Annotated in this window: 47 protein-coding genes (2 of these 47 running past the window's edge); 26 read left to right on the forward strand and 21 right to left on the reverse strand. The window is 60.8% G+C overall.

Features of this window, described 5'->3' with window-relative positions; genetic code table 11:
• From ACN19L_RS01480 to ACN19L_RS01510, 7 genes are all read left to right on the forward strand, one after another.
• On the forward strand, positions 1-2,660 hold the 3' portion of the coding sequence (locus ACN19L_RS01480; protein WP_426491782.1) for a DNA translocase FtsK 4TM domain-containing protein. The gene continues 331 nt to the left of window position 1, outside the view; only the last 2,660 of its 2,991 coding nucleotides appear in the window; its start codon lies off the left edge, out of view; it ends in the stop codon at positions 2,658-2,660.
• A gap of 123 nt (positions 2,661-2,783) precedes the next feature.
• Positions 2,784-3,428 (forward strand): LolA family protein, encoded by a 645-nt coding sequence (locus ACN19L_RS01485; RefSeq protein ID WP_426491783.1) that lies wholly within the window; start codon positions 2,784-2,786, stop codon positions 3,426-3,428.
• Positions 3,429-3,599: 171 nt separating this feature from the next.
• On the forward strand, positions 3,600-4,877 hold the full coding sequence (locus tag ACN19L_RS01490) for a DUF2851 family protein (RefSeq protein ID WP_426491784.1): 1,278 nt from the start codon (positions 3,600-3,602) through the stop codon (positions 4,875-4,877).
• A 64-nt stretch (positions 4,878-4,941) separates the two neighbouring features.
• Positions 4,942-6,216 (forward strand): hypothetical protein, encoded by a 1,275-nt coding sequence (locus tag ACN19L_RS01495; RefSeq protein ID WP_426491785.1) that lies wholly within the window; start codon positions 4,942-4,944, stop codon positions 6,214-6,216.
• A gap of 116 nt (positions 6,217-6,332) precedes the next feature.
• Positions 6,333-6,965, forward strand: coding sequence for a NeuD/PglB/VioB family sugar acetyltransferase (locus tag ACN19L_RS01500; RefSeq protein WP_426491786.1), 633 nt, complete (start codon positions 6,333-6,335; stop codon positions 6,963-6,965).
• A gap of 107 nt (positions 6,966-7,072) precedes the next feature.
• Positions 7,073-8,026, forward strand: a complete 954-nt coding sequence (locus tag ACN19L_RS01505) for a rhodanese-related sulfurtransferase (protein ID WP_426491787.1) — start codon at positions 7,073-7,075, stop codon at positions 8,024-8,026.
• Positions 8,027-8,218: 192 nt separating this feature from the next.
• Positions 8,219-9,091, forward strand: a complete 873-nt coding sequence (locus ACN19L_RS01510) for a nucleoside phosphorylase (RefSeq protein ID WP_426491788.1) — start codon at positions 8,219-8,221, stop codon at positions 9,089-9,091.
• 186 nt (positions 9,092-9,277) lie between these two features.
• On the opposite strand, the gene ACN19L_RS01515 is transcribed toward ACN19L_RS01510, so the two are convergent.
• Positions 9,278-9,589, reverse strand: coding sequence for a hypothetical protein (locus tag ACN19L_RS01515; protein WP_426491789.1), 312 nt, complete (start codon positions 9,587-9,589; stop codon positions 9,278-9,280).
• 226 nt (positions 9,590-9,815) lie between these two features.
• A complete protein-coding gene (locus ACN19L_RS01520) occupies positions 9,816-10,841 on the reverse strand; it encodes an acyl-CoA reductase (protein WP_426491790.1) in 1,026 nt (341 codons plus the stop codon).
• A gap of 167 nt (positions 10,842-11,008) precedes the next feature.
• On the opposite strand from ACN19L_RS01520, the gene ACN19L_RS01525 reads away from it, so the two are divergent.
• Positions 11,009-11,359, forward strand: a complete 351-nt coding sequence (locus ACN19L_RS01525) for a 4Fe-4S dicluster domain-containing protein (RefSeq protein WP_125424013.1) — start codon at positions 11,009-11,011, stop codon at positions 11,357-11,359.
• 173 nt (positions 11,360-11,532) lie between these two features.
• Here ACN19L_RS01525 and aat read toward each other — a convergent pair whose 3' ends face one another.
• From aat to ACN19L_RS01540, 3 genes are all read right to left on the reverse strand, one after another.
• On the reverse strand, positions 11,533-12,204 hold the full coding sequence (gene aat / locus ACN19L_RS01530) for a leucyl/phenylalanyl-tRNA--protein transferase (RefSeq protein ID WP_426491791.1): 672 nt from the start codon (positions 12,202-12,204) through the stop codon (positions 11,533-11,535).
• The gene (locus tag ACN19L_RS01535) at positions 12,204-13,367 is read right to left on the reverse strand and encodes an N-acetyl sugar amidotransferase (protein ID WP_426491792.1); all 1,164 of its coding nucleotides are present in this window, start codon (positions 13,365-13,367) and stop codon (positions 12,204-12,206) included. The genes aat and ACN19L_RS01535 overlap by 1 nt, the downstream gene beginning before the upstream one ends.
• Positions 13,368-13,457: 90 nt before the next feature.
• Positions 13,458-14,396 carry a carbon-nitrogen hydrolase family protein gene (locus ACN19L_RS01540; protein WP_426491793.1) on the reverse strand — a complete coding sequence of 313 codons (939 nt, stop codon included), beginning with the start codon at positions 14,394-14,396 and terminating at the stop codon, positions 13,458-13,460.
• Positions 14,397-14,669: 273 nt separating this feature from the next.
• Here ACN19L_RS01540 and ACN19L_RS01545 point away from each other — a divergent pair, with 273 nt between their 5' ends.
• From ACN19L_RS01545 to ACN19L_RS01560, 4 genes are all read left to right on the forward strand, one after another.
• Positions 14,670-17,300: a valine--tRNA ligase gene (locus tag ACN19L_RS01545; RefSeq protein WP_426491794.1), complete on the forward strand. Its 2,631-nt coding sequence runs from the start codon at positions 14,670-14,672 to the stop codon at positions 17,298-17,300.
• 230 nt (positions 17,301-17,530) lie between these two features.
• Positions 17,531-19,657, forward strand: coding sequence for a S9 family peptidase (locus tag ACN19L_RS01550; protein ID WP_426491795.1), 2,127 nt, complete (start codon positions 17,531-17,533; stop codon positions 19,655-19,657).
• A 316-nt stretch (positions 19,658-19,973) separates the two neighbouring features.
• Positions 19,974-22,571, forward strand: coding sequence for a TonB-dependent receptor domain-containing protein (locus ACN19L_RS01555; protein ID WP_426491796.1), 2,598 nt, complete (start codon positions 19,974-19,976; stop codon positions 22,569-22,571).
• A 154-nt stretch (positions 22,572-22,725) separates the two neighbouring features.
• The gene (locus ACN19L_RS01560; protein ID WP_426491797.1) at positions 22,726-24,192 is read left to right on the forward strand and encodes a PLP-dependent aminotransferase family protein; all 1,467 of its coding nucleotides are present in this window, start codon (positions 22,726-22,728) and stop codon (positions 24,190-24,192) included.
• A 5-nt stretch (positions 24,193-24,197) separates the two neighbouring features.
• On the opposite strand, the gene ACN19L_RS01565 is transcribed toward ACN19L_RS01560, so the two are convergent.
• The 4 genes from ACN19L_RS01565 to ACN19L_RS01580 form a co-directional block, all read right to left on the reverse strand.
• Positions 24,198-24,821 carry a DJ-1/PfpI family protein gene (locus ACN19L_RS01565; RefSeq protein ID WP_426491798.1) on the reverse strand — a complete coding sequence of 208 codons (624 nt, stop codon included), beginning with the start codon at positions 24,819-24,821 and terminating at the stop codon, positions 24,198-24,200.
• 348 nt (positions 24,822-25,169) lie between these two features.
• Positions 25,170-25,379, reverse strand: a complete 210-nt coding sequence (locus ACN19L_RS01570) for a hypothetical protein (RefSeq protein WP_426491799.1) — start codon at positions 25,377-25,379, stop codon at positions 25,170-25,172.
• A gap of 185 nt (positions 25,380-25,564) precedes the next feature.
• Positions 25,565-26,971 carry a dihydrolipoamide acetyltransferase family protein gene (locus ACN19L_RS01575; RefSeq protein WP_426491800.1) on the reverse strand — a complete coding sequence of 469 codons (1,407 nt, stop codon included), beginning with the start codon at positions 26,969-26,971 and terminating at the stop codon, positions 25,565-25,567.
• A 259-nt stretch (positions 26,972-27,230) separates the two neighbouring features.
• Positions 27,231-28,496, reverse strand: a complete 1,266-nt coding sequence (locus tag ACN19L_RS01580) for a competence/damage-inducible protein A (protein WP_426491801.1) — start codon at positions 28,494-28,496, stop codon at positions 27,231-27,233.
• Between the two features lie 99 nt (positions 28,497-28,595).
• Between ACN19L_RS01580 and ACN19L_RS01585 the strand changes: the two genes are divergently transcribed.
• On the forward strand, positions 28,596-29,417 hold the full coding sequence (locus tag ACN19L_RS01585) for a DUF4197 domain-containing protein (protein WP_426491802.1): 822 nt from the start codon (positions 28,596-28,598) through the stop codon (positions 29,415-29,417).
• Positions 29,418-29,584: 167 nt separating this feature from the next.
• Positions 29,585-30,352 carry a DUF4197 domain-containing protein gene (locus ACN19L_RS01590; RefSeq protein WP_426491803.1) on the forward strand — a complete coding sequence of 256 codons (768 nt, stop codon included), beginning with the start codon at positions 29,585-29,587 and terminating at the stop codon, positions 30,350-30,352.
• A 165-nt stretch (positions 30,353-30,517) separates the two neighbouring features.
• Here the strand turns inward: ACN19L_RS01590 and ACN19L_RS01595 are convergent, their stop codons facing one another.
• The 6 genes from ACN19L_RS01595 to ACN19L_RS01620 all read right to left on the reverse strand — a co-directional run bounded on the left by ACN19L_RS01595 (position 30,518) and on the right by ACN19L_RS01620 (position 36,650).
• Positions 30,518-30,877 (reverse strand): hypothetical protein, encoded by a 360-nt coding sequence (locus ACN19L_RS01595; protein ID WP_426491804.1) that lies wholly within the window; start codon positions 30,875-30,877, stop codon positions 30,518-30,520.
• A 212-nt stretch (positions 30,878-31,089) separates the two neighbouring features.
• Positions 31,090-31,722: an ABC transporter ATP-binding protein gene (locus ACN19L_RS01600; protein WP_426491805.1), complete on the reverse strand. Its 633-nt coding sequence runs from the start codon at positions 31,720-31,722 to the stop codon at positions 31,090-31,092.
• A gap of 107 nt (positions 31,723-31,829) precedes the next feature.
• The gene (gene lpxA / locus ACN19L_RS01605; RefSeq protein ID WP_426491806.1) at positions 31,830-32,630 is read right to left on the reverse strand and encodes an acyl-ACP--UDP-N-acetylglucosamine O-acyltransferase; all 801 of its coding nucleotides are present in this window, start codon (positions 32,628-32,630) and stop codon (positions 31,830-31,832) included.
• A 126-nt stretch (positions 32,631-32,756) separates the two neighbouring features.
• Positions 32,757-34,151 (reverse strand): bifunctional UDP-3-O-[3-hydroxymyristoyl] N-acetylglucosamine deacetylase/3-hydroxyacyl-ACP dehydratase, encoded by a 1,395-nt coding sequence (locus tag ACN19L_RS01610; RefSeq protein ID WP_426491807.1) that lies wholly within the window; start codon positions 34,149-34,151, stop codon positions 32,757-32,759.
• A gap of 116 nt (positions 34,152-34,267) precedes the next feature.
• Positions 34,268-35,308 carry a UDP-3-O-(3-hydroxymyristoyl)glucosamine N-acyltransferase gene (gene lpxD / locus ACN19L_RS01615; RefSeq protein ID WP_426491808.1) on the reverse strand — a complete coding sequence of 347 codons (1,041 nt, stop codon included), beginning with the start codon at positions 35,306-35,308 and terminating at the stop codon, positions 34,268-34,270.
• Positions 35,309-35,420: 112 nt separating this feature from the next.
• Entirely contained in the window at positions 35,421-36,650 is a 1,230-nt protein-coding gene (locus ACN19L_RS01620; protein ID WP_426491809.1) for an HD domain-containing protein, read from the reverse strand.
• A 352-nt stretch (positions 36,651-37,002) separates the two neighbouring features.
• Between ACN19L_RS01620 and ACN19L_RS01625 the strand changes: the two genes are divergently transcribed.
• Together ACN19L_RS01625 and ACN19L_RS01630 are read left to right on the forward strand one after the other, a co-directional pair.
• Positions 37,003-38,568, forward strand: a complete 1,566-nt coding sequence (locus ACN19L_RS01625; protein WP_226268341.1) for a PglZ domain-containing protein — start codon at positions 37,003-37,005, stop codon at positions 38,566-38,568.
• 602 nt (positions 38,569-39,170) lie between these two features.
• A complete protein-coding gene (locus tag ACN19L_RS01630; protein WP_426491810.1) occupies positions 39,171-39,815 on the forward strand; it encodes a cysteine hydrolase in 645 nt (214 codons plus the stop codon).
• A 119-nt stretch (positions 39,816-39,934) separates the two neighbouring features.
• Here the strand turns inward: ACN19L_RS01630 and ACN19L_RS01635 are convergent, their stop codons facing one another.
• From ACN19L_RS01635 to ACN19L_RS01650, 4 genes are all read right to left on the reverse strand, one after another.
• Positions 39,935-42,379: an outer membrane beta-barrel protein gene (locus ACN19L_RS01635; RefSeq protein ID WP_426491811.1), complete on the reverse strand. Its 2,445-nt coding sequence runs from the start codon at positions 42,377-42,379 to the stop codon at positions 39,935-39,937.
• Positions 42,380-42,550: 171 nt separating this feature from the next.
• On the reverse strand, positions 42,551-42,985 hold the full coding sequence (locus ACN19L_RS01640) for a MarR family winged helix-turn-helix transcriptional regulator (protein ID WP_426491812.1): 435 nt from the start codon (positions 42,983-42,985) through the stop codon (positions 42,551-42,553).
• 243 nt (positions 42,986-43,228) lie between these two features.
• Positions 43,229-45,676: an outer membrane beta-barrel protein gene (locus ACN19L_RS01645; protein ID WP_426491813.1), complete on the reverse strand. Its 2,448-nt coding sequence runs from the start codon at positions 45,674-45,676 to the stop codon at positions 43,229-43,231.
• Positions 45,677-45,960: 284 nt separating this feature from the next.
• Positions 45,961-47,217 carry a pyridoxal phosphate-dependent aminotransferase gene (locus ACN19L_RS01650; protein ID WP_426491814.1) on the reverse strand — a complete coding sequence of 419 codons (1,257 nt, stop codon included), beginning with the start codon at positions 47,215-47,217 and terminating at the stop codon, positions 45,961-45,963.
• A gap of 164 nt (positions 47,218-47,381) precedes the next feature.
• Between ACN19L_RS01650 and tsaE the strand changes: the two genes are divergently transcribed.
• From tsaE to ACN19L_RS01665, 3 genes are all read left to right on the forward strand, one after another.
• A complete protein-coding gene (gene tsaE, locus ACN19L_RS01655) occupies positions 47,382-47,807 on the forward strand; it encodes a tRNA (adenosine(37)-N6)-threonylcarbamoyltransferase complex ATPase subunit type 1 TsaE (protein ID WP_426491815.1) in 426 nt (141 codons plus the stop codon).
• A gap of 85 nt (positions 47,808-47,892) precedes the next feature.
• Entirely contained in the window at positions 47,893-49,122 is a 1,230-nt protein-coding gene (locus tag ACN19L_RS01660) for an alanine dehydrogenase (protein ID WP_426491816.1), read from the forward strand.
• 95 nt (positions 49,123-49,217) lie between these two features.
• Positions 49,218-49,685, forward strand: a complete 468-nt coding sequence (locus ACN19L_RS01665; RefSeq protein ID WP_426491817.1) for a hypothetical protein — start codon at positions 49,218-49,220, stop codon at positions 49,683-49,685.
• Between the two features lie 13 nt (positions 49,686-49,698).
• Here ACN19L_RS01665 and ACN19L_RS01670 read toward each other — a convergent pair whose 3' ends face one another.
• Positions 49,699-50,613, reverse strand: coding sequence for a flavin reductase family protein (locus ACN19L_RS01670; RefSeq protein ID WP_426491818.1), 915 nt, complete (start codon positions 50,611-50,613; stop codon positions 49,699-49,701).
• Positions 50,614-50,745: 132 nt separating this feature from the next.
• Here ACN19L_RS01670 and ACN19L_RS01675 point away from each other — a divergent pair, with 132 nt between their 5' ends.
• A complete protein-coding gene (locus tag ACN19L_RS01675) occupies positions 50,746-51,669 on the forward strand; it encodes a M28 family peptidase (protein ID WP_426491819.1) in 924 nt (307 codons plus the stop codon).
• 79 nt (positions 51,670-51,748) lie between these two features.
• Positions 51,749-52,516, forward strand: a complete 768-nt coding sequence (locus ACN19L_RS01680; RefSeq protein WP_426491820.1) for a DUF2490 domain-containing protein — start codon at positions 51,749-51,751, stop codon at positions 52,514-52,516.
• On the opposite strand, the gene ACN19L_RS01685 is transcribed toward ACN19L_RS01680, so the two are convergent.
• A complete protein-coding gene (locus tag ACN19L_RS01685; RefSeq protein WP_426491821.1) occupies positions 52,503-52,928 on the reverse strand; it encodes a hypothetical protein in 426 nt (141 codons plus the stop codon). The two genes, ACN19L_RS01680 and ACN19L_RS01685, sit on opposite strands and share 14 nt — an antisense overlap.
• A 299-nt stretch (positions 52,929-53,227) precedes the next feature.
• Here ACN19L_RS01685 and ACN19L_RS01690 point away from each other — a divergent pair, with 299 nt between their 5' ends.
• From ACN19L_RS01690 to ACN19L_RS01710, 5 genes are all read left to right on the forward strand, one after another.
• Positions 53,228-53,650, forward strand: a complete 423-nt coding sequence (locus tag ACN19L_RS01690; RefSeq protein WP_426491822.1) for a transposase — start codon at positions 53,228-53,230, stop codon at positions 53,648-53,650.
• A gap of 162 nt (positions 53,651-53,812) precedes the next feature.
• Positions 53,813-55,324 carry a hypothetical protein gene (locus ACN19L_RS01695; protein ID WP_426491823.1) on the forward strand — a complete coding sequence of 504 codons (1,512 nt, stop codon included), beginning with the start codon at positions 53,813-53,815 and terminating at the stop codon, positions 55,322-55,324.
• Positions 55,325-55,441: 117 nt separating this feature from the next.
• Complete coding sequence (locus ACN19L_RS01700; protein ID WP_426491824.1) at positions 55,442-56,944, forward strand: MFS transporter; 1,503 nt, start codon at positions 55,442-55,444, stop codon at positions 56,942-56,944.
• Positions 56,945-57,103: 159 nt separating this feature from the next.
• Positions 57,104-57,319, forward strand: coding sequence for a hypothetical protein (locus tag ACN19L_RS01705; RefSeq protein ID WP_426491825.1), 216 nt, complete (start codon positions 57,104-57,106; stop codon positions 57,317-57,319).
• Between the two features lie 157 nt (positions 57,320-57,476).
• A protein-coding gene (locus ACN19L_RS01710; RefSeq protein WP_426491826.1) for an ATP-binding protein crosses the window boundary here: on the forward strand, positions 57,477-57,671 show its start. 2,562 nt of this gene lie beyond the right edge of the window; the window shows 195 of its 2,757 coding nt (coding positions 1-195); the start codon lies at positions 57,477-57,479; the stop codon falls past the right edge of the window.

Raw genomic sequence — 57,671 nt, forward strand, 5'->3', positions numbered from 1 at the left:
TTACCGAAAACGTGGGCAATGTCACTATCAATCAGGCCGGGCAGGAAACCGGCAACTGGCTGGGGCTGCTGGGAGCCATTATGGCCCAGTTTCTCATTCAGAACGGCTTCGGCGTGGCGGCTTTTGCCGCCATTCCCATCGTATTCTTCCTGGGCTACAAAATCGTATTCCGGCGCGCTGGGGTATCTTTCACCTACGTGCTGGCTCTGTGCCTGTTTATCATGGTGTGGCTGAGCGTGTTGCTGGGCTACGTGGTGCTCAGCATCCAGGGCCCCGGCACTGATCCTGCAGTGGCCCACAGCCTTGATTTCCTGTGTGGGCGGGTAGGCTACGAAACGGCTTTTTTCCTGGATAGCCTCATTGGCTGGGGTACGGTGCTGCTGCTGGCCTTCGTGCTGATTTCCTTCGTGGTGTTCTTCTTCAACGTCACCAGCCTCAACCTCAACCTGAGCCGCAGCGCCGAGGACGAGGAAGAGGCGGACGACCTGGCCCCGGCCCCGGCCTCCGCCGCCAACACGGCCCCAGCCGCCCCGGCACCCTGGCACGACGATGAAGAGGAAGAAGAGGAGCCAACGCTGGGCATCACGCTCAAGCGGGTAGGCCCGTTGGCCGCCCAGCCGGAGCAGCCGGAACCAGCTCCGGCCGAGCCCGTCCGAACCGGCCCGGTGGCTTCCCCCGCCCGCCCGGCCGGGCCCGGCATCGGAGCCGATGTACTGGCTCCGGCTGCCGCTGCTGCTGCCTCCGCAACAATGGCTGCGGGTGGTATGGCGGCTTCAGCCGCTGCCATTCCCCTGAGCATGGCAGCCCCGGCAGCAGCCACTGATACGCCGGCTTCGGCCACTTCCGGCCCCAGCTTTTCCTTTGAGGTTGCTCCTGAAGAACCCGTTCGGCCGGCTACTCCGGTTGCTGCCCCCAGCGTCCCTACGCCGCTGTCACTGGCTGATTTGGTGGACGACGATACGCCGCTGCCTGCGCCGGCGGTAGCACCCGTTGTGCCCGCGCCGGCAGCGGCGCCGGTGGTAGCTGGTCTGTCCTTCGAGGTGGAGGATGCCACCACCGGCCCGGCCGAGCTGGACCCCTCCGCCGGGGCCGATATGGCCGTTATTGCCGAGGAGGTAGAGGACGAGGAAGTCATGCCCACCGGCGAGTACGACCCTACCCTCGACCTGCCCCGCTACCAGTACCCCACCCTGGAGCTGCTCAACGACTACGGCGTAGCGAAGGCCCAGGTAACCAAGGAGGAGCTGGAAGCTAACAAAGACCGCATTGTGGAGACGCTGGGCCACTACGGCATCAACATCGCCAGCATCAAGGCCACCATCGGCCCCACCGTCACGCTCTACGAAATCGTGCCCGACGCCGGGGTGCGCATCTCCAAAATCAAGAGCCTGGAAGATGATATTGCCCTGAGCCTGGCCGCCTTGGGTATCCGCATCATTGCGCCCATTCCGGGCAAGGGTACCATCGGTATCGAGGTGCCGAACACCAGGAAGGAAATGGTGAGCATCCGCTCGGTATTCAACACCGACAAGTTCATCAGTACCGAAATGGACCTGCCCATTGCCTTCGGGCGCACCATCACCAACGAGGTGTTTGTGGTGGACCTGGCCAAGATGCCGCACCTGCTGATGGCCGGGGCCACGGGCCAGGGTAAATCGGTGGGCCTGAACGTGATTCTGGCCTCGCTGCTCTATAAGCGCCACCCTTCGCAGCTCAAGTTTGTGCTCGTCGACCCCAAGAAGGTGGAATTGAGCATCTTCAACAAGATTGAGCGCCATTTCCTGGCCAAGCTGCCCGAGTCGGAGGAGCCCATTATCACCGATACCAAGAAGGTGGTGAACACACTCAACTCCTTGTGTATGGAGATGGACCGGCGCTACGATCTGCTGAAGGATGCCGGCTGCCGCAACCTGAAGGAGTACAACCGTAAGTTTGTGGAGCGCCGCCTCAACCCCAAAAAGGGCCACCGCTACATGCCCTTCATTGTGCTGGTGATTGACGAGCTGGCCGACCTGATGATGACCGCCGGCAAAGAGGTAGAAACGCCCATTGCCCGCTTGGCCCAGCTGGCCCGCGCCATTGGTATTCACCTGATTGTGGCCACGCAGCGCCCCTCGGTGAACGTAATTACCGGCATCATCAAGGCCAACTTCCCCTGCCGGATTTCCTTTAAGGTGACCAGCAAAATCGACTCCCGCACCATTCTGGATGCCGGCGGCGCCGACCAGCTCATTGGGCAGGGCGACATGCTCATCTCCCAGGGCTCGGATATTATCCGGGTGCAGTGCGCCTTCATTGATACGCCCGAGGTGGACCGCCTCTGCGACTTTGTGGGCGAGCAGCAGGGCTACCCCAATGCCTACGAGCTGCCCGAAGTGCCCGGGGAAAGCGGCAGCGGCAACGGCGACGCCGACGAGTTCGATATGAGCGACCGGGACTCCATGTTTGAGGAGGCCGCCCGCGTGATTGTGCTGCATCAGCAGGGTAGTACTTCGCTCATCCAGCGCAAGCTCAAGCTGGGCTATAACCGCGCCGGCCGCCTCATCGACCAGCTGGAGCACGCCGGTATTGTGGGGCCCTTTGAGGGCAGCAAGGCCCGCGAGGTATTGATTCCCGATGAGTACAGTTTGGAACAGTTGTTGAATAGCCTGCAGAAATAGAAGCAGGAGATGCAGAACTTAGCGCGTAGAAATTGTTCTGTTTTTGTCTGATTCCCGTTTAAACCTTAGCTGAGTTCTGGGTTCTCAGATCGAAGCACTCCAAATTCACCACCAACCATTGCAATGAAGAAATATTTCGCCCTGCTTGCCCTGTCCGCGTCATTGACTTCTGTGGCTACGGCGCAGCAGGACCCCAAGGCCGGCAAGATTCTGGATCAGATGAGCGCCAAGTATCAGGCCATGAAGGCGTTCAAGGCTACCTTCACCCAGACGCTGGAAAACGACGCGGCCAAGGTGAAGGAAAACCTGAGCGGCGACATCACCGTGAGCGGGCAGAAGTTCCGGCTGAAGCTGAGTGGTCAGGAGGTCATCAACAATGGCCAGACCATGTGGACGTACATGAAGTCGGAAAATGAGGTAAACATTTCCGATTACGAGCCCGAGGATCAGGAAATCAACCCTTCCCAGATTTACACTCTGTATAAAAAAGGCTACAAGTACGCGTATGTGCAGGAAGCCAAAGAGGGTGGGGAAATGGTGGACGTGATTGAACTTTCGCCCGAGGACCGCAACAACCCCGTGTACAAAGTGCGCCTGAAAGTGGGCAAAACGGATAAAGCTGTGAAAAGCTGGCAGATGTTCAAAAAGAACGGCAACCGCTACACCTACCGCATCAGCAAGTTCCAGCCCAACGTGCCGGTGGATGCCACCACTTTCAACTTTGATAAGAGCAAATACAAGGGCGTAAAGGTGATTGACCTGCGCTAACCCACCGCGTACTGCCGAAACAGCCGGCCCGCTTCTGCCTGATGGTGGAAGCGGGCCGGTTTGCTTTCCGGCCCGCTAAAATGCTACTTAGGGCAACGGCCCAGCTTATGCGTTACAATTACCCCGGCTGGGCCGCATCTACAGCGAAACTCAGCTATGCCTATTCCGGTGATGAAAGAAGATTTTCTGCACTATGTCTGGCAGCACCAGTATTTTGACAAGACGGCTTTATTGACCGAAGACGGCCAGCCCATAACCGTGCTCCGCCCCGGCCACCGCAACCCCGATGCCGGCCCCGATTTCCTGAACGCCCGCCTGCAGCTGGGAGAAGTAGAGTGGAACGGAGCCGTGGAAATTCACATCCGCGCCTCCGACTGGCACCGCCACCAGCACCAGACAGATGCCAAGTACGACCAGGTAGTCCTGCACGTAGTGTACGCGGCCGATGCGCCGGTGCAGCGTACCAACGGCTCCGCCATTCCGGCCCTGGCGTTGCAGCCGCGCATTGCCCCGGAGCTGCTGGCCGCCTACGAGCGGTTGAGCAGTCAGCCCCCGGAGGCCGCGCTGCCCTGTGCCCCGCTGCTGGCCCAGGTACCTCAACTAACGCGCACCATGATGCTGGACCGGGCCTTGCTGGAGCGGGTGGAGCAGAAAGCCGACCGCATCAGCGCCCTGCACGGGCACACCGGGCAGGACTGGGAGGCCACGGCCTGGCACGCGCTGGCGGCGGCTTTCGGTTTCCAGAAAAACACCGACCCCATGAGCCGGCTGGCCCGGGCGCTACCCCTGAGCCTGGTGCGCCGCCACCGCCACGATGCCACGCAGCTGGCGGCGCTGGTATTCGGGCAGGCCGGCTTTCTGGAGGATGCGCCCACCGACGAGTACAGCGGCCAGCTGCGGCAGGAGTTTGCGTTTCTGCGGCATAAATACAGCCTGCACGGTACCGCCCTGGCCCTGCACGACTGGAACTTTCTGCGGCTGCGGCCGGCCAACTTCCCCTCGGTGCGGCTGGTGCAGCTGCTGGCGCTGCTGCACGCCCGCCCTACCTTGTTCGATGCGCTGGTAACGGCGAAGGACGTGCGGGCTTTGGAGCTGTTTTTTGCGGTGCCGCTGCCCGCGTACTGGCAGAGCCACACACGACCGGGCAAGCCGGGCAAAACCGGGCCGCTGGGCAAAAGCAGCATCCACCTGCTCATTACCAATCTGGTGGTGCCGCTGCGGGTGGCCTACGCCCGGTCGGTGGGCAGCCCGGAGCAGGTGGAAGCCGCCGTAACGCTGCTGGAGCAGCTGCCGCCCGAGCACAACCACCTCACCGAAATCTACGAGGCCGCCGGGTTCAGCAACCAATCGGCCGCCGACTCGCAGGGGTTGCTGGCGCTGCAGCGTGGCTATTGCGCACCGCGGCGGTGTCTGGCCTGCGGCATTGGAGCCCGGCTGCTGCGCCAGTAGCGCCATGCGGCATTGCCGGCCCGGGCCGTTACCTTTGGGCCTTGCGTAACCCCGTGCCCCGTTGATGGTCAAACTACTTCTCGCCTTTAGTCTGAACGCCGGGTTGCTGTGGCTGCTGTGGCAGTGGCTGCGCCGCGTGCGGGCGTTGCCGGGAGTGGGGCGGTGGGTGCTGCCTACCCTGGCTCTAAAGCTGCTGGCTACGCTGCTGTCGGTGGGGCTGATCAGCGAGGATGCCCGGTATTTCATGCTCTGGTCGGGCCGGATGACGGACCAGCTCTGGCATGCGCCGGGCCAGTGGCTCATTATGCTGGGGCAGGATGAGTTTCGGTGGCAGGGGTGGGCCCTGGTATTTCACGGCTTCTCCAACACGCTGTTCATCATCAAGCTGCTTTCTGCGCTGAATCTGGCTAGCCTGGGTAGCGCCTGGCTGAACGGGCTGTACCTGTCCCTGTTCAGCTTTGTGGGCGGCTGGGAGCTGGTGCGGCAGCTGCGCCTGCGCCTGCGCTGGCCGGCAGCCACGCCGGGCGCGGGTATAGTGGCGTTTCTGGGCTGGCCCACGGTGGTGTACTGGACTTCCGGCCTCACCAAGGAAAGTCTGCTGGTAGGTAGCGGGGCCTTGGTGCTGGCGCTGGGCATCCGGTTAAGCTACGGGCCTGCCACCCGCGTTGCGGCAATCGGGCTGCTGCTGCTGGCAGCCAGTCTGCTGCATTTCAAAATGCGCTATTTCTTCGCGGTAGTGCTGTTCGGGGTGCTGGCGGGCCTGGGGCTGATTCGGGTGTTGCAGCGGCTGGGTACGGCCCGCAGCCGTCTGGCTCAGCTGCTGCTGCTGGCGGGGCTGCTGGCCGGAGGGGCCTGGGCGGCCAGTGAGGTCAGTCCGGTGTTTCGCGCCAACAAGTTCACTTCCCAGCTCCAGCGCAACTACACCGACCTGCTGCGCACCTCCGGCCACCGCCCCCACCTGGAGTACCCAGACCTGCGCCCCACTACCGAAAGCGTGGTGCAGCATACCCCCGTCGCCATTTTTCACACCCTCTCGCGGCCCTGGCCCTGGGAAGGCGGCACGGTGCTGTACCTGATTGCCGGGCTGGAAAACCTGGCCCTGCTGCTGGTGCTGGCCGGGGCGTTGCTGGCCGCAATGCGGGGCCGGGGTGGGCAGCTACCCTTTGCGCTGGTGCTGGCCCTGCTGCTGTACTGCGGCATTCTGGCGGCGCTGCTGGGCCTCACCACGCCCAACCTGGGTACGCTCAACCGCTACCGGGTAACCTTTCTGCCGTTTCTGTTGTTGCTGGCCCTGCAAAACGACTACGCCGCCCGCCTGCTGCGGCGGCTGGGCCTGTAGCTGGGGGCCGTTGTTTTCGGCCTGCTAAACATCCGCCGGAAACTACCGGGCCTACCCGTATCTTTGCAGTTACTTCCGAACCCTCACCGGCCGCCTAGCGGCCGTTTTTTCTACCGATGGAAAATCCCGTAATCATCCTGGGCGCGCAGGCCGTGGGCACCGCCGCCCTCGACGCCTTCCAGAGCAATGATGTAGTGGTGTACTGCCTGCTCGACGATAAAGCCGAGCTGCAGAATACCGAGCTGAACGATGTGCCCGTGATGGGCAACACCGACGATAAGGAGCTGCTGAAGCTGCTGGGCAAAAAGTGCGAGGTATTCGTGGCTACTGAAGACACGGCCAGCCGCCGCAGCCTCACCAACATGCTGCGCGAGGAGTACACCGTAGCGCCCGTCAACGCCATTCACCAGCGCGCCAGCGTATCGCCGCACGCCTGGCTCGGTCACGGCAACCTCATCGGGGCCAACGCCGTGGTGGCCGGCACGGCCAAGCTCGGCGACGGCTGCATTCTGGGGGCCAACGCCGTGGTGGATGTGAAGGCTGAAGTAGGCGACTACGCCCAGCTGGGGGCCGGGGCCATCCTCAACGCCGAGGTGCAGGTAGGCGAGTTGGCCTTCATCGGGGCGGGAGCCGTAGTAGTGGCGGGCGTGAAAATCGGGGCCAAAGCCCGCGTGGGTGCCGGCTCCGTGGTAGTGGCCGACGTGCCCGCTGGGCAAACCGTATTCGGCAACCCCGCGCAGAAGGTTTAATTATGAATTGAGAAGTAGGAGTTATGAATTATGGATTCGATAACGCCCATAATGTGAGGGGTATCAATTCATAATTCATAACTCCTAACTCATAATTGCGAAAAGAAGTGGACTACCTCGTTCTACTGTACTACTGCTACACGCCCATCGAGAATCCGGAGCAGTTCCGGGAGGAGCACCACCGGCTGTGCCTGGGGCTGAACCTGCTGGGCCGCATCATTGTGGCCGCCGAAGGCCTGAACGGCACCGTATCGGGCCGCCGGGCCGACTGTGAGGAATATATGCGTCTGGTGAAGGCCGATCCGCGCTTTGCCGCGCTGGAGTTCAAGGTAGAGGAGGCCCCGGCCAACACGTTTCAGAAGCTGCACGTGCGCGTGAAGCCGGAAATCGTGCACGTGGGCCTGCCCCACATCAAGCCCTACGAGCGCACCGGTATCCATCTGGAGCCCCAGGAGTTCCGGGCCATGAAGGACCAGGACGACGTAGTGGTGCTGGACGTGCGCTCCGACTACGAGCACAGCCTGGGCCGCTTCAAAAACGCCGTTACGCTGGACATCGAAAACTTCCGCGAGTTCCCCGAAAAGGTGCAGGAGCTGGAGCAGTACCGGGGCAAGAAAATCCTGACCTACTGCACCGGCGGCATCAAGTGCGAAAAGGCCTCCGCTTTCCTGCTGGAGCAGGGTTTCGAGGATGTGTACCAGCTGCACGGCGGCATTATCAAATACGGGCTGGAAGCCGGCGGTGAGGATTTTGATGGCAAGTGCTACGTGTTTGATGGCCGGGTGGCGGTGGACGTAAATAGCGTCAACCCTACCATCATCAGCCAGTGCCACCACTGCCACACGCCCTCCGACCGGATGGTGAACTGCGCCAACCCGCACTGCAATGCCCACGTACCGCTCTGCGAAGCCTGTGCCCAGCAGCTGGACGGGGCCTGCTCCGCTACCTGCCAGCAGCACCCCGATAAGCGCCCCTACGACGGTACGGGCACCTACCCCAAGCTGAGCAACCACTACAACCCCGAGCAAGGGCTGCTCTCGTACCGCGCCCCGGCCCGGTAAAGTGGAGCCCAGTACATAGCTGTCATCCTGAGCGTGCGAAGGATCTTTTCACGTTAGAACTGCAACGCGTGCAAACGACCAGTTCAATGGGGAATAGATGCAGGCCCGCTCAGGATGACAAATTTTTGTGGCTGCGCCAACTGCGTTTTTTCCCGTACCATTGCACCTTTTCTTTTCCAAAATTCCCCCGCCATGCCCATCGCCGAATCGGAACTGATCCTGAATAAGGACGGCAGCATCTACCACCTCAACCTCCTGCCCGACCACCTTTCCGAAACCATCATCACGGTGGGCGACCCGGAGCGGGTGCCCTCCGTCAGTCAGCACTTCGACTCCATAGAGACCAAAATCCACAAGCGCGAATTCGTGACGCACGTGGGCTACTACAAGGGCAAGCGCATCAGCGTTATCAGCACCGGCATGGGTACCGATAACATTGATATTCTGATGAATGAGCTGGATGCACTGGTAAACGTGGACCTGGTGACGCGCGAGCCGCGCCCCCTGGAGGAGCGCATCAGCCTGCGCATTGTGCGGGTGGGTACCAGCGGCTCCCTGCAGGCCGATATTCCGGTGGGCTCCATGCTGGCCTCGGAGCACGGCGTGGGCCTGGACTCCCTGATGCAGTTTTATCCGCTGGTAGAAACCGGCCTGGAAGTAGAAGTAGCCACCGGCATCCAGCAGGCCCTGCAGCTGCCGTACCGCCCGTACTGCGTGCGGGGCTCCGACTTGCTGCGCGAGCAGCTAGGCTTCGATATGGTGAAGGGCAACACGCTCACCTGTCCCGGTTTCTACGGACCCCAGGGCCGCGTACTGCGTCTGGATTTGCGCCTGCCTACGCTCATCCAGGAGTTCCAGCAGTTCCGCCACCAGAGCGCCGAGGGCGAGTTCCGCCTCACTAACTTCGAGATGGAGACGGCCGGCTACTACGCCCTGGGTCGCATGCTGGGCCACGAGGTGCTGTCGTTGAACGCCATTGTAGCCAACCGCGCCACCGGCGAGTTTGCCGCCAACTCTGAACAGGTAGTAAACGACCTGATTGTTAAAACCCTGGACCGCATCTAATCACGGATTTCGGCCAATTGATCGGATTTTATAGACGATTATCCGGCTGTCAATCCTACTGCGTGATAAATGACAAAAGAAAAACCGCTTGCCATATGGCAAGCGGTTTTTCTTTTTTGTCTAGACCGGATTACGGAAACGTTCACAAAATTCGATCAACCCGTCGCAATCCGCCTGAATCGGTGATTAGTAGAAGTCGAAGCTGAGTACGGCCCGCAGGGGTAGGGCAATGCCGGACTTGAGCGTCAGGTATTCCTCGTGCATGGCCCAAATGGTGGTGTACACGCGTTTTACGGCGCCATCGGCCGTTTGAAAATAGATGTCCAGCTTGCCATGGTAAGCGTTGCCCAGCGTGGCAGCCCGCTCTGCATCGTGGCGGCGGCGTTTAATGGCGGCAGGGTCGGTCAGTACATCTTCGCTCGAAAAGTGCAGGCTGGGAATGCTTTCCTTCTCGATGGTTTCGATGGCAGCGTCGGTCGGCTTGAGTTCAGGTATCATCGTCAGAGCAGAAATTATAGCGGTGAGCGGAGAAATTCCGTCAAAGCATACGGCAAGCCGAATGGAGAACAGATGAACGTCCCGGCTGGCTTGCCGCTGCAGAAATGAGCACGGAACTGAACGAGTGTACGCAGCAATTCCGCATAAGGTGTACCTACAACCGTGCCTAAAATGCTGCCGGTATGCGCTTGTCTTTGGCTAAGGTGCTTTGCTGTAGAAAGTTAAATTACAAAAGCTCAGCCAGAAAATTCATGGTGTCCACGCCGTCGGCGTAGTCGGATACGGCGGGCTGCTGGGCCCGGCCGAAGGGAAAGCTGCCCGGATACAATCCGCCCGCCGAAACCAGGCACTGCGTCTGCGTGGCCACGTCGGTGAGCTGGTCGAGCAGGTCCACCTCGCTGGTATAGGTGGCGTAGTGCAGCACCGAAATGGGAGAAACGAGCTGGGCGCTTTCGGTGAGCAGCAGGAAGCCTGAATCCAGATGGGGTACCCGGTTCACCAGCAGAATGCTCTTGTTGTAGTCGTAGTTGTTCTGGTAGCGGTTGTGCTCCAGCACGCGGTGCCAGGGCTGCAGGGCATCGAGCAGGGGCGTGAAATCATAGCCGGCGGGAGCATAGAGTTTGCTCACGTTGCGGCAGCCCAGGCCGTAGTAGCGGAAAATATCCTCGCCCAGCAGCCCCAGGTCGTGGTCCGACTCGCGGCCGGTAAGCACGGCCAGGCTGGTGCGGTTGCGGCGGATGATGTGCGGCCTCTTGCCGAAGTAGTACTCAAAATAGCGGGCCGTGTTGTCGGAGCCGGTGGCAATGAAGGCATCGGCCGCGTTCAGGCGCTCCACCAGCTGAATCCGGTCGGCGAAGCGGGGCTCCAGGCGCGTGAGCTCGTCCAGCACCCAGCGCATCAGCAACGTGTCGTCCTTGCTGAGTTTGGCCAGCAGCACGTGGCCCGCGAGCAGCACGCACAGCGCGTCGTGGAAACCAACTAAGGGAATATTACCGGCCATCACCACCCCAATCTGGCGCGGGGTAGTGGGCTCCGGGGGGTAGCGGGCGGCCCAATTGCTCAGGGCGGGCTCGGCCAGCAGGTGGGCAATGCCGCGCAGGGACGCCAGCACGTTGGGCCGGTCGAACCAGGGGTTCTGGTTGCGGGCGCGGGCGGCCAGCTCGGTCAGCTCCTCGGAATGGTCATCGGAAACCAGGACCGTGAGGCGCTGGCCCAGGGCTACAAAAGCGGCAAGGCGGTCGGCGTGAAGCATAAAGGCAGGCGGGAATAAAAGCCGGAAGGCAGAAAAACAAAATCAGCGGCGCGAAAGTACTGAACTGTGTACGGCTAATCCCTAATTTTGCCCGGCCGCATCCTGCCCCCGGCGGCTTGCGTACTCTCTCTGATTCGATTTTCTACTTTTTAACGACGACCGAGGCTATGGCCATCATGATAACCGACGAGTGCATCAACTGTGGTGCCTGCGAACCGGAATGCCCCAACACCGCCATTTACGAAGGCGGCGCCGCCTGGCGCTGGGCCGATGGCACCAGCCTGAAGGAAGTGCAGCAGGACGGAGGAAAAGTGGTGTCGGGCGTAGCTCCGCAAACCCCCATTTCCGACGAGTACTACTACATCGTATCGGATAAGTGCACCGAGTGCGTGGGCTTCCACGAGGAACCCCAGTGCGCCGCCGTGTGCCCCGTTGACTGCTGCGTGGACGACCCCGACTACCGCGAATCCCAGGACAAGCTACTCAGCAAGAAGCAGTGGCTGCACCAGGAAGCCTAACGCACGGATTTTCCCGGATGAAGCCGGATGGGTCGGATTTCGTGGATTGTGCCTTATAGCGAAGAAAGCCTCCCGAGTGGGGGCTTTTTTTATTGGGGTGCCGTGAGGCCCTTGCGGAGGATGACGACTGTTCAGTATTCGTGTGGCACCTGGCAGCTGGTGTTGCGGCGGAATCAGGCGGGGAAGCGGAGGGTGCGGCCGGCGGCTTGCTCCTGGGCCAGCAACGCCAGAAACTCCGGGCGGCTCACTTCTTCGGCCCCGAGGGCGGCCAGGTGGGGCGTCAGCTGCTGGATGTCGAGCAGGCCCGCACCCTGTTCTAGTAGGGTGTCGGTGAGGGCCAGCAGGGCCAGTTTGGAGGCGTTGGGCCGAAAATGAAACATACTTTCGCCGGCAAACACGCCCCGCACCGAAACCCCGTAGAGGCCGCCAATCAGCTCGGGGCCGTCCCATACTTCCACGCTGTGGGCGTAGCCGGCGTGGTGCAGGGCCGTGTAGCCGCGCAGCAGCTGGGGCGTAATCCAGGTACCGTCTTGGCCGGGGCGGGGCTGCTGCCGGCAGGCGTACATCACCTGCTCAAACGCCTCGTTGAAGCTGATGCGCCAGGTGGATTGCCGCTGCACCCGGGCCAGCGTGCGGCCCACGTGCCGGCGCTCCAGCCGCAGAATGCCGCGCCGGGGTGGGCAGAACCAGGGCAGCACCGGCCAGCCCGGCACCGGCCACGGAAAAATGCCGCGGCTGTAAGCCGCCACCAGATTTTCAACCGTTGCCGACCCGCCGGCCAGCACCAGGCCATCCAAGGAGTCGTCGGCGGCGGTATCGGGGTTGGTGGGAAAGGGCAGAAGCATCAGGTGCCGCAGTTGAAGTACTTGTCGTAGGCTGACTCGGGAATGAGCCGGAACTGACTCAGGAGCTTGATGGGCCACTTCAGCAGCCGGATCAGCTCATAGTTGTTGGGGTAGGCGCGGAAGGTTTTGGGCGGCGCGGCCACAATATGCTCGAACTCCTGCCGGCTCAGGCCCAGTCGCTTGATGCAGAGGTTGATAACCCTTTCGTCTTCGATGCTATTCACGTGCTGCACGCGTTCCAGGGCCACCTCCCGGGGCATCTGGCCGGAACGCACCAGGGCCGAGTAGTTGAACAGCCGCCGGTCGATGTTGAACTTGGTGCGGTTGAGGTAGTAGATGACGCTCTGGTACAGGTCGTCGAAGTAGTGCGCCCCGGGGTTCACCCAATCCAGCTCCCGCTCCAGCAACTGGTCCACGTCGGCGCGCACGTAGTCCACGTGGTAGAGCAGCGTTACGGTTTTGATGCGGCGAATGAAGGCGTAGTAGAACATTTCCTTGATATCCAGGTGAAAGCCCGGGTCGGCGGGTTTCCACGGCCGCAGCGGCACCGTACCGAACTGCTTGTGCACGGCCTTCAGGTACTTGCCGTCGAGGTAGTTCCAGCTCAGCGGGGCAATGCCCTCGGTGCGGAACGACTGCCCGATAATAATGCGCTGGATGCCTTCTTTGGCGGCCACGCCGTACAGGGCCGTGGCAATGCCCACATCAGTGCCTTCCTCCATATCGGGCACCGAGGCTTTCAGGAAGGCTAGTTTCAGGTCCTTGGATTCGCGCCAGTCGGAGGTGATGGTGCGCATTTCTACTCCCAGTTTGCGGCAGGCCTTGGTCATGTTCTCGCCGGCCACGGGGTTGCCGAAGCCGTCGTTAAAATGTACGGCCAGGGGGCGCAGGCCCAGCTTCACTACGCAGTACCAAAGCGTAAACGAGGAGTCCCGGCCGCCGCTCACGCCCAGTACGCAGTCATATTTCCTGCCCCGCCCCAACTCTCTCATATCCGCTGCCATTGCCTGCACGTACCGGGCTCCGGCCTTACCCAGAGGAAAGGCCCGATCCATCTTATCGTGCAACGCGCAGAAATTACACTCGCCCGCCGCATCGAAGCGGATACCGGGTACGGTGGTATCCATGATGCAGCGGGTACACTGGCGGTACGTTTGTTTCATTCAGCAGAGTAGAAATCCGGCTGCTAAGTAAGTGAGTCGGATTAAGGTCGGATTAAAAGCGGGGCCAGTGGAAATCCGGCCCAACAGACATTAAGCGGGCAGCGTGTCGAGCGGGTAGCCCTTGCGCTGCAGCATCTGCCCGATTTGGGTACCCTGCTCAGCACGTACCGGGCGGGGTAGATCGGCTACCACCAAATCTCCGGCAAACTCATTGAACACGCCCTGCGCCCGAATACCAGTGGCATCCACGGCCAGGGAGCAGCCCACACTTTTCTTGCCCTCGTAGGGCCCCCCCACGATGTACCCGACGGAGGTAGTGCCCACCACCGATACGTTGTAGAGTTGAGCCAGAATGGAATACGGTTTTACCCATTTTTCACGGTACGGGTCATGCTCCTCCGTAATGGAATAGTCCACCGTCCAGGACGAGGGCGAAAGAATAAACTCAGCCCCCATGCGGGCCAGCGTATGCCCGATGGGCAATCCATCCAGGAAGTTGTCGGCGCAGATATTCACTCCGATTTTCCCCAGCGGCGTTTCCACCACGTTCAGGGTCCGGCCCACCGCGTAAAACGGTAGCTCTACTTCCAGAAGGTTGATTTTGTGGTATTTGCAGATGATTTCGCCCTGCGGGTTGATGAGAATAGCGGCGTTGTAGTTGCGGCCATCGGGGGCGCGCTCGGTGAGGCCGGCGCAGAGGTAGAGGCCATGGCGCCGGGCTGCCTGGCAGAGCCGGTCGGAGTAGGGGCCGGGAATAGGTTGGGCCTCGGTGAGGGCGCTGGGGTGCGTCCAGGCAAAGTCCAGGGTTTCGGGCAGCAGTACTACGTCGCACTGATGGCTGGCGGCTTCGGCAACCATGCGCTCGGCCCGCTCCAGGTTGCGCTCCGGTTCCCCGCCTTCCACCAGCAGCTGGCCCATACCTACCCGGATGGAGCCGGCAAAGATGGATGCGGCAGGTGGGGGAGTTGGGGTAGAGGCCGCCGGAGCCACCGGACTGGTTGATGATTTACGGAAGGAAAAAAGAGCCATGCGCACGCATCAACTATAAGGAAGAAAGCAGGAGTAAATTAACTCAATGGAACCGGGGGAGGGGCGGCAGGAGAGAACAATGTACTGTTAAGCTACAAAAATAGAGTTTATGGTATTACGAAACTGCCAGGGCCTGTTGCAGTGCCTGAAAGGAAGCTAAATGAGTTTCTGCGCGCTGCCAGGCTTCCCCGGCAGGTCTTCGGAGCCCCTGATTTCCGGCCCCCGCCCGAATTGCCTACTTTTGCGCCCATATCTGAATAGAATTTCCCGCCGATGTCCATCGCCAAAACCTATACCCCCGCCGACGTTGAAGCCAAATGGTACCAGCGCTGGCAGGAGCAGGGCTTCTTTAAAGCCAAGGCCAACCCCCGCAAAAAGCCCTACACCGTGGTGATTCCGCCGCCCAACGTAACGGGCGTGCTGCACATGGGCCACATGCTCAACAACACCATTCAGGACGTGCTGGTGCGCCGGGCCCGCATGCAGGGCAAGGAAGCCTGCTGGGTGCCCGGCACCGACCACGCCTCCATTGCCACCGAGGCCAAGGTAGTGGCGCTGCTCAAGGAGCAGGGTATCGAGAAGAAGGACCTGACCCGGGAGCAGTTTCTGGAGCACGCCTTTGCCTGGAAAGAGAAATACGGTGGCATCATCCTGGAGCAGCTCAAGCAGCTGGGCGCTTCCTGCGACTGGGACCGGACGCGCTTCACGATGGAGCCCGAGCTGACCGAGGCCGTTTTGCGCGTGTTCGTGGATCTGCACCAGAAGGGCCTGATCTACCGCGGTGTGCGCATGGTGAACTGGGACCCCCAAGGCCAGACCGCCCTGTCCGACGAGGAAGTGATTCCCAAGGACGTGATGGCCAAGATGTATCACCTGCGGTATGAAGTAGTGGGGCAGGAGGGCCAGTTCCTCACCGTGGCAACGTCGCGGCCCGAAACCATCATGGCTGACGTGGCGGTGGCGGTGAACCCCAACGACCCGCGCTACACCCACCTGCACGGGGTAAAAGTGCGGATTCCGCTGCTGGGCCGGGAAATTCCGGTGATTCTGGATGAGTACGTGAGCATCGACTTCGGCACGGGCGCGCTGAAGGTGACGCCGGCCCACGATTTGAACGATTACGAGTTGGGTGTGAAGCACAACCTGCCCGTTATCGACATCCTCAACAACGACGGCACGCTCAACGAGAAGGCCGTGCTGTACGTGGGCCAGGACCGGTTCGCCGCCCGCCGCAACATCGTAAAGGATCTGGAGGAAGCCGGTCATCTGGTGAAGGTGGAGGAGTACGCCAGCATCGTGCAGACCTCGGAGCGCACCAAGGCCGTCATTGAGCCCCGCCTGAGCATGCAGTGGTTCCTGAAAATGGAGCACCTGGCCAAGCCGGCCCTGGACGTGGTGGAAAACGACACCGTGAAGCTGCACCCGGCCAAGTTCAAGAACACCTATCGGGTGTGGATGGAGAACGTGCGCGACTGGTGTATTTCGCGGCAGCTGTGGTGGGGCCAGCAGATTCCGGCCTACTACCTGCCCGATGGCACCTACGTGGTGGCCCTCACCGCTGAAGAAGCCCTGATCCGGGCCCGTGAGCAGAGCGGCAACGCCGACCTGCAGCTCACCGACCTGCGCCAGGACGAGGACGTGCTGGATACCTGGTTTTCGTCGTGGCTGTGGCCGATTTCGGTGTTCGACGGGTTCAAGGACCCCGACAACGCCGACGTCAACTATTTCTACCCCACCAACGACCTGGTGACGGGGCCGGACATTCTGTTCTTCTGGGTGGCCCGCATGATTATGGCCGGCCTGGAGTACCGCAAGGAGGTGCCCTTCCGCAACGTGTACCTCACCGGCATCGTGCGCGACAACCAGGGCCGCAAGATGAGCAAGCAGCTCGGCAACTCGCCCGATCCGCTGGACCTTATCAAGCAGTTCGGGGCCGACGGCGTGCGGACCGGCATGCTGTTCTCGGCCCCGGCCGGCAACGACTTGCTCTACGACGAAAAGCTGGTGGAGCAGGGCCGCAACTTCAGCAACAAGCTCTGGAACGCCTTCCGCCTGATTAAGGGCTGGGAGGTAGATGCCGCGCTGCCCTTCCCCAACGACAAGGCCGTGGAGTGGTTCGGTGCCAAGCTGAACGCCACCATTGTGGAGCTGGACGAGCATTTCGAGAAGTTCCGGATGAGCGACGCGCTGATGACGGTGTACAAGCTGGTGTGGGACGACTTCTGCTCGGAGTACCTGGAGATGATCAAGCCCGCCTACCAGGCCCCCATCGACCCCGAAACGCTGCGCCTGACCACCGGCTTCCTCGAAACCCTGCTCAAGCTGCTGCACCCGTTCATGCCCTTCATCACCGAGGAAATCTGGCACGAGCTGCAGGAGCGCGGCCCCAAAGAGTACGTGTGCGTGGCCGCCTGGCCTAAGGCCCAGCCCGTAGCGGGTGCTGCCGAGGTGCTGGCCCGTATGGAAAAGGCGCTGGCCATTGTGGGCGGCGTGCGCACCATCCGCAACCAGAAGGGCCTGGGCCCCAACAAGCCCCTGACCCTGGCCGCCAAAACCGACGACGCCCAGCTGCTCACGGACTACGACGGTATCATCCGCAAGCTGGCCGCCCTCACCGACGTATCGGTGGTGACGGAAGCGCCGGCGGCTTCGGTGGGCTTCGTGGCGGGCGGCTCGGAGTTCTTCGTGCCGCTGGAAGGTCAGATTGACCTTGGGGCCGAGAAGGAGCGCCTGACTAAGGAGCTGGAATACGCCCAGGGCTTCCGCGACTCGGTGCTGAAAAAGCTGGCCAACGAGAAGTTCGTGGCCAACGCCAAGCCCGACCTGGTAGAGCGCGAGCGGCAGAAGCTGGCTGACGCCGAAGCCAAAATCACCGCCCTGGAGCAGAGCCTGGCGGCGCTGTAAGCCAGACCTAGTGTAGAGACGCGACACTTCGCGTCTCCCGTTAGAACGACCCGTTTTACCCGGTACCGTTCAACGAGGAGACGCGAAGTGTCGCGTCTCTACATTCCGGCTGGTACGGTTACTATGATAAACCCGGGCGGTCCTCTGCCGTTTTTACGGCCTGGGCCGCCGCCCTTCGCAAATTCCCCGTTTCTTTAGCGCATCCTTTTCACTTGTTGACTTGTTGCGCTATGAATTCCTTGTACACATGGCTCACGGGCGCGGGCCTGCTGCTTAGCGGCGCGGTTTTCGCCCAAAGCACTCCTGCCACTATGCCCAAACCTCCCGTTGCGGCTCTCAAGCCCAAAGAACTCAAGTCGCCCTTCGGCACCCGCCTCGACAACTATTACTGGCTCAATGAGCGCGAGAACCCCGAGGTAATCAGCTACTTGAACGCCGAAAACGCCTATTTCGAGCAGCAGATGGCCCCGGTGAAGGGGCTGGAGGAAAAGCTGTTCCAAGAAATCAAGGGCCGCATCAAGGAGCAGGACGAGTCGGTGCCGTACCGGGATAATGGGTACTACTACTACACCCGCTTCGAGGCCGGGGCCGAGTACCCGATTTACTGCCGCAAAAAGGGCAGCCTGAGCGCCAAAGAGGAAATTCTGCTCAACGCCAACGAGCTGGGCAAGGGCAAGGCCTACTACCAGATTGGCGGCTTCGAGGTGAGCGACGACAACCAGGTGCTGGCTTACTCCGAGGACGTGGTGAGCCGCCGCCTCTACACGCTGCGCTTCCGCAACCTGCAAACCGGCCAGCTCTACCCCGAGCAGATTCCGAACACCAGCGGCAACGCCGTGTGGGCCGCCGACAACAAAACCGTCTTCTACACCCGCAAGGACCCCACCACGCTGCTGGACTACCAGCTCTACCGCCACACCCTGGGCACCGACCCCAGTAAGGACCAGCTGGTGTACGAGGAGAAGGACAACACCTTCCGCATCGGGGTGCACCGCTCCAAGTCGCGGCAATATGTGTTCCTGACCATTGGCAGCACCATGTCATCGGAGGTGCGGTACGTGGAGGCCGCCAAGCCCACGGCGGCGCTGCAGGTGTTTCTGCCGCGCGAGGCTGACCATCTGTACGAGGTGGAGCACTTCGGCAACGACTTTTACGTGCTGTCCAACGCTGGGGCGCCCAACTTCCGCCTGCTGAAAACGCCGGTGAAGAACACTGCCAAAACGGCCTGGCAGGAGGTTATTGCCCACCGTCCCGACGTGTTCCTGGAAAACATGGAGCTGTTCAAGGATTACCTGGTGCTGGGTGAGCGGAAGGAAGGCCTGCTGCAGCTGCGCGTGATTCGGTGGAAGGACAAGCAGGAGCACTACCTCAACTTCGGGGAGCCCACCTACACGGCCGCCATCAGCATCAACCCCGAGTTTGATACGCCCGTGCTGCGCTACGGCTACTCCTCGCTCACCACGCCCAACTCCACCTTCGACTACGACATGAACGCCCGCAGCAAGAAGCTGCTGAAGGAGCAAACCGTGCTCGGAAGCTTCAAGAAGGAGGATTACGTGACCGAGCGGGTATACGCCACCGCCACCGACGGCACCAGAATCCCGATGTCCATCGTGTACAAGAAGGGCTTCAAGAAGGACGGCTCGGCCCCGCTGCTGCAGTACGCCTACGGTTCCTACGGCTACTCCATGGATGCCACCTTCAGCGCCGCCCGCCTGAGCTTGCTGGATCGGGGCTTCGCCTACGTGATTTGCCACATCCGGGGCGGGCAGGAAATGGGTCGGCAGTGGTACGAGAACGGCAAGAAGCTCAAGAAGAAAAACACCTTCACCGACTTCACCGACTGCTCCAAATTTCTCCTCGACCAGAAGTTCACCTCCGCCGACAAGCTGTTTGCCATGGGCGGCTCGGCCGGCGGCCTGCTGATGGGCGCGGTGGTGAACAACCACCCCGAGTACTACAAGGGCGTAGTGGCCGCCGTGCCCTTCGTGGACGTGGTGACCACCATGCTCGACGAAAGCATCCCGCTGACCACCGGCGAGTACGACGAGTGGGGCAACCCCAACCAGAAGGAGTTCTACGACTACATGCTCTCGTACTCGCCCTACGACCAGGTGAAGGCCCAGGCCTACCCGAACATGCTCGTGACCACCGGCCTGCACGACTCGCAGGTGCAGTACTTCGAGCCGGCCAAGTGGGTAGCCAAGCTGCGCACCCTGAAAACCGACAACAACCTGCTGCTGCTCCACACCGACATGGCCGCCGGCCACGGCGGGGCCTCGGGCCGCTTCAAGTCCATCCACGACACGGCCCGGCAGTTTGCTTTCATGCTGCTGCTACTGGGCGTGAAAGCCTAGCACAGTAGCGCGCAACTCCGCTTCGCGCTACAACAGAACGCCCCTCTGGTTACCGGAGGGGCGTTTTGCGTTTCCGGCCGGCCACAAACCCGACAAATATTCGGGCCTTTGTGCCACCTCGGGCCTGAAGTTGCGTCTGTGGCTCGGTTACCTGGTATTCACCCGACCTTTTTTCGGGCTCCGCCGCAGAAATCAGCCGGTTGGTCGGCTTCATTTCAGGGGCGGGGTCCGAGCCCGTAGGTTTGTGCTGATGCCGCGCCCCATGGCCCGCCGCGGCCGTTTGGCGGCCGGGTGATAGACGCTTCCCCTCTCGCACATGAAAAAACTACTCTTCCCGATTCTTCTCCTTTCCGGCAGCCATGCGGTGCTGGCCCAAATGCCCGGCGGCACGCCGCCAAGCGGGGCCGCGCGTCCGGCTGGTGCTACCCGGCCGGCCGGAGCCGGCGGGGCCGCCATGGCCCCGCAGGAGGGAACGGGCCGTGTTACGGGCACCGTTACGGATGCTACTTCCAAGCAGCCGGTGCCCTTTGCCACGGTGGCTCTGGTAAACCCCGCCACCGGCAAGCCCGTGGATGGTACCGCTGCCGATGACAACGGAAAATTCACTATTCCGCGCATTGCGCCTGGTACCTACACCGTGCAGATTACCTTTATCGGGTATAAGCAGGTGGAAAAAACCGGCGTGGTGATTACCGAGGCCGGCAACACCGTGGCCCTGGGTACGGTAGCGCTGGAATCGTCGGCGCAGGCGCTGGGGGAAGTGCGGGTGGAAGGCCAGCGCAGCCTGGTGGAGGAGAAGGTGGACCGCACGGTGTACAACGCCGAGAAGGACGAAACCACCCGTGGCGGCGACGCCACCGACGTGCTCAAGCGTGTGCCCAACCTCTCGGTAGACCTCGACGGCAACGTGAGCTTGCGCGGCAGCCAGAACATCCGGGTGCTCATCAACAACCGCCCCAGCACCATCTCAGCCAACAGCATTGCCGACGCGCTGAAGCAGATTCCGGCCGACCAGATTAAGACGGTGGAGGTGATTACTTCGCCCTCGGCCAAGTACGACGCCGAAGGCTCGGGCGGTATCATCAATATCGTGACCAAGCAGAACAACCTGCAGGGCTTTACGCTGGATTTGCGCACCAGCGCCGGCCTGCGCAGCTCCGATCTGGGCCTGAATGCCTCCTACCGGGTGGGCAAGATGGGCTTCTCGCTGGGCGGCGGCGGCCGGGGCCAGTACAACGTGCCCGGCAGCTTCCGCAACGAGCAAACCACCTACGGCATCACCGGCAACGACATTGCCAACCGCCAGCTGCTGAGCCGCACCGTTCAGTCGGCCGATACGCGCCAGCAGAACGTGTTCGGGCGCTACTCGCTGGGCTGGGACTACGACATCAACAAGTACAACTTCCTCTCGGCCTCGGTGCAGCTGGGCCTGCGCAACGGCACCAACTACCAGGATGATCTGGCCTCGCAGACCACGTTTTTCCGGCCGGTACTGGGCGATTCGCTCACCAACCGCCTCAGCGACGTGAAGGTGCTCGACAACTCGAACACCCTGGATGCCACGCTCAACTACACCCGCACTTTTGAGACGCCTCAGCGCGAGTTCAGCCTGCTAGCCCAGTATAGCCGCAACACCCGCACCAACAACTTCACCAATACCACCCTGAGCGGGGAAGGGGTTGGCGACTACCGCCGCAACCTCAACGACAGCTACAACCAGGAAATCACGCTGCAGGCCGATTACCAGACGCCCCTGAGCAAAACCCAGCTGCTGGAGTTCGGGGCTAAGGACATCGTGCGCCGCGTCAACAGTGACTATACCACCTTCCTGAACGGGCAGCGGCAGACCGGCACCACGCTTTCCAACGTGTTCGACTACAACCAGAACATTGCGGCGGCCTACCTTTCGTACACCCAGAGCTTCCTCAAAAGCTACACCCTGAAAGCCGGGGCCCGCTACGAGTATACCACCATCACGGCCGACTTCCGCACCGACACGGAAACCTCCATTGACCCATATGGAGTGCTGGTGCCCAGCGTGAACCTCTCGCGCAAGCTAGCCAACGGCAACGTGCTCAAAGCCGCTTATAACTACCGCATCCAGCGTCCTTCGCTGCAGTTCCTGAACCCCAACCGGCAGTCGGGCAACCAGCTACAATACACTGAGGGTAACCCCGAGCTGGAGCCCGAGTACACCAACAACTACGAGCTGGGCTACAGCACTTTCATTAAGCAGACCTCGCTGAATTTCTCTGCCTTTGCGCGCAACACCAACGGCTCCATCCAGCCGGTGCGTACCGAGGACGGGGCTCTTATCCGGACTACGTACGCCAACATCGGCACCGAAAACGCCTACGGTGGCAGCATGAATGCCAACGTCAACATCCAGAACAAGCTCACACTGGGCGGCGGCCTGGATGTGTACTATGCCACGCTTGATAACAATACCTCCGACGTGCTGTACGCGGCCAGCAATCAGGGCTGGGTGGCCAGTGGCCGTTTGATGGGCGGCTACACCTTCGCCAAGGGCTGGGGCGTGCAGGCGTTCAGCTTTTACCGCGGCCGGCAGGTGCAGCTGCAGGGCTACCAGGGCGGTTTTGGGGTATACAGTCTGGGCTTGAAGAAGGATTTTGCCGATAAGAAAGGCAGCATCGGCTTCGGAGCCGACAACTTCTTCACGCCCACCAACAAAATCCGCAACTCCATCAATACCCCAGTGCTCGACCAGTACAGTGTGAACGTGCTGCGCCGGTCCGGCTTCCGCGTGAACCTGAGCTACCGCATCGGCAAGATGAGCATGGCTCAACCCAAGCGCCGCCGCTCCATCAACAACGACGACCTGAAAGATGGCGGCGACGGTGGCAACGGTGCCGGCGCCACGCCGGCTCAGGGCCCCAGCGGCGGCCGGCCGTAGTTTTTCGGGCACCACCGGTTAAAACGAATGAACCGACTGCGCGCAAGCCGCAGTCGGTTCATTCGTTTTAACCGGTGGTGCTGCTATGTTTGCTCTTCTGGCGTGAGCATGGCCCGGCCTTCACCTGGCCGGTGGCCGTGAGGTGTCTTCCAACATGCTTCCCTATCAGTCTCTTATTATCCTGCGGCGCGACGCCGCGCCCGTGCTGCCCCAACAGATTGCTACCGGCCTGATTGACCTGATCCGGCGAGGCGTTCTGCCGTTTGGCGCACAATTCCCCGGAACCCGCCAGCTCGCGGAACAGCTGTGCGTGAACCGGCAGACGATTACGTTGGCCTACGAGGAGCTGCAGGCCCAGGGCTGGCTGGTGCAGCAGCCGCGCAAAGCACCGCTGGTCTGCGCGCAGTCGCCGGAGGCGGTTAGTCAGCCCCTTCAGGTCCTGGCCGGGAACTTCCCGGACCGGGCCGCTTTTCGTTTCGCGGCCCCGCAGTCGGCTCCCGTTTCAGGGCCGGCATCTTTGGTGCTCGATGGTGGGCTTCCGGACTCCCGGCTGGCACCGCACACCCTGCTGGCGCGCAATTATCGGCTGGCTACCCGGTGGGCCGCGCAGCAGCGGCAGTTGCTGGGCTACGTGGCGCCCCACGGGGTGCTCCGCCTGCGTCAGCAGCTGGCCCGCTACCTGCACGACACGCGCGGCGTACCCGCCACGGCCGGGAATGTATTCATCACCCGGGGCAGCACGATGGGGTTTTTCCTGTTGGCCCAGCTGCTGGTGCAGGCCGGTGATACGGTGGTGGTGGGCGAGCGAAGCTACGCGGAGGCAGATGCCATTTTTGAGCGGCGCGGGGCCCGGCTGGCGCGCGTGGCCGTGGATGAGCAGGGACTGGTGGTGGAGGCGCTGGAAGCACTCTGCCAGCGGCAGGCCGTGCGGCTGCTCTACGTTACGCCTCACCACCATTACCCAACCACCGCTACCTTATCGGCGGTGCGGCGGGTGCGGCTGCTGGAGCTGGCCGAGCAGTACGATTTCATCGTGTTGGAAGACGATTACGACTTCGACTACCACTACGCCGGCGCGCCCATTCTGCCCCTGGCCAGTGCCGACCGCACCGGGCGGGTGCTCTACACCGGCTCCCTGAGCAAGGTACTCGCGCCCGCCTACCGCATTGGCTACATTGTGGCTCCTGAGGAGGTGCTTGCTGCCCTGGCCCCGCTCCGGGTACTGATAGATCAGCTGGGCGACCCACTGCTGGAAACGGCCGTGGCCGACCTGTTCGCCGAGGGCACGATGCAGCACCATCTGGCCCGGTCCCGGCAGGTGTACCAGCACCGCCGCGACGTGTTTTGTACGGCCTTGCAGACGCGGCTGGCGCCGTGGTTTTCCTTTACTCCGCCCACGGGCGGACTGGCCGTCTGGGGCGGGTTTCTGCCGGAAGTTGACGTGCCACGGCTGGCCCAGGCCTGCCTTCGGCACGGATTGCTGATCAGTGACGGAAAAGCCTGCCAGCTGCCAGCGGAACCCCGGCCAACCCACCTGCGCCTGGGCTTTGCCTCCCTTTCGCCCGCCGAGCTGAACCGCAGCGTACGCGTGCTGGAGACGGCCCTGCGCACGCTGGAATAAAGGAATTATTCCAACGTCGGCGCCGAGTGCGGCCCCGGCGCGTATTGCATCTCCCGCATCGTAGCCGCCGCCACTTCCGGGCCCAGCAGGCGGCCAACTACGTGCAGGGCCATATCAATACCCGCCGAGATGCCGGCAGACGTGATTACCTGGCCGTTATCGGTCCAGCGCCACTCCGGGGCCACGGTGGCGGTGGGCAGCAGCTCCTGCAACTGCCGGGCCACGGAGTGATGGGTGGTGACGGTGAGGCCCTCCAGCACACCGGCCCTGGCCAGCACGAAGGCACCCGTGCACACCGATAAAACCAGCTCGGCCGTGGCTATGTGCCGCCGCACCCAGTTCAAAATAACCTCGTTGTGCATTTCGCGCCGGGTGCCCAGCGGCGTGCCATCGGCCAACAGGCTGGCCCCGCCCGGCACGATGATGATGTCGGCGTCCGGATGATCCTGGAGCCGGTACGTGGGATTCAGCGACAACCCGTTGCGGGCAAAAACGGGGCTGTGCTCGGCGACGGTAAACACGTTGAAAGGGCGGCGGCCGTCCACTTCGGTTACTCCGAATACTTCAAAAGGGCCGGCAAAGTCCAGCACTTCAACTTCGTGGAAAAGTAAAATGGCAACCTGGTACATGAGGATGGAATGGGGGAAAGAGAGTGCAGAAGGGTAGTGTCGCTTACGCCGACCGGTAGCTTGCGGCTGCGGCTGCTACAAAAGTGCGGGTTTCCTCAGGCCGGCAGCCCATCCAGATGGCCGAAATCAACCAGGCCAGCCAAGGGCGCGCCGGGTAACGGTGACGCACTGATGCCGCCTCCGTATGTGTCCTTCCCGAATCCGGCTTCCTCCCGTCCATACCCGCCTGACGTCAGGCCGGGCGGTGGTGATATTGACAGGTCGTAATCCCGCCGAAAGCCAGCGGCCCCGGCACGCCTGACAAGCAGGGTGCCGGGGCCAGCATGCAGAGCCCGGCAAGGTGTGCAGTTAGTCGCGCACTTTCAGGCTGTCGGGCACGGCGCGGCCCCGGGTGGCCTGGGTGAGCTGGTTCTGGAGCTGGAAGTTTACCTGCTCACAGTCGGAGAAGCGGCGGTTGGCTACCTCCAGGGCGGCCTCCGTGGTGCGCAGGCGCTGGTACAGGAACAGAATCAGGCCCAAGGCAATAAGTAGGGCCACCAAAGGCAGTGCTTTATTCATCAGAAAGAGAAGTCAGTACAGAACCCCGAACAGAAAAGTCGGGCCGGTATATAATCAGTACACAAAAGTACGGCTTCGCGCCGCAAAAAAGCCCCGCCACGTAACCACGGCGGGGCGTTTTCATACACACTAAGCACTAAGCACTAAGCACTAAGCACTAAGCACTAAGCACTAAGCACTAAGCACTAAATGCTGGTATTGGGGTCGAACTGCTCCAGGTAGTCGGCCACGCGGCGCACGAACATGCCGCCGAGCGAGCCGTCCACTACGCGGTGGTCATAGCTGTGGCTCAGGAACATGAAGTGGCGCACGCCAATCAGGTCACCCTGCGGGGTTTCGATGACGGCGGGCTTCTTCTTGATGGCACCCACGGCCATAATGGCCACTTGCGGCTGCATGATAATGGGCGTGCCCATCACGTTGCCGAACGAGCCCACGTTGGATACGGTGTAGGTGCCGCCTTCCAGATCCTCGGGCTTGAGCTTGTTGGCGCGGGCCCGGTTGGCCAGGTCGTTTACCTTCTTGCTCAGGCCGTTCAGGTTCAGCTGATCGGCGTTGTGAATCACGGGCACGATGAGGTTGCCCGAGGGCAGAGCCACGGCCACGCCCACGTTGATGTCGCGCTTCTTGATGATGTAGTCGCCCTCAATGGACACGTTGATCATCGGGAAGTCCTGAATGGCGCGGGCAATGGCCTGGATGAAAATGGGCGTGAAGGTGAGGTTTTCGCCCTCGCGCTTCTTGTAAGCATCCTTGTGCTTGTTGCGCCAGTTCACGATGTCGGTCACGTCGGCCTCCACGAAGGAGGTAACGTGGGGCGAAATCCGCTTGCTGTCCACCATGCGCTGGGCAATCATCTTGCGCATGCGGTCCATTTCCAGCAGCTCCTGGTTGCCGCTGATAGAGGGCACGGCTTTCGCCGTTTGCGACGTGTTGGCGGCGGCCACCGGGGCAGCAGCCGGAGCCGGCGCGGCCGGCGCAGCTACTGGGGCCGGAGCCGCTGGTGCGGCTGCAACCGGGGCCGCAGCAGCCGGTGCGGCGGCCTGGGCCAGGGGCTTCTTGCCGGCGGCTACGTAATCGAGAATGTCTTTTTTGGTCACGCGGCCTTCGCTGCCGGTGCCGGGCAGGTACTCCAGGTCGGCCATCGAAATGCCTTCTTCGCGGGCAATGCTCAGCACTAGGGGCGAGTAGAAGCGGCCGGCCTGGGGCTGGGCGGCTACGGCCTGGGCGGCGTTGGCCTGCGGGTCGTGGGCTTCGGGCAGGTAGGGCACGGCGGGCTTCTCGGCGCCGTTGATGGACGGGGCAGGAGCCTCGGCGGCGGCGGCCGGGGCGGTGGTGCCGGCGCTGGCCGCGTCGGTTTCAATAACGGCAATGGGGGCCCCCACGGCTACTACCTGGCCTTCCTGCACCAGAATTTCCTGGAGCACGCCGGCGTGCAGGGCGGGCACCTCGGTATCCACCTTATCGGTGGCTACTTCCAGCACCGACTCGTCCTGGTCGATGGTGTCGCCTACTTGTTTGAGCCATTTCAGAACGGTGCCTTCCATGATGGATTCGCCCATCTTGGGCATCGTCATTTCCACTCGTGCCATGCGGTTGGGGGTGTTTAGGGAAAAGGGTGGGGGTGGGTTTCGGAGCCCAAAGGTAAGTGAAGTGTTGGACTGTTGGATTGCGGGATTGTCGAATAGGTAGATTGTTGGATGGCTGGCTGGTTTGGTAGGTAACGTCTGTCATCCTGAGCGAAGCGAAGGACCATATCACGGTGTACCGTGTCGTTGTAACGTGATAAGGTCCTTCGCTTCGCTCAGGATGACAGTTTACCTCCATGCAACCACCCAACAATTCAACCACTCAACCACCAAGCGGCCCCTTCTCCACTTCCAGCCGCAGCAGGTTCAACGCGGCGGTAGTGGTATACTCCAGGTTGAGCTGGCGGCCGCGGTTGAAGCTGATCTGGCGGGTAACGGTGTGGCGGGCGTCGGCGTAGGCTAGGCAGATGGTGCCGACGGGCTTGGCATCGGTGCCGCCGTCGGGGCCGGCAATGCCGCTGGTGGCCAGGGCCACATCCACGCCCAGGCGGCGGCGTAAGCCCTCGGCCATTTCGGCTACGGCCGGCTCGCTTACGGCCCCGTGGGCGGCCAGCGTTTCGGCCTTCACGCCCAGCTCCTGCAGCTTGATGTCGTTGGAGTAGGCAATGATGCTGCCCTGGTAGTAGCGGGAGCTGCCGGGTACGCTGGTGAGGCGGTGGGCCAGCAGGCCGCCGGTGCAGCTTTCGGCGGTGCCCACCGTGAGGCCCCGCTTGGCCAGCAGGTTGCCCACGGCCGTTTCCAGGTTGATTTCGCCCTCGGCGAAGATATGGTCACCGAGCAAGGTGCGCAGCTCCGGCAGCAGGGCCTCCATGCGGGCGCGCAGGTCGGGCTGGCCGTCGTCGTGGCCGGTCAGGCGCAGGCGTACGCCGCCCAAAGAGGGCAGGTAGGCCAGCTTCACGTTGGCGGGCAGGCGGTTTTCCCAGTCCTCAATGCGCTGGGCCAGGAATGATTCGCCCAGGCCCACCGTCTGCACTACCACGTGCTCAATGGCGGGCGTCTGGAAGTGCTGGCGCAGGCGGGGCAGTACCTCGTCGGTCATCAGCCCTTTCATTTCAAACGGCACGCCGGGCATGCTCACGAACACGGTGCCCCGGTCCTCGAACCACATGCCGGGGGCCGTGCCCAGGGCGTTATGCAGCACCGTGCAGTTGGCCGGCACCAGCGCCTGCTGGCGGTTCACCTCCAGCATGGGCCGGTTGAAGCGGGCAAAAATGCCTTCCACGTGGCGCAGGGTGGGCTCGTGCAGTACCAGCTCGGCACCGAAGTAGCGGGCCAGCACGTGCTTGGTGAGGTCGTCCTTGGTGGGGCCGAGGCCGCCGGTCATGAGCACCACCTGGGCCCGCTGCCGGGCCAGGTCGAGGGCGGCCACAATTTCGTCGGCCCGGTCGGATACGCTGGTAATCTGGCGCACGCGCAGGCCCAGCTTGCCCAACTCCTGGCCCATAAAGGCCGAATTGGTGTCGATGACCTGCCCGTAGAGCAGCTCGTCGCCAATAGTCATGATTTCAACGTCGGGAATGAGGGGCATAGGGAGAAGGTTAGGAGGAGTAGCGGATTTGGCGCAATATTGGCACCTCGCCCGCTAACAACGCCACACTGGCGTCTGGGTTTACCTGATTTTTTCCGTATGACTCCCCTCCGTACCCTCGCGCTGGGCCTCACGCTCACGCTGGCCACCGCCCAGCTAGCCGCCGCCCAAACCAAAACCACCACGAAAAAGACCACCACGTCCACCACCAAGAAAACCACCCCGGTCAAGAAAACGACGCCCGTCAAAAAGACCACGACTACCACCAAAGCCACCGCCGCTACCAAAGTAATAGCGCCCGTCGTCGTGCCCCTCACGGCCGACGAAGCCACCGGCGGCCTGCGCGAGGCCCTCACCCAGGCCGTAACCAAAGCCGTGGCCCAGGGCGGCGAAACCGATGGTTTCAATGCCAATGCCGACATCCGCATTCCGTTCCCGCCCGAGGCCGAGCTGGTAGCCGCCACGCTGCGCAAGCTGCGGGCCGGGGCACTGGTCGATAATTTCGAAGTGGCCCTGAACCGCGCCGCCGAAACGGCCGCTGGTCAGGCCAAACCCATCTTCCTGAACGCGGTGCAGAACCTGAGCCTGCAGGACGCCCTCACGCTGGCCACCAGCAAGGAGTCGGACGCGGCTACCACGCTGCTCTACGAGAAAACCGCCGCCGACCTGCGCACGGCCTTCCAGCCCACTATGCAGCAGTCGTTGGAGCAAACCGGGGCTACTAGGCTCTACGCCGAAATGGTAGCCCGCTACAATAAGATTCCGCTGGTGACGCCCCTCAACCCCCAGCTGGTGCCCTACGCCACTGAGAAAACCGTGGATGGCCTGTTTGCCCTCATGGCCGCCGAGGAAGGCCGCATCCGGGCCAACCCTGCCGCCCAGGGCAGCGCCCTGCTCAAGCGCGTGTTCGGCGGGAAGTAGGTTGGGGAGTGCTGAATTATGAGAGTTGAATTATGAATTGGGGGTACCGCTCATTCAGGGCAGTACCCCCAATTCATAACTCAGCACTCATAACTTAACTCTTCGCCAAAAGTGGTCCGGTTTCTGCAAAAGTGCCGGCAGTACCTTTGCCGCTCACTTTCCTTGCTATGAACTACCGCCGTTTTCTCGCGTTGCCCGTCGTGTTGCTGGGGTTGCAACTTTCCGCTTCGGCCCAGATAAAGCTCTCGAAGCTGGGAGATATTCTCAAAACCACGCTGCCCAAAACTACTACCTCCCAACCTGGTAGTACCACTGCCGGTACCGGCAGCCTTACGCAGCAGGAAGCTGCGCAGGGCTTGCGCGAGGCGCTTTCGCAGGGCATCAGCAAGGGTACCGACCAGGCATCCAAGCAGGATGGCTTCTATCTGAACCGGCTGATCCGGATTCCGTTTCCGCCCGATGCCCAGCGCGTAGCCAATACGCTGCGCTCCATCGGGCTGGGCAGCCAGGTGGACCGGTTTGAGCTAACGCTGAACCGGGGGGCGGAGGATGCAGCCAAGAGCGCCAAGCCCATCTTTCTGGCAGCCATCAAGAGCCTCACGTTTAAGGATGTGTGGGGTATCCTGACCGGGGAAAAGGACGCCGCTACCAACTACCTCAAGCGCACCACCACCGAGCAGCTCACCACGGCCTTCCGGCCCATCATCCAGCAAAGCCTCGACAAAGTAGGCGCCACCCGCTACTACACTGACCTGACCACCCGCTACAACCGCATTCCGCTGGTTACGCCCGTGCAAACCGACCTCAACCAGTACGCCACCGGCAAGGCCATCGACGGTCTGTTCACGCTGGTGGCCCAGGAGGAAGCCAACATCCGCGAAAACCCCGTCGCCCGCACCACCGAAATCCTGCGCCGCGTCTTCGGCCGGAAATAAGCACGGTAGTAGCGCGAACTGGGTGGTCCGCGCTATTGATTATAAAAAAGGCCCGCTTTCCGTAAGGAAAGCGGGCCTTTTTGTTGAGGAATTATGGCGGAAGAAACGCAAGCCGGTGCATTTTGCACATTGCTCACATTCCCGCCACATTCACCACATTACGCATTAATAGTCGTCGTAGTCGGAGTTGCGGCGGCTGTTGCGGGAGCTGCCGCTGCTGCCGTACTCGTCGGTATCGTCGTCGGAGAAGTCATCGTCGTCGAGGTCGTCGAGGGAGCTGAAACCGTTGCTGCCATCGGGGTCTTCGGTGGCTTCGGCGGTGGCGTACTCGTCTTCTGTCATGCTGGCCAGGTCCAGGGCCTCATCGTGCGAGGAGCCGGTGTCGCGCCACATCAGGTAGTCGGCGTACTTGGCCGAAAGCTGGTCTTCGGAGTTGCCACGGGTAGCACTGCCGCCGGTAGCGGCAAAGTTATCTAGCTCATCGTCATCGAAGAGGTCGTCGTCGAGGTCGTCGTGTTGTCTCATGGCCTTGCTAGGGGCGGTAAAGAGTGAAAAATTCGGGGTGAAATCGGGGCTGTGTTCCGGCTGCGAAGATACGTGCCGAGGGCTTCCAAAGGTTGCACCTCCTGCCGGAGAAGAAGTCTGGAATCCGGTATCCTAGGTTAGCAGGCTGATTGTCAACGGCTGTTTTCAGGTTCGGTGCAACCTAAAAATACGTAGTTCGCCCCACTATGCGGCTACCGGGCCGCCCGGGCCCCAAAATCGGTGATATTGACCTGCTCGGTGCAGAAATCGTACTCCTCGGGCACATTGCTCGACACCAGCACCGTGCGGCCGGTCAGGGTAGCGTGCACGTGCTCCAGGTACCAGGCCACGCCGGTCCGGTCGAGGTTGGTGGTGGGCTCGTCGAGCAGCAGCAGGGGGGCATCGGCGTACAGGGCCAGTGCCAGCTTCAGGCGCTGCTTCATGCCGCTGGAGAAGTCGCGCACCAACTTGTGGCGGGATTTCTCCAGGTACATCAGCGTAATCAATTCCTCGGCCGAAAGGCCCGGTCGCAGCGGCTTGAAGCGGGTATGAAACCGGATCAGCTCGGTGAGGGTCAGCTCCTCAATCAGCTCCAGGTAGGGCGCGGCGTAGGCCAGGCAGGCGGGTACGTCCTCTACCGCAATGGCCTGTCCCCGGTGCTCGTACGCCAAGGTGCCGGCCGTGGGCAGCAGCTGGCCCGAGAGCGTATTGAGGAGCGTGCTTTTGCCCGCGCCGTTGGGCCCCAGAATAGCCGTGGCCGTACCGGCCCGAAACGTGTACGTCAGGTCCCGAAAAATCCATTCCCGCGCAAACCGCTTGCTCAGGCCCGTGGCGGTAATCTGCATGTTTTAGCGCTTAGATAGTGAGAAGCGAGAAGTGAGACTGGCGTTCAATGGGCATAAGCCCGAACAACAGTCTCACTTCTCGCTTCTTCGTACTCACTTCTTCGAATCTATTCTCCGCCGCCGCTGGTGCTGCGGGAGTAGCCTTTGATGACGCCGCGGCCGGAGTTGCGGATGAAGTTTACTACCTCGTCGCGCTCCGGGGAAGGAGCCAGCTCCAGCTCAATCTGGTCGAGGGCGGCGGCGTTGTTGAGACCACTCAGGAACAGCAGGCGGTAGAGCTGCTGGATTTCAGCAATCTTCTGGTCGGAGAACCCGCGGCGGCGCAGCCCAATGCTGTTGATGCCCACGTAGGTGAGCGGCTCGCGGCCGGCCTTCACGAAGGGGGGCACGTCTTTGCGAATCAGGGAGCCACCCGAAATCATGGCGTGGGCCCCAATGTGCACGAACTGGTGAATGGCCGACGACCCGCCCACAATGGCGTAGTCCCCAATTTCCACGTGGCCCGCTACCTGCACCGTGTTGGCCAGAATGCAGTTGTCACCAATCACGCAGTCGTGGGCCACGTGCACGTAGGCCATCAGCAGGCAGTTGGCCCCGATGACGGTTTTGAGCTTGTCCACGGTGCCGCGGTTCACCGTCACGCACTCCCGGATTACGGTATTGTCGCCGATGTGCACGGTGGTTTTCTCGCCGGCAAACTTCAGGTCCTGGGGTTGCGCCGCAAGTACGGCCCCCGGAAAAATCTTACAGTTTTTGCCAATGCGGGCCCCGGCCATAATGGTCACATTGGGGCCAATCCAGGTGCCTTCCCCGATTTCCACGTCCTTGTCGATGGTCGTGAAGGGCTCCACTACCACGTTCTGGGCAATTTTGGCTTCGGGGTGAATATAGGCGAGCGGCTGGTTCATTCGATGTTGAGTTATGAGTTATGAGTTCTGAATGATGGGTTGCTGAACGACAAAGAGGTAAGTCAGATTCGACCGGCTCTGGAAGTCAATTCAGCACTCGTAATTCAACTCTCATAACTAAAAAAACTAGGCAGTTTTCCGGACGATGCTGGCCGACATTTCGGCCTCCATGACCACTTTCCCATTTACGTAGGCTTTGCCGCTCATTTTGGCAATACCGCGTTTAATGGGAGCGGTCAGCTCGCATTTGAAGATGATTGTGTCGCCGGGTTTAACCATCCGCCGGAAGCGGCAGTTTTCGATACCCAGAAAATATGTCCAGTAGTTTTCGGGGTCGGGCACGGTATTGAGGACCAGAATGCCACCAGTTTGGGCCATAGCCTCAATTTGCAGTACGCCGGGCATCACCGGGTTACCCGGAAAGTGGCCCTGGAAGAAGGGCTCATTCATCGTCACATTCTTGACGCCGGTTACCGTGCTGGCATCAAGGTGAATGATCTTGTCGATGAGCAGGAAGGGGTAGCGGTGGGGCAGCGTAGCGGCAATCTTATTGATGTCCATTACCGGCTCGCGGGCGGGGTCGTAGGCCGGCACCGGGCTGGTGTGGGCTTCCATCATCTTCTTCTTGATGCGCTTGGCAAACGCCACGTTGGCCGCGTGGCCGGGCCGGGCGGCCAGAATCTGCCCCTTCAGCGGGCGGCCTACCAGGGCCAGGTCACCCACCAAATCAAGCAGCTTGTGGCGGGCGGGCTCATTCTTGTAGCGCAAGTCCACGTTGTTGAGGATGCCTTCCTTCTTCACGGCCACCTTGGGCTTGCCCAGCATGGTGGCCAACTCGTCCAGTTCCTCGTCGCTCACCACGCGGTCCACTACCACAATGGCGTTGCTTAAATCACCGCCTTTGATGAGGTTCGACTTGTAGAGTGCCTCCAGCTCGTGCAGGAAGCAGAACGTGCGCGACGACGCAATTTCGGAAGTGAACTGGTCGATGTGGGTGAGGGAGGCGTGCTGGGAACCCAGCACCGGCGAGTTGTAGTCCACCATTACCGTGAGGCGGTAGGAGTTCAGCGGCAGGCCGGCAATTTCCACGGCCCGGGCGTTGTCCACGTAGCGGATTTCGTCGGGAATCTCGAAGTAGTTGCGCAGCGCGTTCTGCTCTTCCAGGCCCGCTTCCAGCAGAGGCTTGATAAACTCGTAGCTGCTGCCGTCCATGATGGGCGGCTCGGGACCGTCGAGCTGAATGAGTACGTTATCAATCTGCAAGCCTACCAGGGCCGCCAGCGTGTGCTCTACCGTATTGATACGGGCCCCATTCTGCTCAATGGTAGTACCGCGGGACAGGTCCACTACGTTGTCCACGTCGGCATCTACGATGGGCTGGCCGGGCAAATCCACGCGCTGAAACTTGTAGCCGTGGTTGATGGGGGCCGGGCAAAACGTCATGGTGGCCTGTACGCCCGTGTGCAGGCCAATGCCGCTCACAGTCACGGGGGCCTTAATGGTATGTTGCTTGTCGTTCATTTAAAGAAGCTAGGAGCCAGGAGCTAGAAGCTAGGAGGTAAAGGGTATAAAGAAGACAGGCAAGCCGGGCCTTCTAGCTCCTGACTACTAACTCCTAGCTTCTTCAGAGCGCAAAGCTAGGGCTTTTCTGTTGCGCTTTGGCTGCGTTCCAACTGGCTAAGGCGGCGTTCCAGATCGGGCAGGTGGCGGAATACGGCATTGGCCCGCAGCGAATCCCGCAGGCTAAAAGCCGGCGAGCCTTGCAGCAGCACGCCCTCTTCTTTCACTGATTTGCCCACACCCGACTGGGCCGTAACGGTGGTGCGGTTGGCCAGGGTGAGGTGGCCGGCCAGGCCGGTCTGGCCGGCCAGCACGCAAAAATCCCCGATTTTGGTAGAACCTGACACGCCCGACTGCGAGGCAATAACCGTATGGCGGCCTACTTCTACGTTGTGGGCAATCTGTACGAGGTTGTCGATTTTAGCGCCCTCCCGGATAATGGTAGAACCCATAGTCGCGCAGTCGATGGTGGCGTTGGCCCCGATGCTCACGTTGTCCTGCAGCACCACGTTGCCAATCTGCGGAATGGTGCGGTAGGAGCCGTCGGGCTGGGGCGCGAAGCCGAAACCATCGGAGCCGAGTACGGCCCCGGCATGGATGGTGCAGCGGCTCCCGATGACTGTTTCGGCGTACACCTTGGCCCCGGCGTAGAGAATGGTACCGTCGCCGATTTTCACCCGGTCGCCGATAAACACGTGGGGAAAAATCACCACGTCGCGGCCAATCTCGCAGTTCTCGCCAATGTAGGAAAACGCCCCGCGGTAGTGGTTTTCGCCGATGCGGGAGCTGGCGGCCATGTAGGCCGGCTCTTCCACGCCGCGCTTGCCAGTGCGAGTGGCCTGCTGGTAAAACTCCAGCAGCGTGGTGAAGCTGGTATACGGGTCATCCACCCGAATGAGAGCCGCCTGGGTGGGCTGACGCAGCTCCAGCGTGCGGCTCACAATAACGGCCGTGGCCCCGGTGGTATACAGATGATGCTCGTACTTCAGGTTAGCCAGAAACGACAGGGAGCCTGCCTGGCCCTCTTCAATCTTGGCAAGTCGGTCAATGCGCTGGGTGGCGTCGCCTTCAACTGCTCCGCGCAGCACTTCTGCTATCTGGCCTACGGTAAATTCCATCGGGCAAAAGTAGAAAATAATAGGGGTTGGTGCTTCGTGCTTCGTGCTTAGAATCGGACAAGGAGGTCTGCTCGAACAAACCAGGCACTAAGCACCAAGCACTAAGCACTGCTTACAGAATCTCCTTGGGGTAGCAGATGTAGTGCTTTTCCACGCGCTGGCTGATGGCGCGGATGTTGGGCAGGTCGGAGGCTTCGGCGACGTTGACTACCCGGCCCTGTTTCGTGAGCACGTCAATGGGGTCCTGGCCGCCAATGTCATAGGCGTTGTTGCTGATGCGGCCGATGAGCATCAGCTGAGCGGCATCCTCGTGAGGTAGGCGGAAGTGTTCGGCAATCAGCTCCACAATACCCAGTTGAAATTCCTCGTCGAAGGGCTCCGTCTGGAGCGTGATTTTGAACAGATGCCTATCGAGCAGGCTTTGGGCCAGGTAGTTGAGCACCTTATCGGGGTGGTCGGCCCAGAGCTTCACGGCCCCCCACACGTCGGTATCATCGAGGCGGGTGAAGCGGCGCAGAATCTGGTCGTCGTTTTCGAACTCCTGCTGCGTAACGTTGCGCGACAGAAAGAAATGCAGGTTGGGCGAGGCGGGTACCTGTACGCCCGCCCGCACCAAATCCCGGGCCCGCTCCATAATCCGAATCACCATCTGCTCGGCTGAGGTAACGGTTTTGTGCAGGTACACCTGCCAGTACATCAGCCGCCGGCTCACCAGGAAATTCTCGATGCTGTACACGGCCTTTTCTTCCAGCACCAGCTTTTCATCTACCACCGTCAGCATTTTGATGAGGCGGTCGGCGCCGGGGCGGCCTTCCTGCACGCCGGTATAAAACGAGTCCCGGTTCAGGTAATCCAGCCGGTCCATATCCAGCTGGCTGCTCACCAGCTGATGAAAGAACGGCCGCGGGTAGGTGCCTTCGAAGATGGCAATAGCCAGATCGAGGGCCCCTCCAAACCGAGCATTCAGCTTGCGCATCAGGTGCAGGCTGATGGCCTCGTGGTGGACATCATCAAAAATGCTGCGCTCCAGGGCGTGGGAGAGGGGGCCGTGGCCGATGTCGTGCAGCAAAATGGCCGCCATGGCGGCCTCGCCTTCCTTGGCCGAAATATTCACACCTTTGTCCTTGAGCGTGCGCAGGGCCAGCGTCATTAGGTGCATGGCCCCCAGCGCGTGGTGGAAGCGCGTGTGCAGGGCCCCCGGGTACACAAACATGGTAAGGCCCAGCTGCTGAATCCGGCGCAGACGCTGAAAATAGGTGTGCTCAATTAGGTCAAACAACAACTCCGTGGGAATGGTGACAAAGCCATATACCGGGTCGTTGAAGATTTTCTTTTTGTTCATGAGAAGGAGAGAAACCGGGGCCTGGAAACCAGCCAACACCCAGCGAAAAGGAACGGGAAAGTAGGTTCTGTGTTGTTACTACACCAGTATGCCCCCACTGAGGGCCGAACGAACGCCCGGTGAAGTCGACATTTTTCGGCTACTTTACCGCCGAGTTGGGGCGAAGTATAGGCTGGTGCGAATTTTTTAAATCAAAAACCACGGATTGGGAGTAAAGCTACTTACGAAACTTCAGTTGCATTTTGCAGCCACTACTTGCAGCTACTGCGCAAGATGTGGTATCTGTATTTCGTGAAGTGCGTTTAATGACGCGCCGGGCAGTGCCCGGCGCTACACCCCAAGTCCCCACCACATGCAATACTCCATTCTCTGGGCCGATGACGAAATCGACCTCCTGAAGCCCCACATCCTCTTTCTCAAGGACAAAGGCTACGACGTAACCGGTGTAAACTCCGGGGCCGATGCTATTGAGGAAATTCAGGAGAAGACCTACGACATTGTGTTTCTGGATGAAAACATGCCCGGCCTGACGGGACTGGAAACCCTCACCGAAATCAAGGCGGTACGGCCCACCGTGCCGGTAGTCATGATTACCAAGAGTGAGGAGGAGCATATCATGGAATCGGCCATCGGGGCCAAAATTGCCGACTACCTCATCAAGCCGGTTAACCCGAACCAGATTCTGCTGTCGGTAAAAAAGGTACTGGATAACAAGCGCCTGGTGAGCGAGGCTACGAACAGCGGCTACCAGCGCGACTTCCGCCAGCTGGGCATGCAGCTTTCTGACCGCCTCAGCCCCTCGGAGTGGGCCGATGTGTACAAGAAGCTGGTGTACTGGGAGCTGGAAATCAACGAGACGGAGGGCAAGAGCATGGCCGACGTCTTCAACATGCAGAAGGACGAGGCCAATACCTACTTCGGCCGCTTCATCACGGAGAACTACGAAGACTGGGTGAACGGCGACGATGATGAAGCCCCGCTGATGTCGCACCAACTGTTCAAGGAGCGGGTGTTCCCGATGCTGAAGGAAACCGGCGACACGCCCGTGTACTTCGTGCTCATCGACAACCTGCGCTACGACCAGTGGAAGGTGCTGGAACCCATCATCGCCGAGCTATTCACCGTTGATTCGGAGGAAACCTACTACAGCATTCTGCCTACCACCACGGCCTACGCCCGCAACGCCATCTTCTCGGGCATGATGCCGGGCGAAATCCAGAAGAAATACCCCAACCTGTGGGTGTGGGATGACGACGACGAGGGCAAGAACATGCACGAGGCCGAGTTCATGGAAATCATGTTCCAGAAGAACAACCAAAAGGCCAAGTACAGCTACAATAAGGTGACTAACCTGCAGGCCGGCAAAGACTTGCTGGGCAAAATGGCCAACCTGCACAATAACTACAAGCTCAACGTCATCGTCTACAATTTTGTGGACATGCTCAGCCACGCCCGCACCGATATGGCCATGATCCGGGAGCTGGCCGCCGACGAGTCGGCGTACCGGAGCATTACCCGTAGCTGGTTTCTGCACTCGCCACTGTACGAGATGATGCAGCAGATTGCTGAGCGCAAGGGCAAGCTCATCATCACCACCGACCACGGAACCATCCGGGTGAAGCGGCCCTACAAGATTGTAGGCGACCGGAACACGAACACCAACCTACGCTACAAGCACGGCAAAAACCTGGGCTTCGATGACTCCCGCGACGTGTACACCGTGCGCAAGCCGGAGCGCATCTTCCTGCCCCGCGAAAACGTGAGTACCGCCTACGTGTTCACCGTGGGCGACTACTTCTTCGCCTACCCCAACAACTATAATTACTACGTGAACTACTACAAGGACACGTTCCAGCACGGCGGCATCTCCCTGGAGGAATGCATTATCCCGTACGTAGTGCTCAGCCCGAAAGGGTAGTGGTACAGTAAGTCAAAAAGCAGAAAAGGCCGGTCACTTGACCGGCCTTTTCTGTTTTCTGGTGATTGCGCTGGCATGGGGTGTAGTTATAATGACAACACCATTCCAAGTATTCGGGCCAAAAAGCCTTATAGCTTTTTTGGGTTGTATCACCTGAAGATGGTAGACGCTGTCTGGTGGGAACTCCTGTATCCGGAAGGATGCTGGCTGCAAAATGCCGTTCACTATGTACAGGGGTCCAATTGTTGTTGGTGGCGTACTATGGGTGCTGATGTGGCTAAGGATGCGAGAGACTGTTGAATCAGAAAGTATCTGCAAGTGGGGTACGTGTGGCTGCAGCCGTTGTGCGCGTGCTGGGAGCTGTTGGAGCAAGGCAGTAGCTAATAGCAATCTGGATAGGAGCATCCGTTTCGTTGAGTTATGGGTTCGGCTTTCTGATGCCCAGCAAGGCTGCATTCCACTTCGGGCGGAGCGTAAATGGAGGGTCTACTGTGTCGCCTGATTGTAACTTTTTTATAACATGGTAATAATCAAGTAAGTATTGTGGAAGTGGTAGCTGGTCAGTACCTTGAAATATCGTGTAATTCTAACGTCCTGCTATTATGAAACCAGCTACCACTGCCGTTGTGCTCATTGAGTTTCAGAACGATTTCACTACCCCCGGCGGCTCTTTACACGAGGCGGTGAAAACGGTGATGAAGAAAACGGATATGCTGGCCAATACCGAGGAACTGGTGCGGCAGGCCCGCAATGCCGGAGCCCTGATCCTGCACGTGCCCATCAGCTTCACCGAGAATTACCGGGAACTGAGCCCGCGCCCCTATGGCATCCTGAAAGGCGTAGTGGATAGCAACTCCTTCCGGCAGGGCTCCTGGGGGGCTGACATTGTGGACGTGCTAAAGCCCCAGCCCGATGACATCCTTATTGAAGGCAAGCGCGGCCTGGATGGCTTTGCGACTACTAACCTGGATTTTGTGCTGCGGCAGCGCGGCATCACGCACGTAGCCCTGGCCGGGTTCCTGACCAACTGCTGCGTGGAATCCACGATGCGCACGGCCTACGAGCTGGGCTACCAGGTGTATACCCTCACCGACTGCACCGCCACCATGAGCGAGGAAGAACAGCGCATGGCCTGCGAGAAAAACTACCCCATGTTCTCTAGGCCCGTTACGCACCGGGAGTTTCTGGAACAACTCTCCGCCCTCGAGCAGCCTGAGCCGGTGAGCGAGGGGCGGGGGTATTACTAAAAACCGGTTGTAGTCAAAAACCAATGTGTCATTCCGAAGGAAGGGCGGCATAAGGGCTCAACCGCAACTAGGTCAAATCCAGATTCCGCCCTTCCCTCGGAATGATAGTGTATAGCCAGTTACTGTCCGCCGGCACGACGCTTTTCGTCTTCGGCCCCGCCACCCCGGCGCTTGGCGGGAGCCAGCTTGTCATTGCCGAAGCGGTAGGTGAAGGCCAGTGTACCCTGCCGGGAATCCTGGCGCTGGTAGAACCGCTCCACGTAGGTATCGTACTCCGACACGGCGTGGATGGGGCTGGTGAAGAAAATATCGGCCATGCTCAGCTTCAGGGTGGCTTTGCGGTTCCAGAAGTTTTTCTGGACGCCGGCGTTTACTTCTCCGTTGGGCCGCACCCGCAGGAAACCGTAGATGTCGCGGGCCTGGTAGTCGGCGTTCAATTCGGCGCTCCAGCCTTTACCCAGCGTGAAGGTGTGGTTGGTGGTCAGCGTGAAGGAGCCCCGGCCCCGGTTCAGGTTGGTACCTGCCAGGTTACCCTGGAAGCGGCTGTAGTAGAACACGGCGTTGTTGTACATCGTCCACCACTTGGCCACTTCCACGGGCGCCGTGAGGGTGAGGGCGTAGTAGTGCTGACGGCTCAGGTTCTGGGTGGTGGATAGTACCGTGCTGTCCGTTTCGGGCTGTACCACGCTGATGAGCGGTCGGTTGGTGAGGCTGTAGCTCAGGCCCAGGTTGTATTTCTGCCGGAAGGTGTGCGTGAGCTCCAGGTTGTAGCTGGTTTGCGGCCGCAGATTCGGGTTGCCCCCGCCGGAAGTCGTCTTATCGATAATTACCCGGAATGGGTTCAGCTGCCCGTAGGAAGGCCGGTCGATACGGCGGCTCAGGGAGAGGCTGGTTTCGTGCCGCTCGGAAAACACCCGCTTCAGGGCCGCACTCGGAAACAGCTGGAAATAGTGCCGGCTGAAGTTGGGCAGCTGGCCCGCCTGCACCACGTCCTGCCGGCCCTCGGCGTTGGTTTGCTCCCCGCGCAAACCGGCTTGCAGCGTGTACTTGGGCTGGGTATAGTTCAGGTTCACATAGCCCGCGTTGATGTTCTCATCGTAGCGGAAGCGGTTGGAGCGGTTCTGGTCCAGCTCTCCATCCGTGAAAAACTGCACGTCATTATCCGCCGTCACCAGGCTGGCCTTGGCCCCGGCATCCACCCGCAGCTGCTTGGTCAGGAACTGGGTGTAATCCACCTTCGCCGACTGAATCGTGAGGGTGCCCTGCTGGTCACCGGTGATGACCTCGCCCACCTGCTCGGCCCCGTTGAAGCGGGTTTCCAGGCGCTGGTCGCGGCTGGTGCGGTAGCGGGCGTAGTCGGCATCGGCCGTCAGCTCCCGGGTGCCCAGCGTATCCTGGAAAGTGTGGCGTAGGCTGAGGTTGCCGGCCACGTTGGGTGTGCGGCCCACGCGGTAGTTGTCGGAGTTATACTGCTGGGTCTGGTTGCGCAGTACATCATTGATGATGGTGCTGTTGCGGCCCTGCTGCACGTTGCGGTTGGCCAGCCCGCTCACGGCCCCGCCCAGCACCGTGCGCTCCGTCAGGTTATAATCAATGCCCGCTTTCCAGGTGTGAGTGCGCAGCCGGAAAGGCGAGCGGTTGGCCTGGTCCGTCACCTGAATCAAGTGGCGGTCGGCTTCCCCGTTAGCGCCCGGCCGGTAAAAGTCCCGGTGAATGGTCAGGCGGGGCTCTCCGGCGCGGTCGGTATAGGTATAGGAGCCGAACAGGTTATAGTTCTGCTGGCGGTGGTTCAGGCTCAGGCCCGCGTTGTACTTGTTGTACTGCGTGCGGCCATAGCTGGTGTTCAGGCTGCCATTGGTGCCTACCCGCTGGTCTTTCTTCAGGTTGATGGCAATGATGCCGGCCCCGCCCTGGGCATCGTACTTGGCGGGCGGGTTAGTAATCAGCTCGATGCTCTTCAGCTGCTCGGCCGGCAACGCCCGCAGGTAGTCGGCCAGCTCAGTGCCCGTCATGGGCTGGCGCTTGCCGTCGATGAGTACCAGCAAGCCCTGTTTGCCGCGCAGGGCGAGGTTGTCGTTGCCGTCAATGGTAACGCCAGGCGAGCGGCGCAGCACATCCAAAGAGGTGTTGCCGGCGGCCAGCGTCGAGCCCTCCACGTTCACAATGGTACGGTCGGCTTCCCGCTCAAAAGTAGGGCGCTGGCCCGTAATGGTTACCTCTTTCAGGGCCGTAGCCGCATTGGCCTGCAGCGTCAGCACTATCGGAGCCGCCGTGCTCTGGTCCGACGGCGGAAACGGCCCCGCCCAGGCCCGGGTGTAGCCCACCTGCGCCGCCGATACCAGGTACTGCCCGCCGGCCGCCGACTCAAAGCGAAATACGCCTTTCTCGTCGCTGAACTCCGTTTTGACCGCCACCGAATCGGTGGCGCGGTGCAATACTACGGTGGCAAACTCAATGGGAACTCCGGCGGCGGTTTTTACCTGTCCGGTCAGCGTTTGGGCCCAGGCGCTGGAGCAGAGCAGCAGTGCTGGCAGTAGCAACCAGCTACCATACGTTGATTTCATAGTGAACGGAGGAGAAGTGGAAAGTGAGGGCAATGCTCCGCCAGCTACCACGGACAAGCTTTTTTTGCCGGGAGCGAGGAGTGGAAGAAGTAATACGAATGATTTCGTAGTAAACGTACGAAGTATTTCGTATATTAAAACAAGCCTATGCTGATTTTTTCGGTGCCTGGTTTATTCTGGCTGCTTTGAGCAGTTGGCGGCTATCTGTTCCAGCAGAAATCGGAGCGTGTTCAGATCATTCTCGCTCAAACCCTGCAAAGCAACTGCCCGGTTATTGAGCACTACCGGCTCCAAGGCCGCCAGGGTGCGGTGCCCTTCGGCTGATACCCGCAACCGGGTCCGACGCCCATCCTGGGGGAGGGGCTCCGCCTGCAGCATCCCCCGGTCCAGCAGCAGCCGGATCATGCGCGCCACCGATGCCTGATCTTTAAAAACCCGCTCGGCAATGTCGCTTTGGGTCAGGTCGTCGGTTTCTTCAATCACGCGCAGTACCAGCCACTGGTCGATGGTAATGGCCACGCCGGCGCGGTCAATATTGGCCTGGGCCATGCGCCGATACTGCCGGATGGCTTTATCAAGTGAGTAAAAAAGAATGGATGACAGCATATGTGTATGATATGTTATAAAGATGTATGATACAGCATAAAGGTTGGCCGATTGCCAGATAATTTGTCTAATCAGTTTTGTTGAAGCTGGTTAAGCTGTCTGGAGAAAGTCGTAAAAATCAATAGCCCGTTATACGGAGCGCAGCATGACGGGCTATTGACTTTTGCTATACCATTCGGTTTTGCCAATCAGGTAACTGTAGTTACACCGTTGCGAGCTACGGCGGCCGGGCACCCGAAGGCGTTACTGCACGCCCGAAGCGCGCCGCTTTTCCTCCTCTGCGCTACCAGCCCGGCGGCGGGCTGCCGCTACCTTATCGTTGCCAAACCGGTAGGTCACCGAGGCCGTGACTACCCGGGAATCCTGGGCCGAGCGAAACGACTCGGACAAGGGCTGGTAGCGGGAAGTGGCCCGGAGCGGAAGAGTGTAGAGGGCATCGGCCACGTTCAGCTTCAGGGTGGCCCGCCCCAAGGTTTTCTGCACGCCCATCCCGAACTGCCCGTAGGAGCGCACCAGCTGGTACCCGTAGCGTTCCAGCGAGTTGTAGCTACCGCTCAGCTCAGCACTCCAGCCCTGCGGCAGGGTGAACGTGGAGTTCAGGCTCAGGATAGCTCCCGGTTGGCTGAGTGGGAGCGGGGAGCCTGGCAGCTGGCCCCGAAACCGGATGTAGAATAGCTCGGCGTTGGCGTACAGCTTCCACCAGGCCGTAGGCGTAAAGGGCGAGGAAACCGTCAGGCCCCAGTAGTCCTGGCTGGCCAGGTTCACGTCGGTGGCCGCAATCAGTCCATCCGGGTCCAGCAGGTACACGCTCAGAATGGGCCGGCGGGTGTAGGTGTAGCGTAGCGCCGTGGTGGTCTGGTGCCGGTAGGTGTGTGTCACTTCGGCCTGGGTACTGATTTGGGGCCAAAGCGCTGGGTTGCCCACGCGGTAGGAGGTGGGGTCAACGTAAGAGCGGAACGGGTTGAGCTGGTTGTAGGTAGGACGGTCGAGGCGGCGGCTGAGCGAGAAAGCCAGCTGATGCGCCTCACTGATGGGCTTTTGCAGGTTAATCGAGGGAAACAGCTGAAAATACCGGCGGCTGAACTCCTGATTGCCCACGGCCTGCCGGCCCAGCGTATTGGTTTGCTCCGCCCGCAGCCCCGCCGAAATACTCAGGCGGCGGCTACTGCGACTCAACGTAAAATACCCTGCCCGGATGGTTTCCTCATACCGAAACTGGTTGCTGAGGTTGGTATCAACCTGCCGGCTCCCGCCGTTTTGCTCCCGCTCAAACAGCACGTCGTTGCGGGAGGTAACGCGGCTGACTTTCAGGCCGGTTTCCAGCCGCAGGCCGTGCCGCAGGTTGCGCACATAGTCGGTTTTGGCGCTGAGCAGCGTGAGCGTGCCCTGCTGGTCGCCCAGCAGCCGGTTGGGCAGCGCGCCGGGCCGCAGCGCGGAGGCCGAGGTCAGGTCCAGGGTGCGGGTGAGGCGGTACCGGCCCGCATCGGCATCCACGGTCAGCTCCGGGGTGCCCAGCGAATCTTTTGGGAACAGGTGGCGCAGCAGCACGTTGGCCGTGGCATTGGGCGTGAGCAGGTTCCGCTGGTTTTGGGCCAGCACCACATCGGTAAGCTGGTGCTGCGCATCATACAGGCGCGATTCGTTGGGCCCGATGGAAGGCAGCTGGCTTTCCAGTCCGCTTACGGCCAGGCCCAGGCTGGTGCGGGAGCTGAGCGTGACATCGGCCCCGGCCCGCCACGTGTGCGACTGTAAATGGCCCCGGGGGGTATTCGTCTGCTCCAGAAACCGCGCGGGCTGGCCGTCCTGCAAATACGTGCGGTCGATGGTCAGCCGCTGCCAGGTTTGGCGGTCGGCGTAGGCGTAGGAGCCGAACAGGTTGACGTTTTTGCGGCGGTAGTTCAAAGTCAGGCCGCTGGTGAACTTACCGTACCGGCCCCGCCCGTAGGCGGCGTTGGCGCTGCCGTTGAAGCCGAGCCGCTGGTCTTTCTTGAGGTTGATGGCAATGACGCCGGCTCCGCCCTGGGCATCGTATTTCGCGGGCGGGTTCGTAATCAGCTCCATGGTAGCCACTTGCTCGGCCGGGAGGGCCCGGAGCATGGCCGCCAGCTCGGGGCCGGTGAGGGGCACCCGCTTGCCATCCAGCACCACCAGCAGCCCCTGGCGGCCCCGCAGGCCCAGGTTGTCGTTAGCGTCCAGGGTTACGCCGGGCGCCCGGGCCAGCACATCCAGGCTGGTGTTGCCGGCGCTCAGCACGCTACCTTCCACGTTCACCACGGTGCGGTCCGGCAGGCGCTCGAACAGGGGGCGCTGGCCGGTCACGGTTACATTCTGCAGCTGGGTGGCTCCGGGTTTGAGCCGACATTCCAAAGCTGGCATGGGCTGGTTGCCAGCTACTACCGGGCCGTGCCAGCAGCGGCCGTAGCCGAGTTGGCTCACCGATACCAGATACCGCCCTTCGGCGGGTACCGCCAACGTAAAGTGACCAGCCTGGTCGTTGAATTCGGTTTTAACAACGGCCGAATCGGTGGCCTGATGCAGGGTAACGGTGGCAAATTCCAATGGTCCGGCCGTACTCAGCACCGTACCGGTAATCGGAATCAGCCGCGCCTGCGCCTGGGTTTCTGAGCAGGCCAGCAGACTACCGGCAGCGGCTACACAACCGGCAGCAAGCCGGTTAGGAATAAAGAGCATAAATACACGTTCCGGTTGGTTGTGGAAATCGGAAAGTGCAATAGGGGGTAAGGGTAGAATGGCAGCGCAGGTACCATCCAAAAAGGGGCAGAAATTGCTCAGCGCCGATTTACAGCCCCGAACAATCAGCGAAATATAGCAAAGAATACCGGAGAGTCGGACGAAGCGGACAGTACATAAAAAGCCCGGCCAGCCCAGCGGCGGGAAGCCGCAAAAAAAGAGTGGCTGACCGGGACATTGCGCCCCGGTCAGCCAGCAATACGGCCACAATCAAGTGCCAAGCGTTACCGTAGTGCTTCCAGGGCCGCCTGCAACCGGGGCAGCGCGGCCTCAATGGACTCCAGTGAGGCGCCGCCCACCGACATGCGGAACCAGGGGGCCGAGCCATCGGTACCGAACGCGCTGAACGGCACCAAAGCCAGCCGCGCCTCGCTGATGAGGTAGGAGGTCAGCTCCTTGGTAGAAGTCAGCACCTGCCCGCCGGGGGTGGTGCGGCCCAGTACATCCAGCTTGGCCGTGAGGTAGATAGCGCCCATTGGTACCATGGAGTCAACGGGCAGGCCGGCCGCTTTCATGGCTTGGAGGCCCTGGTGCAGCGCCTCCAGGCTGCGCTGCACTTTCTGCTTGAACGAATCCAGGAATCCATCCACGGCGGCGGTTTCGGGCAGGTACTTGGCGGTGGCTACCTGCTCGGCTTTGGGGGCCCAGGCACCCACGTGGCCCAGAATGGCCTTCATCTTATCAATCACCGTGGCCGGCCCGAAAGCGTAGCCCACGCGCACGCCGGTAGCGGCCAGGCACTTGGAAATACCGTCAATGTACACGGTATAGTCACGCAGCTCGGGCCGCAGGTTCACGGGGTCGTAGTGCTCGGTGTTGCCGAAAGTCAGTAGCCAGTAAATCTGGTCATAGAGCAGATACAGTGGCTTTTCCGCGGGACCCCGGCGTTTGTTTTCGGCCAGCACCAGGTCGCAGATGGCTTCCAGATCCGCGCGGCTGAACACGGTGCCGGTGGGGTTAAGCGGGGAGCACAAAGCCAGCAGCGTAGCGCCCGCCAGGTGCGGAGCCAGCTCGGCGGCCGTGGGCATGAAGTTGTTTTCGGGGCGGGTTTCCACCATCACCGCCTCGGCCGAGGAGAGGTGGCAGTAGTGGTTATTGTTCCAGCTGGGCACCGGAAACACCACTTTGTCGCCGGGGTCCACCAGGGCCAGGTAGGTGGCGTAGATGAGGGGGCGAGAGCCCCCGGCCACCAGAAAATCGTTGGGCGAGTAGGCGAGGCCCAGCCGGGTTTCGGTGAAAGCGGCGGCGGCTTCGCGCAGGGCGGCCATGCCGTTGGCGGGCGGGTAATTGGTGTGTCCGGCCTGGTAGGCCTTGGTAATTTCGGCCTCCAGCTCCGCCGGAATAGGGAAAATGGACGGGTCAAAGTCGCCGATGGTGAGGTTGCAGATTTGCTCCCCCTTGCGAATCATGTCGTTTACTTCGTTTCCGATTTTGATGATTTCGGAGCCAATCAGGCTGCCGGCCATTCTCGAAACTTGCATGGGCTGTCGTGGTTTGGATCGGCCAAATATAGAAGGCTGCGGCTGCCGGGCCCGGTGCCGCCGGCAAAAACCACGAAAATCAGAGCTGGGTCCGCAATTCTGAGGCAGATTAACCAAATTTGCGGGCTCAGGTTATTCAGGCGTATTTACCCGGCCTTTTTCAGATGACAACCCAGACCGTCGACATTCCCTCCCTCGAAGCGTTGCCCCAGGCCGCCGCGCAGGTCAGCGCCGCCCTGCAGGGACATACCATTATCTGCTTCGAAGGGGAAATGGGAGCCGGTAAGACTACATTCATCAAAGCCCTGTGCCGGGCCCTGGGGGTGCAGGAGGAAGTCAGCAGCCCTACTTTTTCGCTGGTGAATGAGTACCGGGACGGGCAGAACCAGCCCATTTACCACTTTGATTTTTACCGCCTCGACCACCCGCGCGAGGCCGAAGGCATCGGGGCCCTTGAGTACTTCGATTCTGGTTATCTTTGCCTGATTGAGTGGCCCAGCCGCATTGAGGCCCTGCTGCCCCCGGATCGGCTGCTCATCACCCTTACCGTCACCGGACCCTCCTCCAGGGAATTAGTAATTAGTAATTAAGAATGAGGAATTTGGGGGCTTGGCTAGTGCCAACCATCGAAAAGCCATTACTAATTGTTCATTACTAATTACTAATCAAACCATTATGCCCGACGCAGTGCCCTCCGGATTTGAGTCGCTGGCCACCAGCCGCGCCTACTTCACCCAGGAATCCATGCTGGCCGTGGAAACCCGGAAGCGGAAGCTGTTCATCGGGCTGCCCCGGGAAACGTCCTTGCAGGAAAACCGCATCTGCCTCACGCCCGAGGCCGTGAAGCACCTGGTGGAGGCCGGCCACGAGATTCTGCTGGAAAGCGGAGCCGGGGAGCCCAGCAAATACTCCGACCATGAGTATTCCGAAGCCGGGGCCACGGTGGCGTATTCCCAAAAGGAAGTATTCGAGGCCGACATCATCCTGAAAGTGGCCCCGCCCACCTACGACGAGATGGAGTATCTGCGGGCCGGGCAGACGCTGATTTCGGCTTTGCAGTTTGGCTCCCTCACGGGCGAATACATTACGGCCCTGCTGCGCAAGAAAGTCAACGCCATCAGCTTTGAGCTGATCAAAGACCCCTCGGGGGCGCGGCCGGTGGTGCGGGCCATGTCGGAAATTGCCGGCTCCACCGTTATGCTGATTGCCGCCGAGTATCTGGCCCGCTCCAACGAGGGTAAGGGTATTATTCTGGGCGGTATCACGGGCGTGCCACCTTCCCAGGTAGTTATCCTGGGGGCTGGTACGGTAGCCGAGTATGCCGCACGGGCGGCTATCGGGCTGGGGGCCGAGGTGAAAGTATTTGATAATCACTTATATAAACTTCGTCGGCTCAAGCAGAACTTAGGGCAGCCTCAGCTGTACACTAGCACCTTCGATACCTTCGCCCTGAACCAACAAATCCGCCGCGCCGATGTGGTGATTGGGGCGCTAAATGCCGAGGAAGGTCGTATTCCGTTTATGGTATCGGAGGACGCCGTGTCCACGATGGCGCCGGGCTCCGTGATTATCGATGTGAGCATTGACCAGGGTGGCTGTTTCGTGACCAGCGAAATGACCAGTCATAGCAAGCCCGTTTTCCGCAAATACGACGTCATTCACTACTGCGTACCCAATATTGCCTCCCGGGTACCGCGCACCGCCACCAATGCGCTGAGCAACATCTTCACGCCCATTCTACAGGAAATCAGCCAGCACGGCGGCATCAATGAGGTGCTGTTCACCAACGAGCATTTCCGCTCCGGGGTGTACGTGTACAAAGGCTCGCTCACCAACGCCAGCATTGCCCGCAAGTTCAACATGCGCTATAAGGAGCTGGCTTTGATGATTGCCGTGCGCAACTAAGGCCACTGATTCCACAGATTTTGTGAACGATTCAGTCGGCTGGCGTGAATATTGCGCGGCCTCTAGCCGGTGTTTATTCTCTCTCAATACCTGCTATGATCCGACAATTACTACCGCTGACGGCTGGTCTGTGGCTGGCTGCCAACAGTTCGCTACGGGCGCAAACTGCCCAGTCCCACTCTGACCTCAGTACCGCTCGGTACGACCGTTCCGATACGCTCCGGGCTGTGCGGTACCTGTTTATGCGGCGCAGTCAGGCTACCCGCGGCTGGCTGCAGGCGGGCACCGGCCTGGCCGCTACGGCCGTGGTAGAGAAGGGTATGCTGGCTACCACCGGCCTGAAAAAGCAGGATAAGCAGTATTACCAAACCCGGCAGCAAGAGGCCAACGGCGACATTCTGCTGGGTAGCCTGATCACCGGCTACGGCCTGCTGCGCCTCAGTCGGTTCGGGCCGCAGCAGTACCAGCGCGTGCTGAACGCCTACCTGCAAGGCGGCCCGCTGCCCCAGTATCTCGCACGCCGGCTGAGGCCAAGGTATTTCCGGATGATGCCGCCGGTATAGGTTGGTGTATTCTCTACTCCGCCAGCAGCAGCACCTTCCAGGCGTCCAGCAGGCGGCCTTCTTCCAGCAACTGCTTACCCAGTTGCACTAAGGCTGATTTCTGTTCAGCGGCCTCAGCATGTTTGCTGAGGGTATAGCTCACGATGGGCTCCTGGCGGAAGGCCTGCACCTCGGCAGGCGTAGGAATGGATTGTACTTCGATGTTGGCGAGGCGGCCCAGGTTGTTACCAGTCAGGATATCGGAGGTGCGAATGTGGGCCGGGAGCTGGTCGATGCCGATGCCGAGGTTGCGGTTGGGCTTGGGCACTTCGAACAGCGTGGCGGCCGAGCGGCTGTACCAGTCGCCGCCGAGGCGGGCTATGGCGTCCAGCTTTACGGGGTCGATGCCGATACCGGAGGGCAGGATGATGTCTTCGCGGAAGTGGGCCAGCACCACCCGGCACAGCACCAGGTTGCCGGCCCCGTTGTTCTGGCCCAGCTCCATCACCTGCTCCACTACGCACTCGAAGGCGGCCGGCGCTTCCAGCACCCGGGGCGGGCGCACCCGCTGGCTGGGCACGGCCGTGAAGCCGGCTTTCACAAACTCATCCACGCCCTTAGCGTACTCCGTGCTGGCCAACGACATTTGCTCCACCATATCGTAGCTGCAGATGTGCACCACGCACTCGGCTACCTCGCGCACGTTCTGCAGGGTGTGCTTCTGGGAGTTGTCGCGCACCCGGTTGGCGGGGGAGAAGGCCAGGATGGGCGGGTTGGAGCCGAAGCAGTTAAAAAAGCTGTAGGGGCTGAGGTTCACGCTGCCATCGGCCGCCACGGTGCTCACGAAGGCCACCGGGCGCGGGGCCACGGCTCCCACCATAAACGGGTGCCAGTCGGAGGGCGAGAGGCTGGACGGGACGATGCTGCGGAACGGGGTGGGAGTAGTCATGGGGGCGAAGTTCGGCGTTGGCCGGCAAATATTCTTCCCCGATTTTACCCGCCGGGTGCTGTTCTGGCATACGCCACCGGGCGCGGTAGCCGTTCAATCGAAAAGATGAGCCTATTCACCGCAAACCGATCTATGCGTTTCGTACTACTCTCGTTCCTGTGGCTGCTGACCACCTCGGCACTGGCTCAGCCCGCCGGATTACCCGCCGATACGGCCCGGCTGCGCCAGCATATTGTAGCCCTCACCGGCACGCCCCAGCCCCGCAACTACCTGCACGAAGCCAGCCTCAACCAAGCCGCCGACTACATCCAAGCGGAACTGGCGGCGGTGGGTGCCCACCCTGCGGAGCAGCCCTATGAAGTGCAGGGCCGCACCTACCGCAACATTCTCGGGCATTTTGGGCCGGAGAGTGGGCCGCGCCTCGTGATTGGGGCACACTATGACGTGTGCGGGGAGCAGCCGGGAGCCGACGACAACGGCAGCGGCGTGGCGGCTCTGCTGGAGTTGGCCCGGCTGTTGGGACGGGAAAAAGCTTTGCCCTATCGCATTGATGTAGTGGCCTACACGCTGGAAGAGCCGCCGTTTTTCCGTACCCGGCACATGGGCAGCTACGTGCACGCCGAGTCGCTGCGCAGGGCCGGCGTGCCGGTACGGGGCATGGTGGCGCTGGAAACACTGGGATATTTCGACGACCGGAAGCACACGCAGGACTATCCGGTAAAGCCGCTGCAATGGGTGTACGGCACCCGGGGTAATTACGTGACGGTGGCTCAGAAATTCGGGAACGGGCGCTTTGGCCGGCAGTTTGCGCGCCGCTACCGGGCCGCGGCGGCGTTGCCGGTGAAGCGGTTTAAAGCTCCCGCTTGGCTGCCCGGTATCGACTTTTCCGACCACCTCAACTACTGGCACTTCGGCTACCCGGCCCTGCTCATTACTGATACCGCCTTTTACCGCAACAAGCACTATCATAAACCCACTGATACGCTGGGCAGGCTGGATATGCGCCGGCTGGGTTTGGCCGTGGATGCCCTGCTGGCCGTAGTGGCGGGCCGGTAAAATTCGGTCACCATACCAACCCCAGGCTGTTTGGGGGCGTACTGCCTTCGTTTGACCCCGCCCTTTGCGGGTGCCGTGAATGAAACAATACGCTCTCCTGCTGGCTGGCTGCCTGCTCACTACCGTCGGCTTCGGCCAGTCGCCCCGCCTGCTCGACCACAATACGCTGGCTTGGGTTGTGTATTCCGGCGACCACAAACTTAGCCCTGATTGGGCCCTGCACACGGAGTACCAGTGGCGGCGTGTCAACTGGGCCCCGCAGCAGCAGTTAGCGCGGCTGGGGCTGGTGCGCCGGCTGTCGGAGCGGGTGAAAGCGTCGGGCGGCTACACCTATTTCCAAACCCACCGCTACGGCCGCTACCCCACGGTGCCTAACCGTCCCGAGCCGGAAAATCGCCTCTACGAAGACATTTCCCTGGATGACCAGCTGGGCCGTCTTGCCCTGAACCACCGGCTACGGCTGGAGCAGCGTTGGCTGGGCACCCGCGCCCAGGAGGGCCGGGGGGCGGTACAGTCCTGGGAGTATCAGAATCGCATCCGCTACCAACTGGCGGCGGAGTGGCCGCTGCAGGGGCCTACCGTGGAAGACGGGGAGTGGTACCTGAACGCTTTTGATGAGGTGTTCATCGGCTTTGGCCGCAACGTGGGCGATAATGTGTTCAACCAGAACCGCTTGTCCGGCGGCCTGGGCTACCAGTTCGCGGACAATGCCAAGGTAGAACTGAACTACCTGCACCAGATCAGTCAGCACGCCGTGCCGGAGCCGGTTTCGGGGCGGCCCGTGTTCGAAATCAACCAGGGCTTCCGGTTGAATGTGCTGTATAATCTGGATTTTACCGGGGAGTAGCATCGGCCAGCTGCCCCACCCACACCCAGCCGGTTTGCACGATCAGGAAGAGCCGACCATCGGAATATGTGTGCTCATGGTGTGGGTATCGGCGCAAGCTGTCGGGCCAGCCACCCGGAAAATCGTCCGCATCATAGCCCACTTCCCAGGGGTACGTCTGCCACGTCAGCTTATCGGCATCGGGCAGTTGCTGGTATTCGGCGGGCAGGGGCGGGCCATTGGGGGCTGGTTGCCCGAATATGGTCTCGTAATACGCTGTTCTTTCATCTATTCCCGCTACTACCTGGGAGCCGTGCGCAAACTCCGGCCCCGCCAACCACACGGCAGCATACACTGGTTCGGCTAGCGCAGCCAGGGCTGGCTGCCAGGCGAAGAAAGTGGTGAGTAGATGCTGGGCGGCCAGCTGCCGCACCTGTTTCGGGGGCTGCCGGTGGTGCCAATGCCAGGGGTGCAGCCCCAGCTTTTCATAGCAGTAGTGCCGGTTCTGCAGTGTATCGACAGACAGCGGTGCGGCCCAGGTACCTTCCGCCTAAAGGCGTTTTAGTCGCCGCTTGCCGCCGCGTATTTTCTTGTGGTCTCGGCAGTAGGTACCGCGACGATGCTTTAGTGCCCCCATGCGTAGTATGAAGTATTGAAAACTATTTTATTGCTAAATTAGTATATGTTTACTAAATAGCTATAGTTGCTTTGTAAGTCCTTACTCACCCTGCCATGTCCCAGTTGCGTTGTCCCAAGTGCGAATCAATGGAAGCTACTAAAAGTGGGGTAGTAGGCGGGCGGCAGCGGTACAAGTGCAAGAATTGTGGCTACCATTATTCAGTGGCCAAAACGGGCAAGGAAACCAGCTCGTATTACGTAATTAAGGCCTTGCAGCTGTACGTAGAAGGGGTAAGCTACCGGGAAATTGAGCGGCTGCTGGGCGTAAGCCACGTGTCGGTGATGAACTGGGTGAAGAAGTACGGCGTGAAGGCCCCGCGCCAGACGGATTATCACCCGACCTACAAAATTCTCAATCAGAAGGAGCTGGCGGAGTTCTTTCAGAAACCTGAAAATCTGAAAGCAGCGGGGTTGATTGTAACAGAGTTGGGTGATAAGTACATGATGATCAAATGGGAGCGTTTTAAGCAAGCCTAGGGCTATAGATGCTTAGCACAAGTATAGCTAGGTTTCGGCTTATCGGCGGGGATTTTTCTACTTCGGAACACCACTTCCGCCGTTGTGTGGCCGGACAGTGGTGTTTTGCCGCCTCATCCCAATCCACCCTGCTGTATGTTGTGTACCCGCTACGCTCTAACCTTGAGCGCGCTTCTGGCCGCCGCCGGGGCCGCTGCCCAGGTAACGCCGCCACCACCGCCCGGCGCCCCCACAATGCCTCCGCCCGGCCCGCCCGGCCCGGTGGTGGCGGCACCCGCTACCACGCCCACTGAAACGGTGCCCTACGGCTCCGGAATGAAGGTAAACCTGTCGGCCGATGGTACCAAGTATCTGCGGTTTATTACCTGGCACCAGATCTGGAGCCGCTACACCAAAAACAACACCGGCACGCTGCGCGCCCCCGGCAAGCCCCAGTCTGACCAGCTTGACTTCTCGCTGCGCCGCTCCCGTCTGATTGTGCTCTCGCAGCTGAACCCGCGGTTTCTGGTATATACCCACATTGGTATCAACAACCAGACGGCCGTGAGCGGCGGTACGGCCCCCACCGTGGATGGCAAGAAGCCCCAGCTGTTCGTGCACGAAGCCGTGGTGGAGTACAAGGTAAACCAGTACCTGAATCTGGGGGCTGGCATGCACTACCAGAATGGCCTCTCGCGCATGACGCGCTCCAGCACTATCAACTACCTCACCCTAGACGCGCCGCTTACCAACTGGCCTACCATTGAGGCCATCGACCAGTTTGTGCGGGGCATTGGGGTGTACGGCAAGGGCCGCGTAGGCAAGCTGGATTACGTGCTGTCAGTGAATGAGTCGTTCCTGACCAACCAGACCGGGGCGTTCAGTACGCCGCTGGGCCTGGGTACCACCACCGGCACGGGCACCGCCCGGGTAAATACAGGCAGTAACGTGGCGCAGTACAATCCGCAGGGTACCAACCACGTGTACCAGGGCTACGCCAGCTACGAGTTTCTGGACCAGGAGGCCAATCTGCTGCCCTTCAACGTGGGTACGTACCTGGGAGCCAAGCGTGTATTCAACATCGGGGCCGGCTTCTTCTACAATAAGGACGGCATGTATTCCCGCCCGACGAGCAGCGTGCTGGATGCCACCGCCATTGATGCCGCGACGGCCGCCGGTGCCAATGCGCTGAATACCGTGGCCACCAACAAGCACGACATTGCCCTGTTCTCGGCCGACGTATTTTTTGATACGCCCATTAACAAGGAAACCGGTACGGCCTTTACTGCCTATGCCGTGTACTACAACTACAACATGGGCCCCAACCACGTGCGCTTTATTGGGGCAGCCAACCCCGGCTGGGGCACCGATGCCCGCCGCGGCAACGCCGTGCCGCACTCCGGTACCGGCAATGTGGGGTACGTGCAGGCCGGCTACCTGCTGCCCAAAAGCCTGCTGGGCCCCAAGCTGCGGGTGCAGCCCTATGCCTCGCACCTGCTGGCCGGCTACGAGGGCCTGCGCACCAGCAGTGGCGAGCAGAAAAACGTAAACATTTTCGATGCCGGGGCCAACTTCTACGTGGATGGACATAACGCCAAATTCACGCTCAACTACCGCGCCCGCCCTGACTTCACCAACGTGAACAACGTGCGCTACCGCCCCGAAATTACCCTCCAGACGCAGGTAGCCCTGTAACCCCTTCGGTCGTCGCCCGCCGAAAGCCCGGCCCGCTGACGGCTCTACTGCCTTGCCGACGGCCGCGGAACCGCATACTCCCGATAAACCAATCAGCAACCCTAAAATCCCACTACAATGGACCAAACCCAACCGCAGCGCAGCGCCTATGCCGGCGCGGTGCCCGTGGGCGGCTCGGCACCCGCCGATGATGCCGTGGCCCACGACAACAACACCGTTTCCACCAGCAAAATCTGGCAGGTGATTACCGCTTCATCGGTGGGCACCGTTATTGAGTGGTACGACTTTTACATCTTCGGCTCGTTGGCGGCTATTATCGGGCCGGTGCTGTTTGGGCACGCGGGCAAGCTGGAGGATTCGTTGCTGGGGGCACTGGCCGTATTTGGGGCCGGCTTCGTGGTGCGGCCGTTCGGGGCGCTGTTCTTCGGCCGCCTCGGCGACATGATCGGGCGTAAATACACCTTCCTGGTGACGCTGCTGATTATGGGGGGGGCCACGTTCATCACGGGCCTGATTCCGAGCTACGACACCATTGGCATTGCCGCGCCCCTGATTGTGGTGGTGCTACGCCTGCTGCAGGGCCTGGCCCTGGGCGGCGAATATGGTGGGGCCGCCACCTACGTGGCCGAGCACGCTCCCGATAAGAAGCGGGGCTACTTCACCAGCTTTATCCAAATTACGGCCACCGGCGGCCTTATTCTGAGCATCTCGGTTATTGTGCTGACGCGCAAGATTATGGGCGAGGATGCCTTCAAGGAGTGGGGCTGGCGCGTACCGTTCCTGCTGTCGGGTTTGCTGGTAATTGCCTCGTACTATATCCGGCGGAAGCTGCACGAGTCGCCGCTGTTTGCCAAGGCCAAGGCCACCGGCACCACCAGCACCAACCCGCTGCGTGATTCCTTCATGAACCCCGTGAACCGCCGGCTGGTACTCATTGCCTTGTTCGGCGCTACCATGGGCCAGGGCGTAATCTTCTACACCAGCCAGTTTCAGGCGTATTCCTTCATGAATAACACTCTGAAAATGGACCTTGTGGATTCCAGCACCATTCTGGTAGTGGCCATGCTGCTGGCCACGCCGCTGTTCGTGTACTTCGGCTCCCTGTCAGACCGCATTGGGCGCAAGCGCATCATCATGACGGGTATGATCTGCGGGGCTTTGTTTACCATTCCGCTGTTTTACGGCATTAAGGCATTTGCCGGCCCGCTCACTGAGATTACGCCCGCCACGGTGGATGCTGCCGGTAAAGCTGTGCCCGCCGTCATGAAAGCCCTCACCCCGAATGTGCCCGCCATGATTGCCCTGACGTTCATTCTGGTGCTGTTCGTGACGATGGTGTACGGACCCATTGCGGCTTACCTGGTAGAACTGTTCCCCACCAAAGTGCGCTACACCAGCCTCTCAGTGCCGTATCACATCGGCAACGGCGTGTTCGGGGGCTTTGTGCCACTGGTGGCTACCTGGATTGGCGTGTGGGCCACTACCCAGCCGGAAGGCACTTTCGCTAAAGACCACAGCAGCCTCATTGGCCTGGCGTACCCGTGCATTGTAGCTCTAATCTGCTTCGTTATTGGTGTTGCCTACATGCGCGACGTGCGCAACGTGCGCATCATGGACTAGTGGAGCAGGTAGGAAATCTTTGCATCTGGGAAGTCCGCCGTGCCGCTGGTTCGGCGGACTTTGCACTTCAGGGCCGGCCGGCTGGGGTGTTATCCTCTGAACGGCGCCATGAACGGCCTTGGCATTGCGTTGCATTTCATCATCCGTTTACTTGCCGCCATGTCTGCCTCTCATCCCGAAAAAAGCGAGCAGCGCCGCGGACAGCGGCTGCTGTTTGTAGCCCTGCTGTTCGCCGTGCTGCTCAACTTTCCTTTCCTGGGCGTTTTCAACCACGATGCCCGCGTAGCCGGCATCCCGGTGCTTTACCTCTACGTGCTGCTTGTGTGGAGTTTGCTGGTACTGCTCACCGGCTGGTTGATTCGGAAGGAGGGATAGGGTTTGAGAGATGCGTTATGAAGTATCAATCAGGTAGGAAAGCCAGCCATCGTTGCCAGCCTAGCCTGCTTTGAAATCACCAACAAACCCCGCCGCCCACCTACTGATTTCCAGTTCATAACTCAACTCTTCTAACTCATAACTCAACTCTCAAAAAATGTCCTCCCTGCTTGTCATTGGCTTTTCCTTCGGCTACCTCGTGCTGCTGTTTGGAGTAGCGTATGCGGCGGAGCGGCGGTCGGCGGCCCGGCGGAGTCTGGTGAGCAACCCCTACGTGTACGCCCTGAGCATGGCCGTGTACTGCACCGCCTGGACGTACTACGGCTCGGTGGGGCGGGCGGCGCATTTTGGG

This window comes from Hymenobacter sp. 102 (assembly GCF_049949205.1).
Lineage (GTDB): Bacteria > Bacteroidota > Bacteroidia > Cytophagales > Hymenobacteraceae > Hymenobacter.

Bases quoted from the DNA above. Each gene is read 5' to 3' on its own strand.
- ACN19L_RS01630 (WP_426491810.1), top strand. From the start codon at position 39,171: ATGAAACCAGCTACCACTGCCGTTGTGCTCATTGAGTTTCAGAACGAT.
- aat (WP_426491791.1), bottom strand. From the start codon at position 12,204: ATGCTTCTGCCCTTTCCCACCAACCCCGATACCGCCGCCGACGACTCC.
- lpxD (WP_426491808.1), bottom strand. From the start codon at position 35,308: ATGGAATTTACCGTAGGCCAGATAGCAGAAGTGCTGCGCGGAGCAGTT.
- ACN19L_RS01645 (WP_426491813.1), bottom strand. From the start codon at position 45,676: ATGCTCTTTATTCCTAACCGGCTTGCTGCCGGTTGTGTAGCCGCTGCC.
- ACN19L_RS01545 (WP_426491794.1), top strand. From the start codon at position 14,670: ATGTCCATCGCCAAAACCTATACCCCCGCCGACGTTGAAGCCAAATGG.
- ACN19L_RS01595 (WP_426491804.1), bottom strand. From the start codon at position 30,877: ATGAGACAACACGACGACCTCGACGACGACCTCTTCGATGACGATGAG.
- ACN19L_RS01515 (WP_426491789.1), bottom strand. From the start codon at position 9,589: ATGATACCTGAACTCAAGCCGACCGACGCTGCCATCGAAACCATCGAG.
- ACN19L_RS01625 (WP_226268341.1), top strand. From the start codon at position 37,003: ATGCAATACTCCATTCTCTGGGCCGATGACGAAATCGACCTCCTGAAG.
- ACN19L_RS01590 (WP_426491803.1), top strand. From the start codon at position 29,585: ATGAACTACCGCCGTTTTCTCGCGTTGCCCGTCGTGTTGCTGGGGTTG.
- ACN19L_RS01610 (WP_426491807.1), bottom strand. From the start codon at position 34,151: ATGAACGACAAGCAACATACCATTAAGGCCCCCGTGACTGTGAGCGGC.
- ACN19L_RS01560 (WP_426491797.1), top strand. From the start codon at position 22,726: ATGCTTCCCTATCAGTCTCTTATTATCCTGCGGCGCGACGCCGCGCCC.
- ACN19L_RS01580 (WP_426491801.1), bottom strand. From the start codon at position 28,496: ATGCCCCTCATTCCCGACGTTGAAATCATGACTATTGGCGACGAGCTG.
- lpxA (WP_426491806.1), bottom strand. From the start codon at position 32,630: ATGAACCAGCCGCTCGCCTATATTCACCCCGAAGCCAAAATTGCCCAG.
- ACN19L_RS01520 (WP_426491790.1), bottom strand. From the start codon at position 10,841: ATGCTTCACGCCGACCGCCTTGCCGCTTTTGTAGCCCTGGGCCAGCGC.
- ACN19L_RS01510 (WP_426491788.1), top strand. From the start codon at position 8,219: ATGCCCATCGCCGAATCGGAACTGATCCTGAATAAGGACGGCAGCATC.
- ACN19L_RS01670 (WP_426491818.1), bottom strand. From the start codon at position 50,613: ATGACTACTCCCACCCCGTTCCGCAGCATCGTCCCGTCCAGCCTCTCG.
- ACN19L_RS01660 (WP_426491816.1), top strand. From the start codon at position 47,893: ATGCCCGACGCAGTGCCCTCCGGATTTGAGTCGCTGGCCACCAGCCGC.
- ACN19L_RS01650 (WP_426491814.1), bottom strand. From the start codon at position 47,217: ATGCAAGTTTCGAGAATGGCCGGCAGCCTGATTGGCTCCGAAATCATC.
- ACN19L_RS01535 (WP_426491792.1), bottom strand. From the start codon at position 13,367: ATGAAACAAACGTACCGCCAGTGTACCCGCTGCATCATGGATACCACC.
- ACN19L_RS01690 (WP_426491822.1), top strand. From the start codon at position 53,228: ATGTCCCAGTTGCGTTGTCCCAAGTGCGAATCAATGGAAGCTACTAAA.
- tsaE (WP_426491815.1), top strand. From the start codon at position 47,382: ATGACAACCCAGACCGTCGACATTCCCTCCCTCGAAGCGTTGCCCCAG.
- ACN19L_RS01585 (WP_426491802.1), top strand. From the start codon at position 28,596: ATGACTCCCCTCCGTACCCTCGCGCTGGGCCTCACGCTCACGCTGGCC.
- ACN19L_RS01570 (WP_426491799.1), bottom strand. From the start codon at position 25,379: ATGAATAAAGCACTGCCTTTGGTGGCCCTACTTATTGCCTTGGGCCTG.
- ACN19L_RS01540 (WP_426491793.1), bottom strand. From the start codon at position 14,396: ATGGCTCTTTTTTCCTTCCGTAAATCATCAACCAGTCCGGTGGCTCCG.
- ACN19L_RS01600 (WP_426491805.1), bottom strand. From the start codon at position 31,722: ATGCAGATTACCGCCACGGGCCTGAGCAAGCGGTTTGCGCGGGAATGG.
- ACN19L_RS01700 (WP_426491824.1), top strand. From the start codon at position 55,442: ATGGACCAAACCCAACCGCAGCGCAGCGCCTATGCCGGCGCGGTGCCC.
- ACN19L_RS01620 (WP_426491809.1), bottom strand. From the start codon at position 36,650: ATGAACAAAAAGAAAATCTTCAACGACCCGGTATATGGCTTTGTCACC.
- ACN19L_RS01555 (WP_426491796.1), top strand. From the start codon at position 19,974: ATGAAAAAACTACTCTTCCCGATTCTTCTCCTTTCCGGCAGCCATGCG.
- ACN19L_RS01525 (WP_125424013.1), top strand. From the start codon at position 11,009: ATGGCCATCATGATAACCGACGAGTGCATCAACTGTGGTGCCTGCGAA.
- ACN19L_RS01550 (WP_426491795.1), top strand. From the start codon at position 17,531: ATGAATTCCTTGTACACATGGCTCACGGGCGCGGGCCTGCTGCTTAGC.
- ACN19L_RS01565 (WP_426491798.1), bottom strand. From the start codon at position 24,821: ATGTACCAGGTTGCCATTTTACTTTTCCACGAAGTTGAAGTGCTGGAC.
- ACN19L_RS01500 (WP_426491786.1), top strand. From the start codon at position 6,333: ATGGAAAATCCCGTAATCATCCTGGGCGCGCAGGCCGTGGGCACCGCC.
- ACN19L_RS01665 (WP_426491817.1), top strand. From the start codon at position 49,218: ATGATCCGACAATTACTACCGCTGACGGCTGGTCTGTGGCTGGCTGCC.
- ACN19L_RS01640 (WP_426491812.1), bottom strand. From the start codon at position 42,985: ATGCTGTCATCCATTCTTTTTTACTCACTTGATAAAGCCATCCGGCAG.
- ACN19L_RS01575 (WP_426491800.1), bottom strand. From the start codon at position 26,971: ATGGCACGAGTGGAAATGACGATGCCCAAGATGGGCGAATCCATCATG.
- ACN19L_RS01485 (WP_426491783.1), top strand. From the start codon at position 2,784: ATGAAGAAATATTTCGCCCTGCTTGCCCTGTCCGCGTCATTGACTTCT.
- ACN19L_RS01680 (WP_426491820.1), top strand. From the start codon at position 51,749: ATGAAACAATACGCTCTCCTGCTGGCTGGCTGCCTGCTCACTACCGTC.
- ACN19L_RS01675 (WP_426491819.1), top strand. From the start codon at position 50,746: ATGCGTTTCGTACTACTCTCGTTCCTGTGGCTGCTGACCACCTCGGCA.
- ACN19L_RS01490 (WP_426491784.1), top strand. From the start codon at position 3,600: ATGAAAGAAGATTTTCTGCACTATGTCTGGCAGCACCAGTATTTTGAC.
- ACN19L_RS01495 (WP_426491785.1), top strand. From the start codon at position 4,942: ATGGTCAAACTACTTCTCGCCTTTAGTCTGAACGCCGGGTTGCTGTGG.
- ACN19L_RS01635 (WP_426491811.1), bottom strand. From the start codon at position 42,379: ATGAAATCAACGTATGGTAGCTGGTTGCTACTGCCAGCACTGCTGCTC.
- ACN19L_RS01705 (WP_426491825.1), top strand. From the start codon at position 57,104: ATGTCTGCCTCTCATCCCGAAAAAAGCGAGCAGCGCCGCGGACAGCGG.